The sequence below is a fragment of the Sphingomonas faeni genome (assembly GCF_040407495.1).
GTDB classification, from domain to species: domain Bacteria; phylum Pseudomonadota; class Alphaproteobacteria; order Sphingomonadales; family Sphingomonadaceae; genus Sphingomonas; species Sphingomonas faeni_D.
Genome location: NZ_JAPZPP010000006.1, coordinates 114,801 through 171,336, shown reverse-complemented (window position 1 = coordinate 171,336; position 56,536 = coordinate 114,801). Strand labels below are relative to the sequence as shown.

Here is a 56,536-nt window from a genome sequence, read left to right as displayed (position 1 = left end):
ACATCTGGCTCACCGTGCCGGGGCGGCAGGGCCATGTCGCCTACCCGCATCTCGCCGACAACCCGATCCCGCGGCTGATCGCGATCCTCGCCGAGATCGAGACCGTGGTACTCGACACGGGGACCGACTGGTTCCAGCCGTCGAACATCGAAGTCACGGACATCGCAGTCAACAATCCCGCACACAACGTCATCCCCGCCAGGGCCTCGGCGCGCCTCAGCATCCGGTTCAACGACCAGCACCGCGGGACGGACCTGATCGAGCGTATCCGCGTGATCGCCAAGCGGCATGCGCCGGGCGTGGCAGTGACGGGCAAGGTATCGGGCGAAGCGTTTCTTACCGAGCCGGGTGCGTTCTCGACGCTGTTGTCGGACGCCATCGTGGACGCGACCGGGGTCACGCCGGAACTGTCGACCACCGGAGGAACCTCCGATGCACGCTTCCTGTCGAAGCTCTGCCCGGTGGTCGAGTTCGGGTTGATCAATGCGACGATGCACAAGGTCGACGAGGCGGTCGCGATGGCTGACCTGTTGACGCTGACGAATATCTACGAAGGTGTGATCGCGCGCGCGCTCGGCTGAGCCTTCTTTCCTCCCCCGCTTGGGGGGCATCAAAGCGTAGCTATTCCCGTCCGCGCCTCAGGACGATATACAACGCACCCTGCCCGCCGTGCCTCGGATGCGCGCCACGGACCGCCGCGATCGAATCCGCATGTCGCGAACCCGCCAGCCAGTCCGCCACTGCCGATCGGATCGCGCCCCGCGCGTGCGGACGTTCGCTTTCCGGCCGCGGCGGCTTGCCCGTGACCAGCAGCAGCACGCGGTCGCCGCGCGCGATCGCCCGCCCGAGCCCGACATCGAGCAGCGCATGCGCAGACGCCAGTGTATGCCCGTGCAGATCGATCGAGCTGTCGGGACTGACAACGCCGCGCGTCAGCCTCTTGTCCCAGCCGCCGTCGAGCGTGTTGGCCGTGATCGGCTTGGCGACCGGCCGCGACACAACCGCCGGTTTCGCGCTCGGCCGGCTGGCGAAGGGCATGACGACCGTGCGGATCAACGGCTTCACCTTCCCCATCGGCGCGGGCGGAGGCGGTATGGCCTTGCCGTTGGGCCCGATCAAAGGCTTTGGCGGGGGTGGCAGCGGCGGTGCTCGGTCCGGGATGCGGATCGCGACCACCCGCATCGGCCGGACGCTCGCCATCACGCGCGCCCAGAGTTGCGCCTCCTCGGGGGTGAGGGGGTCAGGGTTGAGGGGTCGGCCCGCCATCTTGCGCCCCATCTATCTGACCGTTGAAACGTTGGCCGTTCAGACGCTGGACCGTGCCGATCGGCAGCAGCAGGAACGCGGTGCCACGCCCGGCCATGCCACCTGCGGTCGACTCCGCCGCAGGGCCCGCGCCCCAGAACGTGTCGAAGCGGTTGCTACCCTTAATCGCGCCGCCGGTATCCTGCGCGATCCACAAGCCGCTCGCGTCCTGCCGATCGAGCGACAGGAACACAGGCGCGCCGAGCGGCACGAACTTGACGTCGGCGGCTGCGCTGACCTGGCCGGTGACCGGAAGGCCGAGCGCCCCCAACGGCGCTCCCTCGAGTTCGCGAAAGAACACGAAGCTCTTGTTCTCCCGCATGATCGCCTGCCCTTCGGCCGGGTGTGCATGGAGCCATGCGACGATGCCCTGCATCGAGGTCTGGCCCGGCTGGAGCAGGCCGCGCGACTTCATCAGCGCGCCGATGCCGGTATAATCGCGCCCGTTCTGAGTGGCGTAGCCGACGCGCAGGATCTCGCCGTCGGGCAATCGCAACCGCCCGGATCCCTGGATCTGGAGAAAGAACAGCTCGACCGGATCGCGCGCCCAGGCGAGGATCGGCGCCCGTCCCGATAGCGCACCCTGCTCGATCGCGGTCCGATCGTAATAGGGCACGAGATTGCTGCGATCGACGCGACCACGAACCTTCTTGCCCTTCAGACTGGTCGAAAATACGCCGAGATCGACGTCGATCAGGTCGTTAGGACGGCCGTAGATCGGCGCATAACCATCGCGCCGTTCCAACGAACCGGCGATTTCCGGCTCGTAATAGCCCGTCGCGAACGCCTTGCCGTCGCCGACCTGCGCCGCCTCGAACCATTGCGCGAAAAAATTGCGTGCGCCGCCACGTGGCACCGAAACAGCGGCGGCACAGGCCGGCTGCCAGTCGGCGCCGCGGGTAAGACCCGACGTGTCGTTACGCCGAACAAGCGATGGGCAACTCGTCACGAAGGCCGCCAGCGCGGACTGCGCCTGAGCGTCGTCGATCGGCAAGCTGGCAACCGCAGGCCCCGCGACGACGCCTGCGGTTGCCGCATTCGTCGGCGTTACGGGGGCGATGACTGGAATCGGCAGGACCGGCACCGCACCGACGATTCGCTCCGGCATCTGAATGCCGCGGATGTTCGGGGATGCGCCGGTGTCGCGTGAGGGATGAACGCGTACGGGCTCACGCGCGGGTTCGCGATAGGATCCCCGGTTATCGTCGACCGGCACCGGCCCCGACCGCGGTGGCGCGACACCGCCGACGCACGCGCTTAGCAAAATCGACAGCGCCAGCGCGCTGGCCCCGGCCCCCTTGGATCGCACGATCACGCCTCGTCGGTGTCGGCAAGCTTCCAGTTCGGATCGCTGCTTTTCAGCGTCCGTGCGAACGTCCACACGTCATGCGTCTCGACGGCGTCGGTCAGCGACCCGGCCAGCACGACGCCGTCGCTATCACGCGTGACGGCGGCAATGTCTGCATCGAACCGAACGGTGATCCGGGCATCGCGACCCGACACGCTCGCGTCGGCAATGATCGCGCGCTCGATCGACACGAGGCGGTTGTCGAGCACTTCACCCGCCGCGACCCGCGCTGCGATGGCTTCGGCGAACGCGGCACAGACGTCGTCTTCCGCGAGATAGCCAAGCTGTTCCTCGTCACCTTTCCAGAATGATTCGAGGACCATGCGGTAGGCCGCCTGGGCACCTTCGAGAAACTGGTTGACGTCGAACCCGGATTCGGCGGCAACGATCGCGCGCAGACCGGCTTCGGCACGCGGCTCGATATTGCGGCTGGCGATCTCGCGCGGCTCCGGCGTCGCGTCGACCGTTCGCGGAACGGCGGCGATCGCCGGGCGGTCTTCGGCAGCCCGCGGCAGGGGCTGTTCATGCCCCGTTCGCTTGCCGAGCACGCTGTAGAGTCGCATCGCCAAGAAGCCTGCAACCATCGCGAGAAGAACTACGTAAAACAACCGTGCCTCCGATCTTCGGGCTAACATAGGCCAAAGCTGTGCTGATTCAAACCCGGGCCCGTTGAAACGCCCCGTCGGCACTGCTACTCGCAGCGCCCTGACCGATATGAACGCGCAAGCGTGCCGCTTCGGTCCCATTTCCGCGCTTATCTTCGAAGGACATGACGAATGGATGATCAGGACAACGGCGTGGCTGCGCCAGACCAGGCACTTGCAAACGGCGAGGACACGAACCCCGCTGCCGGGCTGATCTCGCAATACGTCAAGGACCTGTCGTTCGAGAACCCGAACGCACCAGCGGTCTACCAAAACCAGACCCCGCCGGCGATCGACGTGCAGTTCAATATCGGTGCGGCACAGGTCGGCGACGAGGTGCATGAGGTCGTGCTTAAGATCGACGTTCGCGCCGAGAGCGACGGGCAGGTCGCGTTCATCGTCGACCTTTCGTACGCGGGCCTGTTCGGGCTGCGCAACATCCCGGCCGAGCATGTCCAGCCGTTCCTGCTTGGCGAGGCTCCGCGCCTGCTGTTCCCGTTCGCGCGCCGGGTGCTGTCCGACGCCGTGCGTGACGGCGGCTTCCCGCCGCTGCTGCTCGAGCCGATCGATTTCGGCCAGCTGTATCTGACGCAGTCCGAGCAGGCTGGCATCCAGCCGAACGTTGGCGATTTCGGCCAGGCCTGATCGACCGGAGGCGGAGCGTTATTAGATGAACCTCACCAAGGCGCTGGGATCGGTCGGCGGGCTGACGCTCGCCAGCCGCGTCCTGGGGCTGCTGCGCGACTCGCTGTTCGCACGGTTCGTCGGCGCCGGGTTCGCGTCGGACGCGTTCCTGATCGCGTTCCGCCTCCCCAACATGTTCCGCGCCCTTTTCGCGGAGGGCGCCTTCTCCGCCGCGTTCATCCCGATGTTCAATCGGAAGGTAGGCGACAAGGACGGGCGCGGGCTACCGGACGGGATCGCGTTCGCCGAGGACGCGCTGTCGGTGCTGTTGCCGACGCTGATCCTGATGACGGTGCTGTTCGAGCTTGCCGCGTGGCCGATGACGTGGCTGCTGACCTTCGGGTTCAACGGCGCGAGTGCGGAGCGGTTCGACTATGTCGTTCACCTGTCGCGGATCACCCTGCCCTATCTGCTGCTGATCAGTCTGGTGTCACTGCTCGGTGGTATCCTCAATTCGCTGCACAAGTTCTGGATCAACGCGGCGGCGCCGATCCTGCTGAACGCAACGCTGATTGCGGCACTGCTGCTGTTCCACGAACACCAGCCACTGCTGACCGCGCGCAACCAGGCAATCGCAGTGACGGTCTCGGGGGCGTTGCAGCTCGCCTGGCTGATCTGGGCGTGCCGCGCGTCCGGCGTGATGCTCCGGCTGAAGCGCCCGCAACTCAATCCCGACGTTAAGAAGCTCATGTCGCTGATCTGGCCCGCCGCGGCCGGGGCGGGCGCGGTGCAGATCAACCTCGTCGTCTCTACCGCGCTCGCCGCCGCCTTGCTGCCGGCAGGATCAGTCTCATACATCTATTTCGCGGACCGGCTGAACCAGCTGCCGCTCGGGCTGATCGGGATCGGGCTCGGCACCGTCCTGCTGCCCACGATCTCGCGCCAGCTCGGGCGCGGCGAAGATGCAGAGGCGATGGCGACGCAGAACCGCGGCATGGAGCTCGCGCTGTTCCTCACCCTCCCCGCAACAGTCGCGCTGATCGTGTGCGGGGTGCCAATCGTCGGTGCACTGTTCCAGCACGGCAAGTTCGCGCTCCAGGACAGCGTGCTGACCGCGCAGGCCTTGGCCGCGTTCTCGATCGGGTTGCCGTCGTACATCCTCGTGAAGGTCCTGACGCCGGGCTATTACGCGCGTTCCGACACGCGCACGCCGGTGCGGTATGCGACGATGTCGATGGTCGTGAACCTCGTGCTCAACCTCGCCTTCATCAAGCCGCTGGGCCATATGGGGCCGCCGCTCGCTACCGCGATCGCCAGCACGGTGAACGTCGCGATGCTGTACCGCACGCTCGTCCGCCGCGGGCACTTCACGCCCGACGCGCGGCTGCTGCGGCGGACGTGGCGGCTGCTGGTCGCCGCGCTGATCATGGGCGTGGTGATGTATTTCCTCAACGACCTGTTCCAGCCGTTCGTGACGGGTGCCAGCGTCGAGCGCTGGGGGGCGATGCTCGTGCTGGTCGCGACCGGCGGCGTCGTCTATGCGATCGCGACATTGCTCACCGGCGCGTTCCGGCTGGGCGACATCTCCACGCTTCTGCGTCGTTCTAAGTAAGGTTTCTCCATGCGCGTCCTGTCCGGCATCAAGCCCACCGGTAATCTCCATCTCGGCAATTACCTGGGGGCGGTGAAGCAGTGGGTGACGTTGCAGGACGACGTGGCGGCGCAGGGCGGCGAATCGATGTTCTTCATCGCCGATCTGCACGCGCCGACCGAATGGATCGCGCCCGCCGAGCTCTCGTCGCACACGATCGAGGTCGCCGCGACGATGATCGCGGCGGGGATCGACCCGGCGAAATCGATCCTGTTCAACCAGGCGCGCGTGTCGGCGCATAGTGAGATGGCGTGGTTGCTCAACACCGTCGCCCGCGTCGGTTGGCTGAACCGCATGACGCAGTTCAAGGACAAGGCGGGCAAGAATCGCGAGGGCGCGAGCGTCGGGCTGTACGACTACCCCGTGCTGATGGCCGCCGACGTGTTGCTCTACAACGCGACGCACGTGCCGGTCGGCGAGGACCAGAAGCAGCATCTCGAACTCGCACGCGACATCGCGACCAAGTTCAACGGCGACTACGGCGTCGACCTGTTCACGCTGCCCGCGCCGCTGATCAGCAAGGCGGCGCCGCGGATCATGTCGTTGCGCGATGCGTCGGCGAAGATGTCGAAGTCGAACCCGTCCGAGCAGTCGGTCGTCAAGCTGATCGACAGCGACGACACGATCGCCGACAAGTTCCGCAAGGCGAAGACCGACCCCGACGTGCTGCCGACGACGGTCGAGGAACTCGGCGACCGCGCCGAGGCGCGCAACCTGCTGACGATCTACGCGGCGTTGGCGGATAGCGACGTCGCGACCGTGCTCGGCGAGTTCGGCGGCAAGGGCTTCGGCGCGTTCAAGCCTGCGCTGGCGGATCTCGCGGTGGCGAAATTGGGCCCGATCCGCGACGAGATGGTGCGGCTACTGGATGACCGCAGCGCGGTGACGGCAGTATTGCAGGCGGGCGCGGAGAAAGCGCGCGCGCTGGCGGCACCGGTGTTGAAGCAGACGCAAGACGCGATGGGATTGCAGGTTTAACCCCTATCCCGTCATCCTGACGGAAGTCAGGATCCAGAGCCATAAAGGGCAGCGTCCGTAACGCTGGATCCTAACTTTCGTCAGGATGACGGGGTAGTTTTTGGTGTGCCGGGTCACGCGGCTACAGGCCGCGATATCGCGCGCACAAGCTTGTTCCCCCGCGAAGGCGGGGGTTCAGACTGGACTCCCGCCTTCGCGAGAGAACAAGGAAGTACGGGCTAGCCTAGCCTTCCAGCTCGCGCATCAGCACGCGCACCGCCGCGTCGATATCCCGGTCCGAATCACGCAGCTCCTCGATCTTCCGCACCGCATGGATCACCGTCGAGTGATCGCGCCCACCGAATTTCCGGCCGATCTCGGGCAGCGACCGCGTCGTCAGCCGCTTAGCCAGGTACATCGCGATCTGCCGCGGCCGCGCCACAGCCCGCGCGCGCCGCGCCGAAATCAGGTCGAGCGGCTTCAGTTCGAAATGCGCCGACACGAGCTTCTGGATCTCGTCGATCGTCACGCGCTTCTGCGCCCCCCGCAGCACTTCACCCAACGTCGCCACCGCGAAGTCGAGGTCGATCGTGTCGCCGGTCAGCTGCGCATACGCGACGACCCGGTTCAGCGCGCCCTCGAGCTCGCGGATGTTCGCATGAATCCGCGCCGCGAGCAGGTCGAGCACGTCGGTCGGCACGCGCATGTCGGGCAGGTCGACCAGTTTCCGGTCGAGGATCGTCCGGCGCAAAGTAAGATCAGGCGCCTTTATATCCGCAACGAGACCGACCGACATCCGGCTGACGATCCGCGCCTCGACGCCTTCCAGCGCCTGCGGGCAGCGATCGGCGGAGATCACCAGCCGCTTGCCGGCCGCCATGATCTCGTTGACCGTGTGGAAGAATTCTTCCTGCGTCGCGTCCTTGCCGGCGATGAACTGGAGATCGTCGATCAGCAACAGGTCGGCACCGCGCAGCCGCTGTTTGAAGGCATGCGTATCGCGCGCGCGCATCGACGCGACGAAATCGTACATGAAGCGCTCGGCGGACATGCACAGCACGATCGCGTGCGGGTTATGCTCGAGGAACGCGTGACCGATCGCGTGCATGAGGTGGGTCTTGCCCTGCCCCGTGCCACTGTGAAGGAACAACGGGCTGAACCGGACCGGCCCCGGCTCGGCAAGCACCTTGGCCGCGTTGAACGCGACCTTGTTCGACGGGTCGACGACGAATCGTGCGAAGGTGTAACGCGGGTCGAGCGGCGGACGCTCTGCCGGTATGCCGATAGGCGCCAACGTCACAACGGGGGCCGGTGCTGGTTTCAGCGACGGATCAACGCCGAACTTCATCGACGCCTGCACCGGCTCTGCGACCGGCTTCGGGGCCGGCTGGGCCTCGACCGGCAACGGATCCGCAACGGGCTTGGCCGGAATGGCATCGGCCACCGGCTCGATCGCCAGCACGACGGGCGCGCGACCCGGCACCCGGGTCTCGATCTGGACGGTGCGGACGTGGGGCAGGATCTGCTTGAATTCGAGCACGAGTCGGTCGGCATAGTGATTGCGGACCCAGTTCGTCATGAACGCCGACGGCAGCGCCAGCCGGATCGTGTCGCGGTCCTCTCCGGGGATCAGTTCGATCGGCTTGAGCCACTGCTCGAACAGGCGTGCCCCCGCCGAATCGCGTAAGGATGCACGTACGCGAGCCCAGGCCTTTTCGGCCTCGGTCGCGTGCGTTACTGATCCTTGCCACTTCGTCACGCGCACGCTTCTCCGACCCCGCGAGATTGCTCGCGCGGGTGATATAGTCCCGACAGAAAATGGTCCCCCTGACGACCCCAAGGGTCATCCGGCATCTTCGCCCTGTGTGTTTGATGCAGCGGTGGAAACCACCGTCGCTGTGAGCCCCGTTATGAAGCGATCGACGATCCGAGCAAGACCCCGAGGCGTCACATTTTCGAAATAAAGCGGGTTGACTTGATCAAGCCGCGGAAATGCGTCGATATTTTTATAAGTGGCTGTGTTTACGTATTTTTTGCGAATTCAACCATTACGTGACTTGACTTCGGACCACTCGAATCGCGGGGAATCCGTGGGTTACGCACCGTCGCACTTGGTTCCCTTCGCAGACGCAAAAAACCCGCCGGGAATGTCCCGACGGGTGATCCGCTTTCGACAGTGATCGGTCGCTTATGCGAGCCCGGTCACGGCCTTGGTCAGACGCGCGAACTTGCGGCTCGCGGTGTTCTTGTGCAGCACGCCCTTGGCGACGCCACGCTGCAGCTCAGGCTGTGCGGCCGCGAGTGCGGTGGTCGCTGCGCCCTTGTCGCCCGAAGCCAATGCGGCCTCGACCTTCTTGATGAAGGTACGGATACGGCCGACGCGGTTGCCGTTCACTTCCGCGCGACGGTCGTTGCGACGGATACGCTTTTTCGCCTGCGGCGTGTTCGCCATGAAGCCCTCTGGATGTTCGAATGAATAAAAAGGGGCGCCGGATTGCTCCTACGCCCTCTCGAAGCCGCGGCCCTACCCACTTTGTCCTAGATCGTCAACCGCGTTGGCACTTCGGGCACCAGAACGTCGAGCGCCCGCCCTCCGTCCGCCGCTTCACCGTAGCACCGCATTCGCACGGCTCACCCTCGCGCCCATAGACGCGCCATTGCTTGGAGAAATAGCCAAGCTCGCCATCGGGCCGGACGTAATCACGCAGCGACGAACCGCCGGCCAAGATCGCCGCGGTCAGCACCGTACGAATCGCCTCGACGAGTCGCTCGAGTCGAAACAGCGATATCCGCCCCGCCGCGCGTGACGGCGCGATCTTCGCCATGTGCAGCGCCTCGCACACATAGATATTGCCGAGACCCGCGACGATTCGCTGGTCGAGCAGCATCGCCTTGATCGACGCCCCCCGGCCTTCGAGCGCCTCGAGCAGATACGCGGCGGTCAGGTCGGGCCCAAGCGGCTCCGGCCCCATGCTGAGGAACGGCGGGTAATTCGCGATGTCGTCGGTCGCCCAAAGATCGAGAAAGCCGAATCGCCGCGCATCGTTGAGCGCGACCGTCCGCCCCGCCGCGGTGCCGATCAGCAGGTGGTCGTGCGCGAGCAGTTCGCTCGGATCGACTCGCCAGCGACCCGACATGCCGAGATGGAAGACGAGCGTATCGCCACGATCGGTATCGATGAGCCCGTATTTGGCACGACGGCCCAAATGCGTAACGGTCGCCCCCGTCATCCGCTGGCGCAGGTCGACCGGGATCGCTTTGCGCAGGTCGGCACGACGCGGCTCGACGGAGGTCAGGCGCTGGCCCTTCAGCACGGGCTCCAGCCCGCGCACGGTGGTTTCGACTTCTGGTAATTCTGGCACGGTTTGCAGCTAGGTTGCGTTTGCTCGCGCCACAAGGCGCGGCTAGAGCGCAGGATATGAACGACTTGATCGCGCCCGCGCCCGCACTCACGCCCGATACCGTCTCCTTCGGCTACGAAGACATCCCCGCCACCGAGAAGACCGCCCGCGTCGGCGGCGTCTTCTCGAACGTCGCAGGCAAATACGACCTGATGAACGATGCGATGTCGGGCGGCATGCACCGGCTGTGGAAGGACCGCTTCGTCCGCCGCGTAAAGCCGCGCGAAGGCGAGCAGATCCTCGACATGGCCGGCGGCACGGGCGACATCGCGTTCCGCATGGAGCCGTCGGGCGCGTCGATCACGGTCGCCGACATCAACCCACAGATGCTCGAAGTCGGCATGCAGCGCGCGCAGAAGCGCGGCATCAACGGCCTCGTCTGGACCGAAGCCAACGCGGAAACGCTGACCTTCCCCGACAAGTTCTTCGACGCGTACACGATCGCGTTCGGAATCCGTAACGTGACCGACATCCCCAAGGCCTTGCGCGAAGCTCACCGCGTCCTTCGCCGTGGCGGACGGTTCTACTGCCTCGAATTCTCGACCACCGTCTGGCCTGGGTTCGCCGAGGTGTACGACGCCTATTCGCACAAGATGGTCCCGAAGCTCGGTCAGCTGCTCGCACAGGACGCCGACAGCTACCGCTACCTGATCGAATCGATCCGCCGCTTCCCGGACATGCCCAAGTTCAAGAGCATGATCGCGGACGCGGGCTTCGTGCAGACGAAGGTCGAACCTTTGTTGGGTGGCCTCGTCGCGATCCACAGCGGTTGGAAGATCTAGTGATCACGCGAAGGCGCGAAGGCGTGAAGAGTGGTTCACGCGGAGACGCGGAGACGCGGAGAGTAAGTGAGCGCGAAGGCGCCAGGTCTTGCGCGCGTCAGCGCTTTGCTAGCCATTCGCCAATAATGAAAAGCCGCATCCGCGGCGAAGCCAAACACCCCCGCGCCTCTGCGCCTCTGCGCGAACCAGTTCTTCCTTCTCTCCGCGTCTCCGCGTCTCCGCGTGAACCAATCTATCTTCGCGCCTTCGCGCCTTCGCGTGAACATAACTCTTTTCAAGGCGCGCTCACCCAGTGACCGCTTCGACCACCCACGTCTGGCGCCTCCTCAAATGGGGCCGCATCCTCGCTCGCCACGGCGCACTGCGGGGCATCGAGCGCGACCCGAACACCCCCGCCCCTGTCCGCCGCCTCGCGCGGATCGCGCGGTTCGGAGCGCGCGTGCCGGCAGTGCCGCGCTATGCGGATGCGTTCCAGGCGATCGGGCCGGCAGCGATCAAGCTCGGGCAGACGCTCGCGACGCGGCCGGATCTCGTCGGCGAGGACGCTGCGCACGACCTGCTGAGATTGCAGGACCAACTCTCCCCCGTCCCCTACGAGACGATCGAGGCGGCGATGCTGGCGAGCTTCGGCAAGCCGCTGGAAACGCTGTTCTCGCGGATCGAACCGATCCCGGTCGGCGCGGCGTCGATCGCGCAGGTCCACCGCGCCGTCACCACCGACGGCCGCCAGGTCGCGGTGAAAGTCCTCCGCCCCGGCGTCGAGGACGATTTCGCGCGCGCGATCGACACCTACAGCTGGGCCGCGGCGCAACTCGAGGCGCTCAGCCCCGAAGCAATGCGCCTGCGCCCCCGTCTCACGATCGAGACGTTCAAGCGCTGGACCCTGCGCGAACTCAACTTCCGCCGCGAAGCCGCGTCCGCCTCCGAACTCGCGGAGGGCATGACCGCCGAACCCGATTTCGTCATCCCCGCGATCGACTGGGCGCGATCGACCGCGAAGGTCATGACGATCGAGTGGATCGACGGCATCAAGCTGTCCGATCGCCCCGCGCTCGTCGCCGCCGGCTACGACCTGCCCGCGCTCGCGCAGACGTTGGTCCGCGCGTTCCTGCGCCAGGCGATTGCCGACGGGTTCTTCCACGCTGACATGCACCAGGGAAACCTGTTCGCGCTCCCCGGCAACCGCATCGCCGCGATCGATTTCGGCATCATGGGTCGGATCGACCGCCGCGCCCGCGTCTGGCTCGCCGAGATCCTCTACGGGCTGATCACCGGCAATTATAAGCGCGTCGCCGAGATCCATTTCGAAGCTGGTTATGTCCCCGCGCACCACGACGTCGCCGAATTCGCCACCGCGTTGCGCGCAGTCGGCGAGCCGATGCGCGGGTTGCCGGTCAAGGACATGTCGATCGGCATGATGCTCGACAGCCTGTTCTCGATCACGCGCGATTTCGACATGGTGACGCAGCCGCATCTGCTGCTGCTTCAGAAGACGATGGTGATGGTCGAGGGCGTCGCGACCAGCCTCAACCCCGACATCAACCTGTGGGAAGCCGCCGAACCGTTCGTCCGCGACTGGATCCGCGGCGAACTCGGCCCCGAGGCGATGATCGCCGACCGACTGATCGCCGACTTCCAGACGCTGACGAGGTTGCCTGAGCTGGTCCGCCGGATCGAAGCGCATTACCCCGCCCCCGGTGGCGCGCCGCCGACGATGCCGCTGCGCGAGATCGAAGTGATCCGGATAGGCGGCGGCTGGCGCTACGCCGCGGTCGCAGTAATTGCCGCCGCCGTCGGCATCGCGGGAACATGGTTCGGCCTGACATGACGCTGCGCCACGCCTGCCCGTCGCGCCGACCGAGCCGATGCGGCGCGCGCTGATCCCGGTCTGGCTGGCGGCACCGTCGCGGTTCGCCAGCATTTCTAAAGCCGGCGCATGCGGCGTCGTGGCGGCGCTGGCGTTGCTGCTCGCTGTGGCGGTGACAGCGGCAATCGCCGCGTCGTTTAATCCGGTGGACACCGCCTTCTATGCCACGATCGTCGAGGGTGTGCGTCATGGTGGCAATTACTATGCGGTGACGGCGGATGCGCTGCGGGCGGGCAACTATCCGCTGGCGCCGTTCACCGCGTTCGAATTGCCGACGCTAGCGGTGATCGAGGCAGCGTTGCCCCATGTCACGGTGATGGCGATGCTGTACCTGCTGACCGCTGCGGTAGCCGTCGCGTGGTATGGACGGCTGCAGCCGGCGCTCAAGACGCGCGCGGCGCAGGTGGCGGTTGCGCTGCTGCTGTTCGCGAGCCTTGTGCTGCGGCCATCGTTCGTCGCCGTGCCGGAACTCTGGGCAGGGCTCATGGTAGCGCTTTCGCTCGCAGTACGGCGGCGCGATCGCCATCTCGAAGCGACCGCCCTGGGGCTGGCAGCCGCGGTGATCTGCGAGACCGCTGCGCTCTACCCGATCGTCATGCTGGCCTTCGCGCTGGCCGAACACCGGCGCCGCGAAGCGCTCGGCTGGGCGGCCGTGCTGATCGTCGTGGCCGTCGTACTCGCGGTCCATGCGCATGCGGTGGCGCAGGTCCTCAGGCCGCTCGACGATCTGCTGTTCGACTGGGCTGGAGGACTGGGCATCGGCACGGTCCTGTCGGCGGCAGCATCGGTCACCGCGCTCGTCGCGCTCCCCTTGTGGCTCGCTGCGCCGATCATCGGCCTTGCCCTGTTCGGCTGGGCGACGTGGCGCGATCCGATCGCGACGCGCGTGCTTGCGACGATCGTCCTGACCGTGGTGCTCATCGTAGTGTTCGGCCGCGAGGATACGTCGCACTGGGCGCTGCTAGTGACGCCGGTGCTGCTGACCGGGCTGGTGTTCGTCCCCGACGGTTTGCGCGATCTGGTCCAGGCGGCGCTCGACAGCCGGCGCATTACCGTGACGCGGATTATCCGCTAGAGATACGATCATGAAGCGCATTCTCCTGATCGTCGGTGGCGGGATCGCCGCCTACAAGGCGGCCGAACTAATCCGCCTGCTCAAGACCCGCAGCTATGCGGTGCGCTGCGTGATGACCGAGGCGGCGCATCATTTCGTCACGCCGATGACGCTCGCCGCACTCAGCGAGGACAAGGTCTATACGACGCTCTGGGATCTCAAGGACGAGGCCGAGATGGGCCATATCCAGCTCAGCCGGCAGGCCGACCTGATCGTCATCGCACCCGCCACCGCCGACCTGATGGCACGCATGGCGGGCGGCCACGCCAACGACCTCGCGACGACGCTGCTGCTCGCCACCGACAAACCCGTGCTGGTCGTGCCCGCGATGAACGTCCGCATGTGGACCCACGCCGCGACCGTCCGCAACGTCGCGCAACTGCGTGCCGACGGCGTGACGGCGATGACGCCCGACGAAGGCATCATGGCGTGCGGCGAATATGGTCCAGGCCGCCTCCCCGAACCGCCCGCGATCGTCGCCGCGATCGAAGCGATACTCGCCCCCGCCCCGCCAAAGCGCCTTGCGGGCCGTCACGTCCTCGTCACCGCCGGGCCGACGCACGAGCCCATCGACCCGGTCCGCTACATCGCCAACCGTTCGTCGGGCAAACAGGGCTTCGCGATCGCCGCAGCACTGGCACGGCTCGGCGCACGCGTGACGCTTGTCGCCGGCCCCGTGACGCTGCCGACTCCGCACGACGTCGACCGGATCGATGTCGAGACCGCGCGGGAGATGGCGGACGCAGTCGACCACGCGCTGCCCGCCGACGCCGCGGTCATGGTCGCCGCCGTAGCGGACTGGCATGTCGAGGCCGTCCCGCAGAAGATGAAGAAGGGTGACGTAACGCCGACGCTGACGCTGGCGGAAAATCCCGATATTCTCGCGACTTTGGCGCGCAGCCCGCACCGCCCTCGCTTGCTGATCGGGTTCGCCGCCGAGACCGAGAGCGTGATCGAGCACGCCGTTGCCAAGCGTGTGCGCAAGACCGCGGACTGGATCGTCGCCAACGACGTATCGGGCGACGTCATGGGAGGCGCGGACAACAGCGTGCATCTTGTTACCGAAGCCGGAGTCGAGAGCTGGGAGCGTCTGCCCAAGGACGCGGTCGCCGCCCGACTGGCAAACCGCATCGCCGATGCGCTAGAAGCTGCATCATGATCCGTATCGAACTCAAACGCCTGCCGCACGGCGAAGGCTTGCCGCTGCCTGCCTACGCCACCGAGGGCGCCGCCGGGATGGACGTCGTCGCCGCCGAAGCGTTGACGCTCGCCCCCGGCGACCGCGCCGCCGTCGCGACCGGCTTCGCGATCGCCATTCCCGCCGGCCATGAAGTCCAGGTCCGCCCCCGCTCCGGCCTCGCGCTCAAGCACGGCGTTACCTGCCTCAACACCCCCGGCACGATCGACAGCGACTATCGCGGCGAAGTGAAGGTGATCCTTGCCAACCTCGGCCAGGAGCCCTTCGCGATCGCGCGTGGCGACCGCATCGCGCAGCTCGTCCCGGCGGTTGTCCTCCGCGCCACGGTCGACGAGGGCGCGACGCTCGACGACACCGCCCGTGGTTCAGGCGGCTTCGGATCGACCGGCCGATGATCGCCGCCTTCCTCCTGCTGCTACAAGCCGCGGCGTCTCAGGCCGATCAGACGCCGGTCGTTCCCACGGCCCCGACAGCGCCGCCCACCACGGTCCCCGCATCCAGCTTGTTGCCACCGCAGGACTGGAGCACGCTGCCCGTCCTGCGCATCCGTCGGCAGGCGACCACGCTCGCCAATACTTCTGCCTATGTCCACGGCGAAGTCATGGCCGGGCGTTGCGCGAAGGCCGTCCGGACGGTGCAGGGCTGGTCGCTCACCCTCGACCTGGCGGTGCTAATGACTCCCGATGGTCGGATCCGGCGGATCACGCCGCGTGCGATCGACTGCCCGACGGTCGAGCAATATGCGGCCGGCGTCATTCTCGGCGCGCGCGATGCGATCGACGTGGTCGATACCGCCGCCGACACCTGGTATCGCACCAGCCTGACGTTCGCCTGGGGCGCATGACTCTCTCCGACGACGAACTCGTCCGGTATGCGCGGCATATCGTCCTCAAGGAATTTGGCGGCTCGGGACAGGCGCGGCTGAAGGCGGCGACGGTCGCGATCGTCGGCGCCGGCGGGATCGGCTCGCCCGCGATCCAGTATCTCGCAGCCGCCGGCGTCGGTCGCCTGATCCTGATCGACGACGATTCGGTCGAACCCTCCAACCTTCAGCGCCAGACGATCTTCACGACTGCGGACACCGGCATCGCCAAGGTCGCAGCGGCAGCGGCAGCGGTCCAACGGATCAATCCGCATGTCGCGGTCGAAACGCACCGCCTGCGGATCGATCCGACCAACGTCGCATGCCTGCTGGCCGGTGCCGACGTCGTACTGGACGGCTGCGACAATTTTGCGACCCGCTTCTGCGTCGCTGACGCCGCGTATGCCGCCAAGATCCCGCTGGTCTCCGCAGCGGTCGGGCAGTTCGAAGGCCAGCTCGCCACCTATCGCGGCTGGGAGGCGGACAAGCCCTGCTATCGCTGTTTCGTCGGCGAAGACCCCGAGCGTGCCGAGACGAGCTGCGCGGAGGACGGCGTGCTGGGCCCCGTCACCGGCGTGATCGGCAGCCTCGCCGCATTGGAGGTGATCCGCGCGATCGCCCCGTTCGGCGACGACCCCGCGGGGAAGCTTCTGTTGATCGACCTTCTGGCCCTGCGCTTCCGGTCGATCCGCCTGCCGAAGGATCCGGGCTGCTGCGCCTGCGGTACGGCACGCGGCTAGGCCTTCTCGACTGCGACTTCGTCACCCCGGACCGGGTCCGGGGTGACGGATGGGTGATGGCCCGGTTCAGCCCGCCAGCAGACCCTTGGCGAACTCGCGCACGGCCGGACCGATGTCGGCGCGCGACAGCGCGATCGCGAGGTTTGCCTGGATATAGCCCGCCTTGTCGCCGCAATCGTAACGCTGACCGTCGAAGGTGAAGCCATGGAAAGGCTGGTTGCCGATCAGCTGCGCCATCGCGTCTGTCAGCTGGATCTCCTCACCGGCGCCCTTCTCCTGGTTCTCGAGGATACGCATCACGTCGGGCTGGAGGATATATCGGCCGGGAATCATCAGGTTCGACGGCGCCGTGCCCTGCTTGGGCTTCTCGATGAGAGCCATGACTTCGGTCAGCCGGCCATCGATCGCACCGGGCGAGATGATGCCGTATTTGTCGGTCTCCGAATCGGCGACTTCGAGCGCGCCGATCACATTGCCGCCGACCTGATTATACGCCTCGACCATCTGCTTCATAAAACCCGGCTTGCCGACCATCAACTCGTCGGGGAGCAGCACCGCGAACGGCTCGTCGCCGACGATCTCGCGCGCGCACCACACCGCATGGCCAAGACCCAATGGCTCCTGCTGGCGGACATAGACCGGCGAACCCGGCTTCATCCGGATATGGCTGATCGCGTCGAGCGACTTGCCGCGCTCGCGCATCGTATCCTCGAGCTCGTACGAGATATCGAAATGGTCCTCGAGCGCTCCCTTGCCGCGACCGGTCACGAAAATGATCTGCTCGATTCCCGCTTCCAACGCTTCCTCGACCGCATATTGGATCAAGGGCTTGTCCACGACGGTCAGCATTTCCTTGGGCATCGACTTGGTCGCCGGCAGAAAGCGCGTGCCCAGCCCTGCGACGGGAAATATGGCCTTGCGAAGCGGTTTGATCGTCATTCGGAACTCCAATTGGGTCGTCAGGGTCTTTTGGTTGCACCGCAGCATTTACCGGTCGTTACGGGTCCACGCAATTCCAGTCACCCGATCCATGAAACGCTGTACCCGGTTAGCGCGTCATTAAATATCGTCAGCTAGGGAGGTTCCATGTCCAAGATCCTCGTCATTTTCGGAACGCGCCCCGAAGCGATCAAACTCTTTCCGGTGATCCGCGCGCTGGTGGCAACCCCTGGCCTCACGGTGCGAACTTGCGTCACGGCGCAACATCGCGGGTTGCTCGACCAGGTCCTCGCTATCGCTGATCTGTCCCCCCACATCGATCTCGACCTGATGGAGCCGGGCCAGACGCTCGATCGCCTGACCGCACGCCTACTTACCGGGCTCGGCGACGTGATGGATGCCGAGCGGCCCGATCTCGTCATCGTCCAGGGCGATACCGCAACCGCGATGACAGGTGCGCTCGCCGCCTATTACCGCAAAATACCGGTCGCACATGTCGAAGCAGGGCTGCGGTCGGGCGACATCTACCAGCCTTGGCCCGAGGAGGTGAACCGCCGCATCGTCGCACCGATCGCCGCGCTGCACTTCGCCCCGACCGAGACGGCGGCGGAGGCGTTGCGGCGCGAGACGATCCCCGCCGACACGATCCACGTCACCGGCAACACAGTGATCGACGCGCTGCACTGGACCGCGGACCGCGTCGCGGCGGATCCTGCACTCGCGGCAGGTCTCGATGCCATCGCGGTACGGTTCGCGGGCAAGCGGATCGTCCTGGTCACCACGCATCGCCGCGAGAATTTCGGCGACGGCATGGCGGCGATCGCGCGCGCGATCGGCCGGATCGCCGAGCGTGACGACGTCGCGGTGCTGTTCCCCGTCCACCCCAATCCCAACGTCGTCTCGGTGATGGACGCGATCCTCGGCGACCGCGCCAACGTCGCGCGGATCGAGCCGCTCGATTACCCGCATTTTGTCCGCGCGCTCAGCATGGCGGAGATCGTCCTGACTGATTCGGGTGGCGTGCAGGAAGAGGCTCCGGCCCTCGGCAAGCCCGTGCTCGTGATGCGCGAGACGACCGAGCGCCCGGAGGGCGTCGCCGCCGGCACCGCCAAGCTGATCGGCACCGACGAAGACCGGATCGTGTCCGAAATCTTCACGCTGCTCGACGACCCCGCGGTATATGCCGCGATGGCGTTCGCCCATAACCCGTTCGGGGACGGCCATGCCGCGGCCAGGATCGCCGAGACCATCGCAGAAACACTCGCAAAGGGCGCCGGGCATGCTGTCTGATACCAACCTTAACGTCGTCGTGCTCGGGCTCGGCTATATCGGCCTTCCCACGGCGGCGATTATCGCGCGGACCGGCGCACAGGTGCTCGGCGTCGACGTGACCGAATCGGTCGTCGAGACCGTCAATTCGGGCCGCGTCCATATCGAGGAGGTAGACCTCGACGGCCTCGTCTCCGGCGTCGTCACGCGGGGCACATTGCGCGCCTCGACCGCGATCGAGCCCGCGGACGTCTTCGTCATCGCCGTGCCGACACCGTTCGATGCCGATCACGCGCCTAACATCGGTTACGTCCTCGACGCTGCGACGACGATCGCGAGCGTGCTGAAGACGGGCGATACGATCATCCTCGAATCGACCTCGCCGGTCGGCACCACCGAGAAGGTCCGCGATCTGCTGGCGACCCTGCGCCCCGATCTGCGCGTACCGGGCAAGACCGGCGACCAGGCGGACATCGCGATCGCCTATTGCCCGGAGCGCGTGCTGCCCGGACGCATCCTGGTCGAACTGATCGACAATGACCGCGTCATCGGCGGGATCACGCCGCGGTGCGCGCGCAAGGCACTGACCTTCTACCGCCGGTTCGTGCGAGGCGCCTGCGTCACTACCACCGCGCGCGCCGCGGAAATGACGAAGCTCACCGAGAACGCGTTTCGCGACGTCAACATAGCATTCGCCAACGAATTGTCGCTGATCGCCGACACGATGGGCGTCGATGTCTGGGAGGTGATCCGCCTCGCGAACCGCCATCCGCGCGTGAACATCCTTCAACCTGGTCCCGGCGTCGGCGGGCATTGCATTGCGGTCGACCCGTGGTTCCTGGTCCACGCCGCGCCCGACCAGACGCCGCTGATCCGCACCGCGCGCGAGGTCAACGACGGCAAGACCGACCACGTCATCGCGCAGGTCGCCGCGCTCGTCGAGGCGACACCAGGCGCAACGGTCGCGTGCCTCGGCCTCGCGTTCAAGGCGAACATCGACGACTTCCGCGAGAGCCCTGCGCTCAAGGTTGCCGAAGCGGTGGCGCGCCAGTTCGGCGATCGCGTGCGGATCGTCGAGCCCTATGCGCAGACGCTGCCCGCCGTGCTCGCGGATACCGGCGCCACGCTGATCGACGTCGATACCGCGATCGAGACCTGTTCGATCATGATCGTGCTAGTCGACCACGACGTGTTCAAATCGATCCCGCTCGAAGAGCGCGCGGACAAGGCGGTGATCGATACGCGCGGGATCTGGCCGGATCAGCCGCGCGCGTCGGGGCTGCCGGTCACCGCAGCGGCACGTCTCGAGTCGCAACGACTGGCGGGATGATCGGCCGCGTCGAAGTCGCAGCGATCGCGCGCGCGGCGACTTCGAGCACCTCGGCGCGGGCCTTGGACGAGGCATGCGTGCGACTGCGGAACAGTCCGCCGTCGATCGTGCCGCCCTTCTGCCGCCAGAATTTGGGCGCCGACATAGGATCGTACCCGGCATTGGCGAGCAGGTAGATCCCCAGCAGGTCCGCCTGGTCCTCGGTCTCGCGGATCAACCGGCCGTTGCGGCCGAGTTCCGCCAGTAGCCCCCGATTGATCTTCGCGGCGTCGAGCCTGTCGCGGTGGCGCAGGATGTTGTGCGCAAGCTCGTGCGCGACGACGACCGCGATCTCCTCGTCGGTATAGCTCTCGAAGAACCGCTCGCCGATCTGAACGATCGCGCCGTCCGCCGTCGCGCCAAGCCCGCTGCCGAGCAGGATCTCGAATCGCGAGCGACAGCCGGTGACCGGTTGCACCGCGATGGGCAGACGCCGTCCCGCCCGCAGGACAGTAAGCCGCAACGGCTTGCCGATCGGTGCCGCCGCGATCACCGCCTCCGCCGCATCGCGCGCGCCCGCGCCCTCGGCCGCGTCTGTGCTCGGCAGCCCGGGTTGCTCGGTATCGTTGATCGCGACGATCGAGTCGTTCGCACGTATTCCCGCCCGATCCGCCGGTGCGCCCGCCACGACCGCCTCGACCCCGATCGTCAATTCGAACCCGAACGCCTTTGCGGCGGACTGGCGTGCAGAAGGACCATATTGCGTGAGCGCATGGATCGGCATGCCGACCTGTGGTTGCTGCCGATCGCACAACGCGGCGTTGGCGGTCGTCAGTCGGTAGGCGATCGTTGCAAGGCGGAGATCGGCGGCACGCAGCGTCTCGAAGAATGCGGCATCGGGCGCCTCTTCCTTGGCGGGGGACGCGGCAGTGAGCAGCAGGAGCGGCAGCAGGCGGGTGATCATCGACATGGACCTCCCTTAGCCATCGCGCACCGCCGCGTCATGCCGCATAGGCACCGATCGTATACGGTCCTTCGTCCCCGTCCCCACCGGCGTCCCCGTCGGCGCGGGAACCCCAGGGACACGTTGCGACCTACCGCCGAACATCCTATGCGACCGCGCGTTCGATCACGTCTCGTACATCTTCCCCTCGCCATCGATAGCAGCATGATTTCAAAGCTTTTCAAGTCCCGTAGCAGCGCCAAAACGAACCAGCCCAGCATCCCCGACGGCCGCCGTGTCTATGCGGTGGGCGATATTCACGGCTGTGCGGACCTGCTGGACGAACTGATCGGCCTGATCGAGGCGGACGAGCGCGCGCGCGGCCCTGCAGAGACTACTCTCGTGTTCCTCGGTGACATCGTCGACCGCGGCCCAGCCTCTGCCGCCGTGATCGACCGCCTGCGCCATCTTGCCGCCACGCGCGCCGACGTCCGCTTCCTGCTCGGCAACCATGAGGAAATCTTCCTCGGTGCGCTCGACGGCGAACCCAAGGCGCTTCGCCTGTTCTGCCGGATCGGCGGCCGCGAAACCATCCTGAGCTATGGCATGGACGCAAAGGAATACGAGCGGCTCGACTATGAAGAGCTCGTCCACCGCATCGACGTACTCGTGCCCGACGAGCACCGCGAATTCCTGCGCCGCTTCGAAGATATGATCGTGATCGGCGATTATGCATTCGTGCATGCCGGGGTCCGCCCCGATACGCCGCTCAACCTGCAGCGGACGTCCGACCTGCGCTGGATCCGCGATCCGTTCCTCGATCATCGCTCGACGCTCGAAAAGACTATCGTCCACGGCCATACGGTAAGCGACGCAATCGAGCGACGCAGCCACCGGATCGGCATCGATACGGGCGCCTATGCGTCGGGTCGACTGACGGCATTGGGCATCGAGGGCGCCGAGACATGGTCGTTGCAAACTGCAGCCGATCCCGCGACCGACGGTCCGCTGGTCGGCGAGAAATAACCTAGGCCAAGCAAACTGTCGCTTTTACCGTGGTTTGGGATCGGTATAAGGTTTCTGCGGTAGTGTGTTGCACTGCCGCAACGGTGCGAAACCCTTCGCGGCGTTATCCAGACCTCGGTTGCCTCGGCGGCGGTTTCGTGCCAATGCCGGGCTGACGAGCACAAAGGGAGTTCATCATGCGTCTTGGGAAATATATCCTGACCGCAGCAGCAGCCACGATGGCAGTTGCTCCGGCCATGGCAGCACCGGCCACTTCGTCGGCTACGGTTCGTGCAGGTTCGGTTTCGGCCGACAAGAACGAACTCGCTGGCGGCGGCATCATCGTTGCGGTTCTCGCAGCGGCTGCAGTTGTTGCCGGTATCGTTATCGTTGCAGACAACGACGACGATTCGGACAGCAACTAAGTCTTACGACTTTAGTCCGAGAAATAGCGGTCTTCGGGCCGCTATTTTTTTGCCTGCCGTAGATGCGGAACGGGCCGACCGCCGCCCGCGGCAACGCAGTATTTCTCTCGCCGATCCCACATCGTTCGCGTTGCAGAGATGCGGGCGCCGACGACTCGTGCGTAGAAGCCGGCCCTATGACACCGGTCCATTCCGCTGATCGTTTCCGGCCGAACCGATATGACGATCGACCACACGCAAAGCGCGCAACGCCCGCTACCCGGTCGAAGACGTAAGCCGAGATCGGTTTTGATACCGCACCGAGGGCTCTCAGGCAGCCGGTCGCCGACCTGCCGATCACCACATCCGATCCAACGAAAAACGCGCCCGACGGATGACCGCGGGCGCGCTTTCGAAACGATCAGGCAGGCCGGCGAGTCCGCCGGCCGTAGATCACGGCTGAGGCTGGCCCGGCGCACTGCCCGGCATCCCGCCCGGAGCGCCACGACCCATCTGCGCCTGCGCCTGCATCTGCTGCACCACGCTCTGCGGCAGGAAATCGAGCAGTTCGACGTCGAACACCAGCGTCGAGTTCGCAGGAATAGGCCCGGTCGCCTTGTCGCCATAGCCAAGCGCCGGCTTCAGCCAGAAGCGATACTTCGAGCCCTTCGGCATCAGCTTCAATGCCTCCGAGAAGCCCGGAACGACGCCGGTCACGGGCATCGGCGTCGGCTGCTGCGACTTGTCGAAGGTCGTGCCATTCAGCAGCTTACCCTCGTAGTTCACCAGCGCGACATCGGCATCGGTCGGCTTGGCCGCCCCGGGCTTGCCGGGTGTGATCACTTTGTACTGCAGCCCCGACGCTGTCACGACCACGCCCCTGGCGCGAGCATTGCGCGCCAGGGGATCGTCACCCTGCCGCGCGAGCGCGACCGCGGCGATCAACGCAAGCGCGATACCGACCCAAAGATAGACGAGGTAGCTGCGTTTGGTAGGCTGCAACGGTACTGCGGTGACGGTCGACATCGGATCAGGCCCCGGTCATCTGGTCACGCCGGAGCGCCGTGCGTGCCGTTGGAAAGCAAACGGGGGCGCCGATCACGACACCCCCCGAAACTATCGGCCTACCCGCGTGCCGGGCGTGGCCGACCAAATTCTTACCGTGCGCCGTCGCGCTCTGCGCGCTTGCGGTCGAGCTTGCGCGAACGACGGATCGCTGCTGCACGCTCGCGTGCGCGCTTCTCCGACGGCTTCTCATAGTGCCGGCGCAGCTTCATCTCGCGATACACGCCTTCGCGCTGCAGCTTCTTCTTAAGCGCGCGAAGGGCCTGGTCGACGTTGTTGTCGCGTACGATGATCTGCATAAACCCGTTTAGCTCCGGTCGAATAGATTTTTGCCGTCGCGAATAGGTCCGCGCCGCATGAACTTGGGCCCCTATCAGGGGAGGGGCGGGGTTTCAAGCCAAACCGCGCGCCCCCTGGGTCGGCACACGACTTTGCCGCCTTTGCGGCGAGGCAAATGCGCCGCTAAGAGCAGCCGCATGACCCGCATCCCCCTGACACTATATAATAGCCTCACGCGCCAGCTCGAGACCTTCCAGCCGACCGATCCGACCGATGTCGGGGTCTACACCTGCGGGCCGACCGTCTATAACTATCAGCATATCGGCAACATGCGCGCCTTCCTGTTCGCCGACACGCTGGGTCGCGTGCTCCGGTGGAAGGGGTGGCCGACGACTCACATCATCAACATCACCGATGTCGGGCACCTGACGTCCGACGCCGATGTCGGTGACGACAAGATGGAAAAGGCCGCCGCCGCGCAAGAGCGGTCGATCTGGGAGATCGCAGCCTATTATACCGACGTGTTCAAACGTGACGTCGCGCGCCTCAACATAGTACCGCCGGCGCGCTGGGCAGTCGCGACGGATCATATCGCCGAGATGATCGCGTTCGCCGAACAGATTGCACCGAAGCATTGCTACGCGCTCGACAGTGGGCTGTATTTCGACGTGGCGACGGTGCCGGACTATGGCCGCCTCGCGCGTGCCGGCACCGACGATATCGAAAGCCGGATCGAGCCCGTCGCGGGCAAGCGCAATCCGCAGGACTTCGCGATCTGGCGCACCTCTGCGCCCGGCGAGAACCGCCAGATGGAATGGGACTCGCCCTGGGGGCGTGGGGCGCCGGGCTGGCATCTCGAATGCTCGGTGATGAGCAAGCATTATCTCGGCGCGCATTTCGACATCCACACCGGCGGGATCGACCACCGCGAGATCCACCATCCCAACGAGATCGCGCAGAACCAGGCGCATTGCGAGTGCGCGGATACCGGTGCGAGCGTCTGGATGCACAACAACTTCCTGGTCGAACGCGCGGGCAAGATGTCGAAATCGTCTGGGCAGTTCACGACGATGCAGACGATCGTCGACCGCGGCTTCCACCCCCTCGCCTACCGTCTGATGTGCCTCCAGGCGCACTATCGCAGCGAGCTTGAATTCTCCTGGGAGAACCTCGCGGCGGCGGCGATCCGGCTGAAGCGGATGGTGCAGGCGGTCGAGACGTTGCGTGCTCGCGAGCCCGGCGGTCCGTCGGGCAGCGCGCATGCCTATGCCGATCGACTGGAAGAGGCGGTGTCGGACGATCTCGCCACACCGCGCGCGCTGCCGATCCTCGACGAGTTGCTCGCGGACAAGCGAGTGGCGCCTGCCGACCGGATCGCCGCGCTGGACGATTTCGATGCGGTGCTGGGGCTGAACTTGGCCACGATCAGCCGCGAAGACCTGCGCATGCGGCCGACAACCGCAACTGTCAACGAAGCGACTATCGCCGCGTACCTTTCGGATCGCCGCAACGCCCGCGCCGCGAAGGACTTCGAACGCTCGGACGCGATTCGCGACGAACTCGCCGCCGCGGGTGTCGAGGTGATGGACGGCGACTCGCTAGGCTGGGATTGGAAGATCGCGCTCTAAGAAGCCCGACCAGCTTCGCCGCTATTCGATCCTCCCTCGCAAGGGGGAGGTGGCTGGCCCTTGCCAGACGGAGGGGGAGGATAGGGCAACCTCTGTCCCGTATCCTTCCCCTCCGTCTCCTTCGGCGCCCCCCACCCCTGCCGGGGGGGGATGGAGAAGTCGCACGCGAACCGACCCGTGCCCATCCCTCGCAACTTGACATGCTCCGCCACCGGGCGATGGTCCCCGAATGAAAGTCGTCCTCCCAGCCGCCGCGCGTCCGCTCCTCGAACCGCATCTCCCCGCGGACCTCGACGTCGCCTGGTTCGCCAAGCCCGCCGACGCCAACGCGATGATCGTCGACGCGGACATCGCCTGGGTCGACATGCAGCCGACAGAACTCGTCGCCGACGCAATCCGCCACGCCGGACCAACTCTGAAATGGGTCTCGACGATCTACGCCGGGCTCGACGCATTTCCGCTCGATACGCTGCGCGACAACGGCGTCACCCTGACCAACGGTGCCGGCATCAACGCCGTCGCGGTCGCCGAATACGCCGTGATGGCCGTGCTCGTCGCCGCCAAGCGCTTCGACGCGGTCGTGCGCGCCCAGGACCGCCACGAATGGCTGAAGGACGCGCCCGGCAAGACCGAACTCGCCGGCACTAAGGCGCTCGTCATCGGCTATGGTACGATCGGCAAGATGATCGGCGACCGCCTGACCGCGTTCGGCGTGGACGTGACCGGCGTAACCCGCACGGGCCGCGATGGGACGATCGGTCCGGATGCATGGCGCCATCGGCTCGGCGAGTTCGACTGGGTCGTCCTTGCCGCCCCCTCGACCGGCGCCACGCAGGCGATGATCGGCAGCGACGAACTTGCGGCGATGAAGTCGTCCGCCTGGCTGATCAACATCGCGCGCGGCGACATGATCGACGACGACGCACTGATCGCGGCGCTGACTGACGGCGGCATCGCCGGCGCGGTGCTCGACCCGACCAACCCCGAACCCCTGCCGCCCGAGCACCCGCTCTGGTCGGCGCCGAACGCCATCGTGACGATGCATCTGTCGGGTCGCAGCCAGACCACGATGTTCGCGCGCGGCGCCGCGCTGTTCCTCGAAAACCTCGCTGCGTTCCTCGCCGGCAAGCCGATGAAGAACGTCGCCGACCTCAACGCGGGCTATTGAAACCGGCTGCGATACCCGCCCCAAAGCTTTACTTCATTGCGCGAAAAGGCGTTTTCCCGCATGGCCAGCCCTACAATTCATCAATCGGACGACATGATATGGCCGCGAACTGGGCCCCCGACAGCTGGACGCGTCACGAAGCACGACAGCTCCCCACCTATCCCGACGCCGCCGCGCTGACCGCCGCGACCGACCAGCTGGCCACATTTCCGCCGCTCGTCTTCGCCGGCGAAGCGCGCAATCTGACCGCGTCGCTCGCCGAGGTCGCCGCCGGCAAGGCGTTCCTGCTCCAGGGTGGCGACTGCGCCGAGAGCTTCGCCGAGCATAGCGCGAACAACATCCGCGACACGTTCCGCGTCATCCTGCAAATGGCCGTCGTGCTCACCTTCGCGTCGAAGCTCCCGGTCGTGAAGCTCGGTCGCATGGCGGGTCAGTTCGCCAAGCCACGCTCGACCGATACCGAGACGATCGGCGGCGTCGAGCTGCCGTCGTACCGCGGCGACAACGTCAACGATATCGCCTTCACCGCGGAATCGCGTGCGCCCGACCCGCAGCGGATGATCCGCGCCTATTCGCAGTCGGCGGCGACGCTCAACCTGCTGCGTGCGTTTGCGCAGGGCGGCTATGCGAACCTGCATCAGGTCCATCGCTGGACGCACGACTTCATGGGCCGCAGCCCATGGTCGAAGAAGTACGCCGAGACCGCGGACCGGATCGGCGAGGCGCTCGAGTTCATGGCCGCCTGCGGGATCGATCCCGAGACCGTGCCGCAGCTCGCGCAGACGCATTTCTACACCAGTCACGAGGCGCTGCTGCTCCAGTACGAGCAGGCGTTGACCCGGCAGGATTCACTGACCGGCGACTGGTACGACACCAGCGCGCATTTCTTGTGGATCGGCGATCGCACGCGCTTCGAGGGGTCTTCGCATGTCGAATACCTCCGCGGCATCGGCAACCCTATCGGCATCAAATGTGGACCAAGCCTCGAACCAGACGCGCTACTCCGCATGCTCGACACGCTCAACCCCGGCCGCATCCCCGGCCGGATGACGCTGATCACGCGCTATGGCTATGACAAGATCGAGGCGAACCTGCCCCGCCTGGTCCGTGCCGTCACGCGCGAGGGCCATCCGGTGGTCTGGAGCTGCGACCCGATGCACGGTAACGTCGTCAAGGCCGCCAACGGCTACAAGACGCGGCCGTTCGACCGCATCCTTGCCGAAGTCCGCGGCTTCTTCGCAGTCCACCGCGCGGAAGGCACGCATGCCGGCGGCATCCATACCGAGATGACCGGCCAGAACGTGACCGAGTGCACCGGCGGCGCGGTCGACGTGACCGAACAGTCGCTAGCCGATCGCTACCACACGCACTGCGACCCTCGCCTCAACGCCAGCCAGAGCCTCGAGCTCGCCTTCCTCCTGGCGGAGATGCTCAACGAGGAAATGGCAGAGCGCAAGAAGGTCGCCGCCTGAAGAAAATACCGCGGGCGTCCAGGAATGTGCGGCAAGCGTCTTGACGCCCGCCACCCCATTCCGTAGACGCCCGCATCTGCTAACGGCCCCTTCGTCTAGCGGTTAGGACGACGCCCTCTCACGGCGTAAGCACGAGTTCGATTCTCGTAGGGGTCACCATTCTCGAAGCAATTAAGCCGGCTGGTTTCGGCAACAATCCTAACTTCGGTAACGGATCGGGTTTAACCGCTGTCCGGGGATATGTTCGATGGCGCCGTTACCATGTTTGTCGCCGTACGGCGGCAGCATTCGGGCGCTGGTTGCAGCGAATTCCAGCTGATCCGTACTGTCCTTACCGGACGCCGAACCCTGCCCTGCTGTTTTCGCCATCGTCGGTCCGCTCGCGACCGGCCAACACATTCTCCAACTCGGACAGCGAATGCGGCACGTCGATGTGCTGCGCCCCGAGGAACAGGCGCGATCCCGTACCCTCGGGCACCGCGTGGGTCAGCTTGTCGATGTCTACTAGCGCCCTGCCTGCGGGCAGGATCTCGATCTGAACGAATCGCATGGTCGTCTCCAATGTCGCGTCCTGCATCACGAACGCACGAAGGGTAACGAACGGCTGCACCCGAAAGCTGCGCTGCGCGTTGGAGCGCCGAGGAGATGATCATGATCGACGATCCGAAAACCGACGACGCGTCCCCGGCCGACGAGGCGGAGGAGATGGAGAAGGTACAGGAGGACGCTGCCAAAGAGCGCGAGGAAAACGGCGGCTATCAGTAGGCTGGCGTGCCTCGCGGTTACTCCACATGTGCAGGACTGAGGCGAGATCAGAGTGGCGAACGAGCCGAAGTGGCTGAGAGCGGCGCGGGCTACGCTAGGTACCAGAGAAGCGGCGGGATCGGCGAACAGCGCGACCATCCTTGGTTGGGCGAAGCGTATCGGTACGAAGGTACTGGGCATGATCTACAACGCCGACAGCGTGCCGTGGTGCGGCGTTTTCGTCGCGTACTGCCTGCAGGAGGACGGAATCGAACCGGTTGCGATTGCCGTACGTGCAACGTCGTGGTCGACATGGGGTCAAGCGCTCCGACCTGAGCGCCTCGCCCCCGGCGCCGTGCTGGTGTTCGAGCGACCGGGTGGCGGCCATGTCGGCTTCTACGTTGGCGAAGACGCGAAGGCATATCATGTCCTAGGCGGCAATCAGGGGGATGAGGTCACGATCGCGCGGGTCGCCAAGGAGCGGTGCATTGCACGACGATGGCCGGCAGACCGCGCAGTGATCGGCAAGCCGGTGCAGATGGCGGCGAGCAGGCCGATATCCATCGACGAAGCATAGCCGAATCAACCGTACCTTAACCCTCGGCGGTTACCGCACAGAGATCCGTCGAAGGGATCTGCGATGAAGCGCTTCTTGTCTTGCCTCGTACTGTTGGCGATCGCCCAGCCTGCCTGGGCGAGTGGCGATGATGCACCCTATTACGGTCCGATGAAGCGCTGGCACGGTATCGGCGTCCAAACCGGCTACAGAGATCGAACCGAGAAGGACGGATCATGGCGCATCGATGCTGCGATACACGGTCGGACGGATGCGATCGATATGGCCCTGTACCGGGCCGCAGAGCGTGCCCATGAGCTCGGCTACCGTTACCTATTTCTGTTGGGTGGCAACGGCTCGAAGTCGCCGGGCCAGGATATGGCAACGGTCTACGCCCGTCCGAGCCATGAAGCTGTGCCGCCTACCGGTTGCCGTTCCAAGAAGCGGACGACCTGTTACACGGCGGACGTGCTCGAAATACTGCGCATCCTCGGCGGCCCCGACGGATCCCAGCCCGGAGTGCCTATCCTGGCCGGTCGAGATGAGTTCGGCCGGGAAGTGTTCTCGTCAGGCTATGGGACCGGCGGTGTATCATCGCTGCTCCCGGGCGGCATCGTGCGCAGCCAGGTGACCACGATCGTCGATGGCAGGCTACGCATTCGCGGCGGGCGCCCTCCGGAAGTTCGGCCTGGGTTCGTTCCGGTCGCCGTTCCCACGGTTCCTGCGCGCGTGACAACCGGGGCGGTGGCCCCTCCAGCGTTCAGGTATGCGCGACCCGGTGTTCAACAGTCCCCCTCCCCCGAAGTGCAGATCAACGAGCGTTTCGAGCGAGCATTGAAGGCAGTCCAACCCGTGCACGGCAGGGATCCCAACCTCGGCTGGACGATCAGCGACTGATGACGCCGGCCCGCAAACGACAGCCTATTCAGGGTTACCGGGTCGCTAACCTTCAATATTTGGAACGATAGGCCTTCGGTGCGGCTTCTAGGTTCATCTGCAACCCCTGTCCTCGACTGGATTTGACGATGAGCACGAACCTTGTATCCGCCGTTTTCGATAGCCATTCCGAAGCAGAGCGCGCCGTGTCTGAGCTGCGCGCCGCCGGCGTCAATGACAGCGCGATTTCCATCGTCGCCCAGCATGATGGCAAGAACACGACGACGGACGGCAGTGGCGACACGCAGGAGTTCGTCGGCAAGGTCGCGGCTGGCGCGGGCATCGGCACGCTGCTCGGCATCGCTGCGCTTGCCATTCCGGGCGTCGGTCCACTGGTTGCTGCTGGCGCGATCGCCTCCGCTGCCATCCCGGCCGCGGCAGTCACCGGCGCGGCGCTTGGCGGTGCCGTCGGAGGTCTGGAGAAAGTTATGACCGACCACGGTGTCAGCCGCGTCGATGCCAGCTATTATGAGGGCCGCATCAATGAGGGCGGCGTGTTCGTCTCGGTCGACACTAGCGCCGCTGGCGTCAGCCCTGAAGCGGCGGCGGATATGCTCTACCGGTCAGGCGGACACACCTCGACGCGGACCAAGGTCACAATGGCCTGAACTTCGACTTTTTCTAAGTCGATCACAGACGGGCGTCCCGATTGCGGGGCGCTTTAGTCTGTTGGAAGCCAGCTTTCGCATGTCAGCAGGAACAATGCGCCGAACAGTTCGGCCACACTGCGCATCATGAAACCGGGGATCCGATCAGCAGGACGCCGACCAACACGAACCCCGGACGCCTGAGTTCCCTTGTGCAGTTCAGTGCAATCTGCGGTTTACGATCGAGCCGGGGAATTGATCTAAGCTCGAAAAACCCGTTCTCGACGGTCGGGCCGCTTCCCCTGCATTCCATCTCCGGACGGTCGTTCATTCGGACTGAACAGGATCGTCATCGAGCGTGGCAACTCCCATCAACGGATGCATGACGAAGGTCCAGCCGTCACCGCCGACAATCATCAGGCGAAGCGATTGACGATCCGCAGTGCCAAGCAGCGATGCTGCTCCCGACGAAGCCGGCAGAATGACCGTCCTGCCATCCTGAAGAATGCCGGTTGCCCAGCCACGCCGCCCATTGCGAATCTCGTTGGCAAGCCGCTCGAGCGCCGTCTCGAGCGCCGTGCGCGCACGTTTTCCCGTGACCCATGCATAGCCGACTGCCCCCGATTCCGGCGGTGCTACCAAGGGTTGGCTGGGAACTTGAGACGGCTGTTTGACAACGCGGCGGGATTTTTCCTTCGGGGTATCAAGAGGACGCACACCCTCCATACTCATCATGCGCGCAAACTCATCCATCGCTATTCCTTCAGTGGTAACGCCAGGAGCGCATGGGCTTGACCACTGGTTCCTACCGAATGAGAGGATGGCTCAGGCGCCCAAACTACGCAGGAGATGCTGGCCGTCGAACTAAACAAGGCGAGCGTCTGTTTTTCGGTATTCAAGCCAACCTCCCGGCGGCATCATGTAGCTATGCCTGCGTGCCCAGGCGTCTGACATCTGTGATCCTAGACCTTAAGCCTTGCCCCCACCGACGGCCATCTCGATACGGGAATGCCGGGTGCTCGTGTCATCCTTGAACAAGCGTATCGATAAGGTGGTCTTCGGCGGGCAGTTGCCCATCGAGCATGAGCATGGCGAGACCATGAACCAGCGACCAGGATCGTAGCGCGCCAGTCTCCACTTGATCCGAACCGGCGTCAGTCGACGATGCCGCTGCGGCATTGGCGCGCAGCATCCGTAATGCCTCGATTTCTTCTGTCGCTTGCAACTGCGCTGACGACGTGAATATCAGTCGGAAGATTGCGGGGTTGGCGAGCGCAAACCGCACATACGCCCGGCCAGTCGCCGCAAACGCAGCAGCGCCGTCCTTGCCGGTCGCCGCATCTCGCTGAGCGATCGCGAGCCTGTCCAGCCCCTCGCGGGCCAGCGCACGCATCAGTGCCGCCTTGTCGGGAAAATGCCGGTAAACCGAGGTCGCGCTGACCCCCACCTCGCGCGCCATCTCGCGCAGCGACACGCCTTCGACGTCCCGTTCCGCCAGCAACCGCAGCCCAACCTCGATTAGCGCCGCGTGCAAATCGCCATGATGGTATCGTTTTTCCATGTTGACACCGTTACCTTGTCGCCTATGATCACGGTGTAAACATTGGAGGTGGGCATGGCTAGCGTTCTGACGCGAATTGATGAGGGGACCGCGAAAGCGCAGCAAACGGCTAGCCCCTTTCTGTCGGGCATTCACCGGCCGATGGAGGAAGAACTGACGCTGACCGAACTAGAGGTACGCGGCACCATCCCTCATGCGCTGCGTGGTCGCTATCTGCGGACCGGGCCGAACCCGATAGCCGCCGATCCCGCATCGTATCACTGGTTCACCGATGACGGTATGGTGCATGGCTTGGCGATCCGGGACGGCAAAGCGATCTGGTATCGTAACCGCTGGATCGGATCGCGCAGCAACGCTGTTGCTCGCGGAACGGCGCCGGCACCGGGGCCGCGACACGGTCCCAGCGACACCGTGAACACCAATATCGTCGATCTGGGCGGGCGCGTCTTTGCGGTCGTGGAGGGTGGTAGCTACCCGGTCGAACTGTCCGAGACGCTGGACGGGCAGCGCTACACCGATTTCGGTGGATCGCTCGCCGGATCGTTCACCCCGCATCCCCACCGCGACCCGCTGACCGGCGATTAGTGTTCTTACCCGCGCGCGCGAAAGCGGATGAAGACGAGGGGTGGCTGATCGGCTTCGTTATCGACGAACCCAGCGATACCACCGACCTAGTCATCCTCGATGCGCACGCATTCCAGGGCGCTCCGGTCGCCACGATACGCCTGCCGCACCACATTCCGCCGGGCTTTCACGGCAACTGGATCGACGGGGGAGACGCACAATGAACACGATCGTCACGACCATGAAGGACCGCGCTGCAATGAAGCGTCAGACCGGCAGCCGTATCGGCCTTCTTGCCATCGAAGCCGGCATCAATTTCGGGCTGCCGCTGCTGATCTACGAGCGGGTAGCGCCGCAGTCGGGCGATGTGGTCGCGCTGATGGCGTCTTCGCTGCCACCCTTGCTCTGGTCGCTCGTCGAATTCGCCCGCCAGCGTCGCGTCGATGCGCTGTCGATCCTCGTACTGGCAGGCATCGCGCTGTCGCTGCTCGCCATGCTGGGAGGCGGATCCGTCCGCTTCCTGCAATTGCGTGAGAATCTCGTGTCGGTACTGATCGGCCTCGTATTCCTTGGCTCGGCCGCGATTGGCCGTCCTCTGATCTATCAGCTTGCCCGAGCGGGTCTGGCTCGCAAGTCGCCGGACGAGGTCGCTGCGTTCGAGGCCAAGCGCGACACGCCCCGCTTTCGCCGCGTGATGACGATCATGACGCTGGTTTGGGGGATCGGCCTGCTTGCCTCGTCCGCACTTGCCTGCGTGCTCGTCTTCATGCTCAGCATTCACGATTACATGCTCGTCAGCCCGTTCGTCGGCTACGGTTCGATGGGTGCGCTCGCGCTTTGGACGGTCTGGTACAGACGTCTTGCCCAACGTCGCGCAGCACGTTGAGACACCGGGATCTTCTCTCAGACGGCCCATAACTGGGCGCTCAGCCGGCCCATCAGCTCCCCGTCCAGTCGCGTCACATCCATCAGACCGTTGGCGTCACGGTGGTTGGCTACTTTGGCATGCCATTGCATTCCCGACATCAAACCCGCCCGCTTCATTTTGCTAGAACTGGCGCAGTGCGCGCGCGGGTTCGGCCCGTGCGACGCGCCACGCCTGGCTGGCAACCGTGGCTGCGGCGATAGCAAGCGCGAGCGCACTGGCGGCGACGAAATAGACCGGCGACAGGGGGATCCGGTCGTCGAACCCACTCAGCCAGTGCGACATCGCGAACCATGCGATCGGCCACGCGATCACGTTCGCAAGGAGGACCGGCTTGAGGAACTGGACCAGCAGCAGCCGCATTACGACGCTGGTCGAGGCCCCCAGCACCTTGCGGATACCGATCTCCTTGACCCGCCGCATCGTATCGAACGCGGCCAGACCATAGAGCCCAAGGCACCCGATCGCGACCGCCAGCACTGCGCCCGTCGAAAACAGCCGCGACCGCTGGACGTCCTGGCGATAAAAGGATTCGTACAGTTTCTGATCGACCGTCGTGGCGGCCGGCGGAACCGCCGGCGCGACGCGGCGCCACGCCGTTTCCAGACGTTCCAGAACGACGGTGGGATCGACCGAGGTACGGATCACCACGATGGCGCCGTAACCACCGCCGGGCCGATAGCTGTAGGCGAAGGCCTCGACCGGGTCGCGCGGCGAACCGAAGCGCATGTCGGCAATCACACCAACGATCCTTACCGTGCCGCTGTCGAGCGAAACGATCTGACCAATCGCTTCGTCGGCTCGTGTGAACCCCAAGCGTCGAGCAGCAGTACGATTGAGCATGATGTTCGCCACCCTGCCCGCCAGGGCCTTGCGCCCGGTGTCGCCGTTGCCGATGTCCAGCGCGAAACGATCCGGATCGAAGACCCGACCTGCCAGCAGCCGGGCTCGGTAGGTGTCGAAGAAATGCTCCCCGACCGTAGCCTGGACGATCATCGGCGGCTCGCCTGTCGCGCCCGCGCGTTTCATCTTGGCGATCGCGAATGTACCGCCGCCGGGCACGACACCGCTCGTCGTGATGCCTGCAACCCCGCGGGTCTGGCGCATCGCATCGACCAGCCGGGCACGTTGCCCCGGATCGAGCGCGGGATCGCCGTAACCGCTCATCATGATCAGGCCGTCGCGCCCGAAGCCGATATCCGCCTGCTGAACGTGCCGGGTCTGAGCGAACAGCACCGCCGTTCCGATCATCAGCGCGACGGCGATGCCGAACTGGGTGACTACCAGCGCCTTGCGCAGTCGTGCGCCCGCGCGATCCCCTCCGGGGGTCCGGGCCGCGGCAAGTACGCCCGCAGCCTGAAACCGCGATATCACGAAGGCCGGGTAGAATCCTGCGAGCAACGTCACCAGCACAGTCATCGCCACGAGCGGCGGCAGGATCGACCCGGCCCCCCAATAGGCGATCGAAAGGTCGGTGCCGCCGATCGCGTTGACGAACGGCAGCGCGATCTCGGCAAGCGCCAGCCCGATCAACGCCGCCAGCGTCACGGCGGCAAGTGCCTCGCCGAGCAATTGCCCGATCAGCATCCGCCGGGTCGCACCCACGACCTTACGCATCGCGATCTCTCGTGCCCGGAGTCCGGCGCGCGCGGTCGCGAGATTGACGTAATTGACCACCGCCAGCAACAGCGCGACGATCCCCACTCCGCCCAGCACGGCAACAACTGTGCCGACCCCTTGGCCGGCAAGGTGGCGCCCGGAGAGCGGCACGATGCCTTCCTTCAGGAATTGACGCGCTTCGGGATTGAAACCGGGATCGGGATGGCGCCGCATGAATGCACCGATCCGATCCGCCGCAGCGTCGGGGAGAGCCAGAAACGTCACGACACCATTGCTGGTAGATCGGGAGTCGTCGGTGAGTTCGGCCGGGATCGCCGCGAACAGGACACTGGCGTACGTCTGGTTCTTCGGCAGGTCGGCGATCACTGCCCCAACCCGGTAGACGCGCGCCTTCCCATCGATCGCGACGGCCAGCGTTCGTCCGAGCGCACTTGTCCTGCCGAAATACGCCTCCGCGACGCTTTGGGTGACGACAATCCCATCCGGGCGAGCGAGCGTGCTCGCGGTATTGCCCTCGATGACGGGAAACGGAAAGATTCGAAAGTAATCGTGGTCGACCAAGGCCAGTTTGCGCGTCGTGCTCGTGTTCCCGGTCAGCACCGTCGCTGTGTCGTAAGACGTCATCCGCGCCGCGACGAGATCGGGGAACGCCGCCGCCAGTTGACCGGAGAGTGTCGGCGAGGACGGAATCTGCACCTCGGGGTTGCCGGGAAACTGGATCGTGCGCTCGATCGTCCAGACCCGCTCCCATCCCGGCAGCACGCGGTCGTAGTTGGTCTCGAACCGGACGAACAGCATCAGCACCAGGAACACCGCGATGCCGAGCGCGAGCCCGCCGATGTTGAGGATGGCGTACAGCCGATGCCGGGTGAGCGAACGGTACAGCGTCAGGAAGGCCGAGGACATCGATCCGCCCCTATTCGTGACGCAGCGCGCGCGCGGGTTCGGCCCGTGCGACGCGCCACGCCTGCCCGAAGACGGTGGTGCTCGCGATCAGCACCGCGGCAAGAGATGCACCGACGAAGAACTGCGGCGACAGCGCGATCCGGTCGTCGAACCCGCCGAGCCAGCGCTGCATCGCGACATAGGCAAGCGGCCACGCGATCAGGTTGGCGAGGATAACCGGTCGCAGGAACTGCCCGATCAACAGCCGCAGCACCTCGGCGGTCGAAGCACCGAGCGTCTTGCGGATACCGATCTCTTTCACGCGGCGCGCGGTGTCGAACGCCGCCAGGCCGTACAGACCGCTACAGCCGATCAGGATCGCCAGCACCGCACCGATCGTGAACAGCCGCGAGCGTTGCGCATCCGCCTTGTAATAGCGTTGGTACAGATTGTCCTCGACCGAGCGCGCCTCGAACGGAACGCCCGGCACGACGCGCTTCCACGCCGTTTCCAGTGCGGTCATCATCGTCTTCGCATCGGCGCCGGCATAGCGGACCGCGGCGAACGGCGAGAGGATGTCGACCGTGTTGTAGGTATAGGCGACCGGCGTGACCGGATCGCGTGGGCTCCGGAAGCGAAGATCGTCGACCACGCCGATGATCGTCGAGTCCCGCTCGCCATCGTTGATCGCCTGCCCCAGCGCCGCGGTCGGCGACGCAAAGCCCAATGCGGTCACCGCCGTCCGGTTGATCACGACGTTGGGCCCAGCCCGCTTGCGTTCGGCGAGCGTCAATAGGCCGCGGTCGTCGGCATGCGCGGCATCGAACAAGCGCCCCGCGACGAGACGCGCACCGTACACGCGGAAATAGTCGCGGCCCGTGCCGACATCCATCAACGATATCTTGCCGCCGGGCACCCCGGCGCGGCTGTACCCCGAGAAATTGGTCGTGCTCTGGTCACCCGGGGCGTTGTTCGCGACCGTAACGCCGGTGACGCCGGGGGCCGCCGCGAGGCTGCGCAGGATCGACGCGCGCTGTGGTGAATCGATCCCGCCGGTCATCAGCGAGCGGACGATCATCAAGCCGTCACGGCGAAACCCGAGATCGGCGTCACGAATATGCTCGGTCTGTTTGAGCATGACCCCGGTCGCGATGGCGAATGCGATCGCGATCGCGAACTGCACGACCACCAGCGCGCTCCGCAGCCGGGTCCCGCTGCGGCCACCACCGGGTGCTCGCGTCGAGGCGAGCACGGCGGCCGGGCGAAATCCCGACAGTACGAACGCGGGATACAGCCCCGCGACCAGCGCGATGCTCAGGATCAGCAGGACCAACGGCAGGATGACGCCGTCCCATCCGACATAGCGGATCGCCAGCGTCGTTCCGCCAAGCGCGTTGATGAACGGCAGCGCGATCTCGGCAAGCGCGAGGCCGATCAGTGCCGCCACCGCTACGGTCGCCAGCGCCTCGCCCAGGAACTGGCGCACGAGCGACCGCCGCGTGCCCCCCAGCACCTTGCGCATCGCGACCTCGCGCGCGCGCAAGCCGGCACGGGCAGTGGCCAGGTTGACGTAGTTCACGATCGCGATCAGCAAAGTCAGCAAGCCGACCGCACCTAGCGTCGTGACGATCGCGCGATCGCCCGGACTATACAGATGCATCGCGGTCAGCGGCCGTAGCGACTGGAAATACTCGCCTTTCTTGAGATTGCCGCCGGCATAGGCACGACGATCGAGGAACGCAGGCAACTGCGCCTCGAACGCGCGCGCCGCGACGGCATCGGGGAAGCGCAGCAGCGTGGTCAGCGATGCACTGCCCCAGTGATCCCACCATTCGTTACCGAAACGCGCCGGCACGAGTTGTGCGAACATCTCGCTCTTGAAGGTGACGTTGTCAGGCATGTCGCGCAGCACCGCGCCGACCCGGTAGGGATAGGTCGTCCCATCGATCGACAGCTGCAGCGTCCGGCCGATCGCCGACTGGCTCCCGAAATATTTCCGCGCAGCCTGCTGCGTGACGACCAGGCCGTTCGGATCGGCGAGCGTCGCTGTCGGATCGCCCTCGACCGCAGGAAAGCGCATCAGTGTGAAGAAGTTCGGGTCGACCGTTCCGAGATCCTCTGCCGTCGCCTGCCCGCCCTGCTGCACGGTTGCCGCGGTGTTCATGTAGCGCGTGCCGATCAGTTGCGGATAGTCTGCGCGCAACTGTTTGAGCTCGTTGCCCATCGTGCTCGGGCTGGTGTCCGCCGGATAGCCCGGCATCACATAGCGCTCCTCGATCACCCATAATTGATCTTGCTGCGGCAGCACCCGATCGTACCCGGTCTCGAACCGCACGAAGAGGAACAGCACGAGGAACGTCGCGATCCCCAGCGCGAGCCCGCCGATGTTGAGGAGCGCGAACAACCGGTGGTGCGCGAGCGAGCGATAAAGACTGGTAAGCGCGGACATGGCGGTTCCTTCAGGCGTCGCTAACGGGCTTGGGGCCGGACTTGGTCGCGGCGAGATGGCGGACGAGGACTACTAAGAGCAGCATCAGCACGAGCATCTTGAGCGAGCGTCGCATCAGGCGGCGCGCCGTGCCGACGACAGGATGCGGCCATCGAGCATATGCACCGTCCGCTTGGCGATATCGGCGTGCGACGGGCTGTGCGTGACCATCACGATCGTCGCGCCCTCGGCGTTCAGCTGGCCGAGGATGTCCATCACCTGCGCGCCGTTCTCGGTATCGAGGTTGCCGGTCGGCTCGTCGGCAAGGATCAGCCGTGGTTCGCCGACGATCGCGCGGGCGATCGCCGCGCGCTGTTGCTGGCCGCCCGACAATTGATGCGGGTGATGCCGCTGGCGGTGCGCGATGCCGACGCGGTCCATCGCCGCCGCCACACGGTCCTTTTTCTCGCGCGCGGGCATCGTCCGATAGGCGAGCCCGAGCGCGACGTTCTCGGCAATCGTCAGTTCGTCGATCAGGTTGAAGCTCTGGAACACGAACCCTAGCCGATCGCGACGCAGCTTGGCGAGTTCGGCTTCCGGCGCGCGCGCGATGTCCGCGCCTTCGAACAGATATCGTCCGTCCGTGGGCCGGTCGATCGTGCCGATGATGTTGAGCAGCGTCGATTTGCCGCAGCCCGACGGTCCCATGATCGCGACGAACTCACCCGCCTCGACAGCGAGATCGATACCACCGAGCGCGGTCGTCTCGATCTCGTCCGAGGCATAGGTGCGGCTGAGGTCCTGTAACTGGATCATATCGAATCCTATCGGATGAGGAGGGTCTGGAAGGGGGTGTAGGTGCCGAGGGCGGTGGTCACGATCCGCTCGCCGGGGGCGAGGCCCGAGACGATCTCGACCTGATCGGGATTGCGTCGGCCAGTGACGATCGCGCGCCTGACGGCCTTCTTGTCGCCGTCGAGCACGAACGCCGTGGTACCGCCGGCATCGAGCCAGCCACCCGAAGGCGCGACCACCGCAGGCCGGTCCGCGCCGAGCACGAGCCGTACGTCGAGCGTCTGGCCGCGGTTCAGGCCTACCGGCGGCGCACCGCGAAAACCAAGTTCGATGCGAAACCGGCCCTCGGTCACCTGCGGCAGGATCTTGATAACCGCCATCGGATAGCTGCGCCCGTCGATATCCGCCGTCGCGCCGAGCCCGGCCCGCACGCGGCCGAGGTAGAATTGATCGACATCCGCGGTCAGCTTCCACTGCCCTTCGGAGTCGATCTGGCCGACCGGATCGCCGGCCTTGAGCGTCTGCCCGGGCTGGAGCGTGAACGCGGTGAGCCGTCCCGCGACCGGCGCGCGCAGCACCAGCGCGGACAGGCTCGCACGAACCATCGTCAGGCTTTCGCGCAGTTGCCGCGCGGTCGCGGCGATGCCCGACGACTGGTCCGCCAGCGTCGCCCCCGCCTCCGCTGTGCCGCGGTCGAGCGCAGAAACCCGCGCCTGTTGATACCCGACATCCTCGCGCACCGGATCGATCGCGGCGCGCGTGATGATCCCCCGGTCGAACAACACCTGCTTCTGCGCGAGCAACGTCCGCGCCTTCGATAGCGAATTGCGCGCTTCGGCCAGGTCGCGCGCGCCGTCCTGCCGCGTGTTCTGCACCGACCGCCGCTGGGCGCTGATCGCGCTCAACTGCCCCACGATATCCGCGGATCGGCTGGCCACGTCGAGTTCGAGCGATGGATTGGACAAGCGTGCGAGTGGGGTTCCGGCCGCGACCATCGCGCCGTCGCTGGCGGCAAGTTCGGCGACCTGCCCGCCCGAGATCGCGGTCACGAACACGGTCCGCAACGGTGCCACCTCGGCACGCAGCGGCACGAAATCGCGGAACGGCGCGCGCACGATGTCACCGGTACGGATCGCGGCGGCATCGACGGTCAGCGCATTGGCGCCGGGCATTAGCAGCCACAGCACCGCCACCGCAGCCACCACCGCGAGCGCAAGCACCCCGCGCAAAATCCGCTTGCGCCGCTTGGCGTGCGGACGTTCGATACGCCGGTCCATTGCGGCGCCAGTTCCAGGCAGGGTCGTCTCGATCATGCGGACAGTGTACCGGACCAAACGCGCCGAACCTAAGCAACTGTTAATACACGGCTTTCTTAAAGCATTCCGGCGAGCGGTCACCGCTACTGTACCAAGTGTTCGTTTCCGGACACTATGACGGCCATGTCAACCGAATCGCATATCCTAGTCATCGACGACGATCCCGATATCGCCAAGGCAGCGCGGTTGTTGCTCGAGCGGCATGGCATGCGCGTATCGACCGCAGCGAACCCGGAGGCGGCCTGGGTGCTGCTCGCGGGCGAACCAATCGACGTCATCCTGCTTGATCTGAATTTCGCACGCGGACGGACCACCGGCGAGGAGGGGTTCACAATGCTCGACCGACTGATCGCGGCAGACGCGCGGGCCGTGGTCATCGTCGTCACCGGGCATAGCGGGATCGCGGTCGCCGTTCGGGCGATGCGCAGCGGCGCGACCGATTTCGTGATCAAGCCCTGGAACAACGAACGCCTGCTGACCACGGTTGAGCGCGGACTGGCACTGCGCCGCGCGAAGCTGGAGACCGCGGCGACACCGCCCGTTCACGACGGCATCCTGCTCGGCGAAAGCCCCGGAATCACGCGCGCCCGCGACCTGATCGCTCGCGTCGCACCGACCGCGGCGCCGATCCTCATCCACGGCGCTGCGGGCACCGGCAAGACGCTGATCGCACGGCTGATCCATCAGGCGTCGCCACACGCCAGCCTACCGTTGGTCACGTTGGATGCCGAGGCGGCGGACGCCGCCGTCATCGCCGAGCGAACCGCGGCGTCCGCTGGCGGGATGCTGGTTATCGACCATATCGACCGGTTGCCTCGTGCGCTCAACGGCGTCCTGCTGTCAGCGCTCGATGGCATCCGCGTCATCGCGACCACGCGCATCGACCGAACCGGCGTTCGCGCCGCGATCGGCGAAGACCTGCTCGACCGGGTCGGCACGATCGAAATCACGCTCCCGCCACTCGTCGATCGCGCGGGCGACGCGGCGCTGCTCGCACGCCATTTCCTCACACTGTTCGCCTACCGCCACGGCAAGCCCCTCAAACCGCTCGACGCAGACGCGGTGCGGACGATCGCGGCGGATCGCTGGCCCGACAACGTCCGCGGCCTGCGTCAGACTATGGAACGTGCGGTCCTGCTCGGCAATGGCGAGACCCAGGCCATCGGTAACCTCCTAATTTCACCCGACACCGCAGAGCCGCAATCGCGCGCACCCGATCTATCGCTCGCACGCAACGAGGAGACGCTGATTACCGCAGCGCTCGAACGCCACGCCTTCAACGTCAGTCGCGCCGCCGCTCAGCTCGGGCTGACCCGCGCAGCGCTCTACCGCCGGATGGCGCGCTATGGCCTCTGACCGGACGCGCGCGGCGGTACGCGCACTGGTGATAGCCGCGGCCGGTGCCGGTAGTGCGGTTGCGGCCACGCGCGGCCTGTACGCCACCGCATTGCTCGCCGCGATGATCGCGATCTGGATCGCCGCGCTCAACCTGGTCGACACTGGTCCGCGCTTACCGATGCCGACGCCGCCAATCCCGGCCGCGTCTGCCGGAGAAGAAGAGCGGCGGCGGCTGAACGCCTATCTCGATTTGTCGCCTGCGCCCCTGGTCGCGCTCGACGACGGCCGGTTACGTGCCGTCAACCGCGCCGCGCGGCGATTGCTCGGCGCAGGCGATCTGGTCGCGGATCCGCCCGAGGCACTCGTTACCGCGCTCGCCGACACTCGCCCCGGACGCACCACCACGATCGAGATCGGTCACGGCACCGACCTCCGAAGCTTCGCGCTGGCCATCGGCCACCTCGCGCTTGCAGGGCGGATGACGCGGATCGGTGCGCTGATCGACATCGACGCCGAGCTGAAAGCCGCGGAGGCCACCGCGTTGCGGGAACTCGTCCAGGTCCTGAGCCACGAGATCGTCAACGCCCTCACCCCGATCGCCTCGCTCGCCGAGACCGCGGTGGCTATGCTCGACGATCCGGACCCGATGCTGCCCAAGATACGCGACGCGGTCGAGACCGTCGCGCGCCGCGCCGCCAGCCTGCACCGTTTCGGGGAAAGCTACCGTGCCTTGGCGAAGCTACCCTGTCCCTCGGCGGAGCGGATCCTTCTGGCTGGGTTCGTCAGCGATCTGACGGCGCTGTTTACGACGCGATGGCCGAGGATCGCGTTCACGACCGACCTTCTGGACGCACCGGCCTATCTGCTGGCCGACCCGGATCAACTGACCGCAGCACTCTGGGCCGTGTTGCAGAACGCAGCCGAGGCGTTGCACGACACGTCCGATGCGCGGGTCACGCTCACCATCTCCGCCTTGGTCGGCCAAACCCAGTTCACGATGGCGGACACCGGCCCGGGTATTCCGGCGGCAAACCAGGCGGACATCTTCCGCCCCTTCTTCACCACCAAGACCGAGGGCACGGGTGTGGGTCTGGCGCTCGCCCGACAAATCTTCCGCGGCCACCACGGCGATCTCAGCCTCGTACATTCACTACCGAGTAAAACGCGGTTCGAAGGCAATGTTCCTTCCGGTCCTACCAGTTGAACAGCCTCTGGCAAAGCGCCAGACCGCATTGGCTGATTTCTTCTTAGACAGACCGTTATTACACTGACCAACTTATTACATATTCTAAATATTTATTAGATACCAACATTCAGATTTATTAATCGTTACCGATAATGTATCTCCCTATTTGTTGGGACTCCAAGATCTGTTGAATTCACTATGATTGACCTTACTGAAACGGCGTGACCTCATGCGATTTGCAGTTCGACATCAAATGTATGGAGACAAGCTATGATACGATCGATCGTCGCCATGTTGACTGTCTTCATGCTGAGTTCCCAAGCGCTGGCGCAGGTTCCGCCGTTCCCACCGGCCTTCCGAACGCAGGAGATCGCGACCAACGGTGTCACAATTCATGTTCGCGTCGGCGGAAAGGGACCCGCCGTCGTCTTGCTCCATGGCTACGGCGAAACTGGTGACATGTGGGCGCCGATGGCGGCAAATCTCGCACGCGATCACACTGTCATTGTTCCGGATCTTCGCGGTCTGGGCCATTCGTCAAAACCTGCCGGCGGCTTCGACAAGAAGACGCAGGCAGGCGACGTCGCAGGAGTGATGGACGCGCTCAAAGTCGTAAAGGCCGATCTCGTCACGCACGATATCGGCAATATGGTCGGCTACGCGTTCGCCGTTCAGCACCCCGAGCGCGTAAAACGGTTCGTACTGATAGACGCGCCGCTTCCCGGCGTCGGCCCTTGGGATGAGGTCCTCAAAAACCCATTGCTCTGGCATTTCCGCTTTGGTGGACCGGATATGGAGCGGTTGGTCGCAGGACGCGAGCGCATCTATCTCGATCGATTCTGGAACGAGTTCTCGGCGACCCCAGCGGCGTTCACGGAAGGGTCGCGTGATCATTATGCCAAGCTGTACGCCCTGCCGGGTGCGATGCATTCGGGCTTCATGCAGTTTGCCGCGTTCGATCAGGACGCAATCGACAACAAGGCGTTCCTTGCCGCCAAAGGCAAGCTGGACATGCCCGTGCTGGCCATTGGCGGCGAAAAATCGTTCGGGCCGATGATGGCAACCGTCATGCGCTTCGCCGCAAACAACGTGCAGGAGGGTATCATTCCGGGCTCCGGGCACTGGATCATGGAAGAAAATCCCAAGGCGACCAGCTCGATTGTCCGCGCCTTCCTCGAGCAAGGCACGTGAGCGGCGGTAAGCATATGCTCAGCCTGTGCTTGGCACTGACCGCCACCTCTTCCGCGTTCGCTGCACCACAAGGCAGCGAAACCCGCCTGACTCCACCCGAAATTGCAGCGATGGCAAAGGGCGGTGCCGGCGCAGGCACGTCGGGCGTCACCGGTATGCAGACCACTACCCTGAACGGCGACGCGGCAGTTGCCGGTCCTTATACGATCGCGCTGCGTGTTCCGGCGAACATGCGGATCGCTGCACACACCCACCGCGATGAGCGCTCTGCCGTCGTGGTCTCGGGAACCTGGTATTTCGGCTATGGCGCTTAGGCCGAAGAAGCTGCCGTCAAGCCTCTCGTCTCCGGCAGCTTTTATACCGAACCGGCAGGCGCGCCGCATTTTGCGCTGACCCGTAACGAGCCGGCGGTCGTGTATATCAGCGGGTTTGGTCCGACCGACACGCAGTATGTCGAAGCAGCATCCGATCCAAAAACTTCGCCCCCGGACGGCCCTACCGAAAACCGAAAATAATACGACGCTGTCTGTGAAGCGACGGTAGCGAGTCGCTGAAGCGGTGTTGCGGACTGATCAGCAAGAGCGTCAGGCGTTTTACGGGCATACATATCGCGCGGAGCGGCAGGACTGCCCTTATGCCCGCTCGGCATGGCGCATAGCCTGGGGCGAGCGACCGAACGCACGTCGGAACGCGCGACGCATCCGTTCCTCGTCGCCAAAGCCGGTCTCGGTCGCAATGACTTCGATGCTGTGGCGGCTTTGTTCGACCATCTGGCGAGCGGCTTCCACCCTTAGGCTCTCCACGGCCTTGGCAGGCGACGTTCCCGTCTCGATGCCGAACGCCCGGCTGAACTGACGGGGGCTGAGGCCGGCGACCCGCGCGAGGTCGTCGACCGACAACGACTTGCCCAGATTGCTCCTCACGAACAGCAACACGTCGTGGATCCGATCGGAGCGCGGCGCCAGGGCTTGGTGGACGGACGACTGCGGCCGTCCTCCGGTGCGCTGATAGTCGATGACCAGGGTCTTCCCGACTGCACGCGCCGCGTCCAAGCCGAGATCGTTTTCAAGCATGCACAAGGTAAGATCGATCCCGGCGCTGTTGCCCGCGGCGGTCCAGAACGCGCCATCGACGACGAACAGCCGGTCCTCCAACAGGTCGAGGTCCGGAAAACGCGTTCGGAAGGCCTCCGTGAATGCCCAGTGCGTCGTCACCTGGCGGTCCTGCAGCAGACCGGCATCGGCCAGCGCGAACGCGCCGGTGCAAATCGAAGCAAGCCGTCGCGACTTTGCCCCCATTTCGATCAGGAATGCCGCCAGCCGCGGCGACGTCGGCACGACTTCGGTATTGCCGCCGATGATCAGCGTATCGAACGACGTGTCCGGGAACGGCGCAGTCATCAGCATTACGCCCGACGATGTCGCGATCGGCCCGCCATATTCGGACAGTATCATAATGTCGTAGATGGGTTCGGCGGCGGCGATGTTGGCGAATTCGAATACCGAAAGCGCCGCCAAACTCATGACCGGGAATCCCGATGTCACGATGAATCCAACGGTTATCATGGTTTTTCCCGCGACCTGAAAGGAGGGATATACGACATTTGGGCAAATACTGGACGGTGCTAAGACTTGATATACCGCAAATGCTTGGGGATCTGTATGATGATCTTGTCGAGACGCGCTGCCATCGCCGCTGCGAGAACTTTACCGTGCAACATTCGCCAATGCTCGTGGCGCATCGAAGCCTCATGACGCCTTTCCAGCCCTTCGCAGAGCATCGCGTCCCGAGCGGACAAGGCGATGCGCGGATCTGTGCGCCGGTCGACGCCGGCCACTGGCTGCAATCCGACGAACCGGCGCTGGTCGCCAAGGAGATCCTGTCATGAACACGAATCCCCCCACCCCCGCCGAAGTCAAGATCCTCGCGAACGTACCCGTCACGCGCGTGCTCGCGCTGGGCCGCTGGACCGATGCCGCGCTCCCGGAGAAACGGGGTGCGGTGATGCCGTTCGAGGCGCGGGAGACCATGGCGCTGATGCTGGCGGGGAAGATCGACCAGTGGTTCGCGCGGTCGGACGGCGAAGGCGCGGTATTCCTGATGAACGTCACCGATCCGGCCGAAGCGCATGCACTGCTCGAGGCACTGCCGCTCGGACAGGCGGGCATGATGACTTTCGAGCTGATCCCGATCGGGCCGTTATGGCCGCTCGGCCTGCTCGGACGCGACGGATAATGCAGCCTTCTGCGACCCGCCGTGCCGTCCTTGCCGGCACCGGGGCAACGGCCGCCGCCCTCGCCCTGCCTGCAACAGCGCTCGCAACCACGCTCACATCGCCTTCTAGGATCGGACCCAAGACCATGAGCCATGTCACCATGAAGGACGGCGCGAAGATCTATTACAAGGACTGGGGCACCGGCCCGGTCGTCACGTTCTCGCACGGCTGGCCGCTCAGCGCCGATGCGTGGGATGCGCAGATGCTGTTCTTCGGCAAGCTCGGCTACCGCGTGATCGCGCATGACCGCCGCAGTCATGGCCGCTCCGACCAGACGTGGCACGGCAACGACATGGATACGTATGCCGACGATCTGGCGACGTTGCTCGACACGCTGGACGTGAAGGATGCCGTGATGGTCGGTCACTCGACCGGCGGCGGCGAAGTCGCGCGGTACCTCGGCCGACACGGCCTGTCGCGCGTGTCGAAGGCCGTGCTTATCTCGGCGGTGCCGCCGCACATGCTGCAGACGCCGTCCAATCCGGTCGCGGCCCCCAAGAGCGTGGTCGATGGACTGCGTGCTGCGCTGATTGCCGACCGGGCGCAGTTCTACCGTGATTTCCCGATGGTGTTCTATGGTTACAACAAGGGGATCGAGCCGTCGCAGGGGCAGATCGACTCGTTCTTCATGCAGGGAATGATGGGCAGCCTTGAAGGACAGTATGACTGTATCGCCGCGTTATCAGAGACTGATTTTACCCAGGACCTGAAGTCGATGGCGATCCCCACACTGCTTCTCCACGGCGTGGAGGATCAGGTCGTGCCGATCGATATTGCCTCGCGTAAATCGATCGGGATTTTGCCGAAGGGCGTGCTGGTCGAGATCGAAGGCGCCCCCCATGGTATATGCGTCACGCACGCCGACCGGATCAACGCCGAACTGCTGAAATTCATTAAGGCCTGATCCGGGCCGTCGATGGCGAACACGATTCGACACCCCGGCACGAAGCGAGCATCGTCCCGGCATGCCGACCAACGACAAGACCGAGCGATCACGCTGTCGATGGGCGCAGGGCGATCCGTTGCTCGCGACCTATCACGACGCAGAATGGGGCGTGCCCGAACGCGACCCGCGCGCGCTGTGGGAAAAGCTGATGCTCGACGGATTTCAGGCCGGGCTGGCCTGGATCACGATCCTGCGCAAGCGCGACGCGTTCCGGAATACCTTTGCGGGCTTTGATCCGGACATCGTCGCGCGGTTCAGCGAGCCGGATATCGCGACGATGCTCGGCAACGCCGGTATCGTCCGCTCGCGCGCGAAGATCGAGGCGACGATCGGTAACGCTCGCGCCTATCTCGCGATGCGCAATGCGGGCGAGGATTTCGCCGATTTCGTCTGGGGGTTCGTCGATGGTACGCCCGTGATCGGCGATGGCGAAAAGGCGTTGACCCGCTCGCCCGCATCCGAAGCGCTGTCCGCGGCGCTCAAGCAACGCGGTTTCAAGTTCGTCGGCCCGGTCATCGTCTATGCCTGGATGCAGGCCTGTGGTCTGGTCGACGATCACGAAACGTGCTGTTTCCGCCGAGCGAAGTCATGAGCCTGCCACCATCGAGGTCCGTCGACCACGCGTTTACAGACGGCGCAACGATCAGGGCGGTCCGCTACCCCGGCTGGACGATCGCTGCGACGATGCTGGCCTCGAGCCTCGCCTTCATCGACGGCTCGGTGACCAACGTCGCGCTCCCCGCGATCGGCAAGGATCTCGGTGGCGGTGCAGCCGATCTCCCCTGGATCATCAACGCGTATCTGCTGCCGCTTTCGGCGCTGCTGCTGCTCGGTGGTGCGGCAGGCGACCATTATGGCCGACGGCGAATGCTGGTGATCGGTACAATTCTGTTCGCGCTTGCATCGATCGGCTGCGCACTGGCGCCGACGCTGTCGATCCTGCTGGCCGCGCGCGGACTGCAGGGCATCGGCGCCGCGATCCTGATGCCCAACAGCCTGGGCATCCTCGGGAGTTCGTTCGGGGGGGAAGCGAGGGGTCGCGCGGTGGGGACATGGGCCGCAGCCGGCGCGATCGCCAGTGCAGTCGGCCCGCCGCTTGGCGGCTGGCTGGTCGACACCCTGGGCTGGCGCACGATCTTCTACCTCAATCTGCCTGTCGCGGCCGCCGCGATCGTCGTCGCGCTGCGCTATGTCGAGGAAAGCGATCCCGGCGAGCAGCGGCTCGACTGGCTCGGCGCGATCCTCGCGACCGCCGCGCTCGGGACGCTGACATGGGCGCTGACTCTGTGGTCGAGCGGTCATGTCCTGTCGCCGAAGATCGGGGCGGGGCTAGGCGTAGGCATCGTCCTGCTGCTCGCGTTCGTCGGCCAGGAACATCGTCTGGGCGACCGCGCGATGATGCCGCTGACCCTGTTCGCGTCACGCCCGTTCGTTGGGCTGACCTTGCTGACGTTGCTTTTGTACGGCGCGCTGGGCGGATTGCTGGTCTTGTTGCCGTATCTGTTGATCGTCGGTGGCGGCTACAGCCCGACCCAGGCGGGCTTCGCGCTGCTCCCGTTCTCGATCGTGATCGGCACCGCGTCGCGCTTTGCCGGACGACTAAGCGAACGGATCGGTCCGCGCTGGCCGCTGACGATCGGACCGATCGTTACAGGGGTCGGTTTCGCGCTGATGGCGACCGTCGACCCTGCGGCCCGCTATTGGAGCAACGTGCTGCCAGGCCTGGTAGTGATCGCACTCGGAATGGCCGGCGCGGTCGCGCCGCTTACGACCGCGGTACTTTCATCCGTCGACGATCGACATACCGGCACAGCATCGGGGTTCAACAGCGCAATCGCGCGAACCGGGGGCTTGATCGCGACAGCGTTGGCCGGTGCCGTTGTCGCTGCATCGGTCGTACAGTTGACCACGGCGTTCCACACCGCGGCCCTGTTGGCAGCATTTTCCGCGGTGATGGCAGGCATCATTGCATTTGCAACACTCAATCACGAGCGGAGCAGGCGATAGCTTCACGTTAGCGACCCCGGACTAACGCCAGGCGCGAGCGTCGTTTCGGCCAAGCAGTTGAACTCCCGGCCGAAAACGGCACGGGTGGTGCGTTCGGACGTTTTTAGCCTGACATTCCGAGACCACGTCTCGCTCGCAGCGGCAACTCCTAGTACGCGGCTATTGCTATTGCGAACCTTTCTCATATTTCGTAAGCGCTGCGAGCTTCTCGGGGGAATGTCGTGCGTTTCAATTCAGGCTGCCTGCTCGCCATAACGGCGCTCGCCACACCGTCCGTCGCGAGGGCGGGGACGATGTCGTCGCCTGAGCCCGACCAGGAGATCGTCGTTACCGCGCGGGCATCACCGACCCCGACGGTCGCGGACGATCACTACAAGCCGACGCCAGACGCATCGACGCTGCGGTCTGCGGCCTCGCCGCTCGATACACCGCAGGCGGTCAACGTGGTGCCCGCACAGGTCATTCGTGATCAACGGCCGCGCTATCTCGACGATGTCCTGATCAACGTCAGCGGGATCACGCAGGGCAACACGCTGGCCGGCACGCAGGACACCGTGCTCAAGCGCGGCTTCGGCGGCAACCGCGACGGGTCGGTTATGCATAACGGTACGCCGGTAGTGCAGGGCCGCGCGTTCAACGCCGCCACGCAAAGCGTCGAGGTGCTCAAGGGCCCCTCCTCGCTGCTCTATGGCATCATGGATCCGGGCGGCGTGATCAACATCGTCAGCAAGAAGCCTCTGCTCGAAACGCATCTGAATATCGCGCTGACCGGATCGAGCTATGCCGCCGGCCGATCGGGGCTGGAGGGCATGGCCGACCTGACCGGATCGCTCGGTGGCGATTTCGCCGCGCGGCTCGTCGTCGATCATCAGGACGAGGATTACTGGCGCAATTTCGGCGAGCGCCGCGACACGCTGATCGCGCCGTCGCTCGCCTGGTACGGGACGCGCACGCAGGCCGTCGTCTGGTATGAATACCGGAAATTCGACTATCCGTTCGACCGCGGCACCGCGCTCGATCCGCGGACGCTGACACCGCTCGCGGTCCCGCGACGCCAACGTCTGGACGACGTGAACAACAGGATGGCAGGGTCCAGCCATCTCGTACAGCTTGCCGTCGACCACCAGCTTGGCGGCGGCTGGGCGGCGCGTCTCGCGTCCAGCTTCAACAGCGAAACCTACGACGCCGGCCAGCTCCGCGTATCGGGCGTTAATGTCGCGCGGGGTACGCTCACGCGCAGCAACGATGCGACGCTCGGATCGCTCAGCACCGACGCCTACGCGCAGGCCTATGTCGATGGCGGGTTCGAACTGCTCGGCCTCGATCATCAGGTGATCGTCGGGATCGAAGGCGAATATCGCCGCTATTACCGCCGCGACCTGATCCGGCAGGCGGTCCGCTCGACGTTCAGTTATGTAAACCCGGTCTACGGACTGGAAGCTTTCCCAACGACGATCTCGGCCAGCGACAGCGACCAGACCGATCGGCTCTACAATTACTCGCTGTTCGCGCAGGATTCGATCCATCTCGGCGACCGCTGGATCGTCAGCGCCGGCGGGCGCCTGGTCGGTTTCGACCAGCGTGCCGGACGAGGTCGGCCATTCGTTGCGAACACCGACCTTAACGATTGGGAGTTCGTGCCGCAGGCCGGGCTTGTCTGGAAGGCGGCGGATGTCTTCTCGCTGTATGCAAGCTATACCCGATCGCTGAAGCCCACGTCGACGATCGCACCGCTTGCCAGCGGCGTTACGATCGGATCGGGGTTCGCGCCCGAGCGCGGGCGATCGTTCGAAGTGGGCGCGAAACTCGACGTGCCTGACCGAATTACAGCGACGCTGGCGCTGTACGACATCGACAAGCGCAACGTGCTCGTATCGCAGTTCAACACCGCCACGGGCCTGACCGAATACCGGACCGCGGGCCGGGCGATCTCGCGCGGGGTCGAGTTCGATGTGTCGGGGCGGATCACCGAGGCGCTGAGCCTGATCGGCAGCTATGCCTACACGCACGCCCGCACCACCGAGGACCCGGTGTTCGCTGGCAAGGAGCTGGCCAATGTCGCGCCGCACACCGCGTCGCTGTCGGCCGCGTACGAAGTCGGGCGGATCGCCGGCGACGACAGCCTGCGGCTCGGCGGCGGTGCGCGCTATGTCGCGCGGCGACCGGGCGATAACGCGAACAGCTTCAGGCTGCCCGATTACACCGTCGCCGATGTGTTCGTGACCTACGACACGATGCTCGCTGGGAAGGCCGTCACCTTCCAGTTCAATCTGAAGAATATCTTCGACAGGACCTATTACACGTCCGCGGTGAACGTCTACGGCGTGGCGATCGGCGATCCGCGGCGCGCGATCGGCACGATGAGCTTCCGCCTGTGATGCGGTGGCTCGTGCTTCTTGCGCTCGCCGTCGCCTCGCCGGTCGTCGCGAAAACATCGACGGCTGTGCTGGTGATGCAGCAGGGCGGACCCTCCGCCGCCACCGACCTCAAGGTTCGCGACCACCTGACCGCGCGGGGCTTTGCGGTGCGGCTCGCCGGTCAGGATGCGGATCCGGTATCGGCGCGCGGTGCCGCCCTGGTCGTGATCTCGTCGAGCGTCTCGGGCAAGGACGTGAAGCCCGGCTGGCGTGCTCTCGCGGTGCCGCTGGTCACCTGGGAGAACGACCTGCTCGACGACCTCGCGATGACCGGAAAGCGCCACGATTTCGACTTCGGCGAGGCGGACAAGGAGCGTTTCGTGTGGATCGTCAACGCGCCGCAGGCGATGGCGGCGGGGCTGCCCGCGGGGATCGTCAACGTCTATGTGAAACAGGCGCCGATGGGTTGGGGAAAACCGGGCCTCGGCGCGACGACGATCGCGACGATCTACGGCCAGCCCGAAAAGGCCGCGGTGTTCGGGTACGAGGCCGGCGCGACGATGGATTACGAGACGCTGGCACCGGCGCGGCGCGTGATGCTGTTCCTCGGCAATGACGGCTTCAACAATTTGTCGCCCGCCGGCCTTCGTCTGTTCGACGCGGCGATCGACTGGGCGGTTACCGCGAAATGACCCGGCGCATCTTGTTCCAGATCCACTGGTTCCTCGGCATCACCGCAGGCCTCGTGCTCGCACTAATGGGCGTCACCGGCGCGACGATGAGCTTTGAGGACGAAATCATGGCGGCGCTGAGCCCCGGCGTGGTCACGCTGGCACCATCGCTCCTGCCTCGCCTCTCGCCAGACCAGATTATAGCCGCCGCGTCGTATCAGCGTGACGGCGCACGCGTGACGCAAGTCGTGATCGAGCGCGATCCGACGCTGGCGGCCGAGGTGACTTTCGCGCCACCCAAGGGGATCCGTCGCGGCACGCACATGTTCGTCGATCCCCGCACCGGCGTGCTGCTCGGTCCGGCAACGGGTGAGGCGTTCTTCCGCACGGTCATGGACCTGCATCGCTGGCTCGCGCTGCCCGGCGGACCGAACAGCATCGGCCGGCAGATAACCGGATTTGCCGCGCTGTCACTGATCTTCTTCGCGCTGTCGGGGCTGTATCTGCGCTGGCCGCGGCGCGCGCTCGACTGGCGATCCTGGCTCGTGCTCGATCTGCGCAAGACCGGGCGCAATTTGTACCGCACGCTGCACGCGGTGATCGGCGGTTGGCTGTTCGTGTTCTACCTGCTGAGCGCGCTGACCGGGCTGACCTGGTCCTATGACTGGTACAAGCGGGGTGCGACGTATGTGCTGACCGGCAAGATCGGCAAAGACGACGGGCGCCGCGGCGAGCCGGCTGGCACTGCGCGTCCTCTCGCACCGGCATGGGCGCGGTTCGTGGCGAGCGAAGGCTCGCGCTTCGACCGCGTCGCGATCACCGTTCCGACGGGTGACAAGCCCGTCGTCATGCGCATGCTGCCCCGGAATGTACGGTTCGATCGGATGACCGACGAACTGCGGTTCGACGCGGTCACCGGCGCGCTCATGCAAGCCGAGCGCTACGCCAAGCGCGGACCGGGTGCGACGCTAGCGGCGAATTTCTACGCGCTGCATACGGGTGCCTTTTTCGGCATCGCCGGTCGTATCCTGTTGTTCGTGAGCAGTCTCACGATGCCGCTGTTCACGATTACCGGGCTGCTGCTGTATCTCGCGCGACGGCGATCGAAGCGGGCCCTCGCGGCGGTAGCGGCGGCGATGGCCCCGTCCTCCGGCATGATCGGCAGCGACATGCTCGTCGTTTATGCCTCGCAGACCGGCAATGCCGAGCGGATCGCCCGGTTGAGCGCCGCGGCCTTCCCCGGTGCGAGCATCCGCGAACTGGCGACGCTCGATGCCGAGACATTGCGTACCGCCGGCCGTGCGCTGTTCGTGGTCGCGACCTACGGCGAAGGCGACGCCCCCGATCGTGCCCGCAAATTCGCGGCAACGACGATGTCCGCCCCGATCGATCTTGGGTTGCTCGACTATGCGGTGCTGGCGCTCGGCGACCGCGAATATCCCGATTTCTGTGCATTCGGGCACCGTGTCGATGCGTGGCTGCATGCCAGCGGTGGAAGGCGATTGTTCGACCGGGTCGATCTCGACGATGCGGACATCGATGCCGAGCGGCATTGGCAACAACAGCTGTCCGCGATCGCAGGCGCGGCGATCCAGCCCGACTGGCAACGCGCGGACTATGCGTCGTGGACGCTCTCGGCGCGTGAGCACGTCAATCCCGGTAGCCCAGGCTGTGCAGTCTACAGGGTGGTGTTGACCCCGGATGCGCAGAACGACTGGGCGCCGGGCGCAATCGCCGAGGTGTTGCCGCGTCACGATCCAGACCGCGTCGGTCGCTGGTTGGAGCGTGTCGATCGTTCAGACGAGCCTGGGTTGCGTGAAACCCTGCTGGATAAGATGCTACCCGACGACGGCAATGCTCCGCTCCAGCTACTCGCACACCGCGACTATTCGATCGCGTCGATCGCAGAGTCCGGCACGGTCGAACTTCTGGTCCGCGCCTGTGAAGCGCCGGATGGCGGGCTCGGGATTGGCTCCGGCTGGCTGACGCAAGTCGCACCAATCGGGGGGGCCGTACTGATGCGGATCCGCGACAATCCGGGGTTCGCACCCGCCGACCCCGCAGTGCCGATCGTCCTGATCGGCAACGGCACCGGCCTTGCCGGCCTGATGGCGCATCTGCGCGATCGCGCGGCCCGCGGTGGCGCTCCCGCATGGCTGCTGTACGGCGAGCGATCGGGCGCGCACGACCGGCCCTATGCGGCCGAACTGGCGACGCTTGCTGGCGACGGACCATTGACGCGGATCGATCGCGCCTTCTCGCGCGACGCGGACTGCGGTCGCTATGTCCAGCACCTCGTCGCCGATGCCGCCGACGAGATCATCGATTGGGCGGATCGCGGCGCCGCGTTCTATGTATGCGGCAGCCTCGCCGGCATGGCGAGCGCGGTCGATGCGGCTCTGCGGGCAATCTTGGGCGATGCTCGGCTGGAGGCGATGGCCGAACAGGGGCGGTATTGCCGTGATATCTATTAGGCAGCCGAGGTCGAACGCCCGCTGCGCCTCGCGATCAGGATCAGCAGCACTATGGCCGCGGCCAGGACGACGGACGCCAGCGGACGGCTGAACGCCAGGCCGCCATGGTCGACCGGCTTGTCGAGGAAATCGCCGACTGCGGCACCGAGCGGGCGGGTCAGGATGAACGCCGCCCAGAATAGCGAGACCCGGCTGACGCTTGTGGTGAAATACAGCAGCACCAGCAGCGCGAGGCCAGCTGCGAAGATGGCGGCCGCGCCGGTATAGCCGAGCCCGCCGGTATCGGCGAACCAGTCGCCGAGCGCGGTGCCGAGCGTCTGCGAAACGGTGATCGTGATCCAGTAGAACAGCTCCGCGCGCGGTTCGTGCACCGTCTCCACCGCGATCGAGCCGAGCGTGCGATACCAGGCGAACAGCGCCGCCAGCACGAGCGTGAGCAGCAGCGCTGACCCGCCCCCATAGCCGATCCCGAGCGACCGGGTGGCGAAGTCCGCCATTGTCGTGCCGGCAGTGGTCGAGGCGATGATCGTCGCCCAGTACAGGAACGGACGATAGCGCGCCGCGGCGATCTGCGCTGCGACCAAGATTACCAATGCGCCGAGGAAGATCGCGCTACCGACCAGATAGCCGAGGTTCATCGACATGCTGACGGTGTCGCCCGCGGTCTCGCCCAGCGTGGTCGCGAGGATCTTGATGATCCAGAAACCGAGCGTGACCGCCGGTACTTTGCTGAGCGCGGCACGGGCCGGGGTTGCGAGGGGCATGCGCTATCTCCAACGAACCGCGCGACGTCTAAACCTGTTGCGGCACTGGGCGAAGTGGCGACTGCGAACATTGGGAAATAGTATGGTAGCTGCAAGCTCCTCCCAATGCGCCGCACTAGGCCGAGCGCGCGCAGATCGATGGTGCGGGTATGGTCGCGTGCGGCACTCAAGTGTAGCTCGCCGCGCTCGTACTTATCAGCACTGAACACGCTGCCTGCCGCCCAGACTGTTCCCGCGCTACGAGTGCTTGGCAGCGCCGTCACGTATCGACACCTCCGGAGAATTGCGCGGGATGCCGGAAGTACGACGGTTGAGGAAGCTAGGGACGAAGCCGAGTAACGCATGTACCTTGGGGTTGCGTAGGCCATCGGCGGGATTGCGGCGCACCCACGGTCCGATTAACTCCGACGCGTACCGCGATAGGCAGAGGACGGCA

General features: G+C 65.3%; 55 protein-coding genes and 1 tRNA gene (1 of these 56 running past the window's edge). 37 read left to right on the top strand and 19 right to left on the bottom strand.

What is annotated here, in order from left to right; genetic code table 11:
• Positions 1-581, top strand: the 3' portion of a protein-coding gene (gene dapE, locus O6W96_RS17405; protein WP_353470722.1) for a succinyl-diaminopimelate desuccinylase. It extends 544 nt beyond the left edge of the window; 581 of the gene's 1,125 nt are visible here — the last part of the coding sequence; its start codon lies beyond the left edge, outside the window; its stop codon occupies positions 579-581.
• 40 nt (positions 582-621) lie between these two features.
• Here dapE and O6W96_RS17400 read toward each other — a convergent pair whose 3' ends face one another.
• Genes O6W96_RS17400 through O6W96_RS17390 form a run of 3 tightly spaced genes read right to left on the bottom strand, consistent with a single transcriptional unit; the run spans position 622 to position 3,261 of the window.
• On the bottom strand, positions 622-1,266 hold the full coding sequence (locus O6W96_RS17400; protein ID WP_353470721.1) for a Smr/MutS family protein: 645 nt from the start codon (positions 1,264-1,266) through the stop codon (positions 622-624).
• Positions 1,241-2,614 carry a murein transglycosylase A gene (gene mltA / locus O6W96_RS17395; RefSeq protein WP_435372243.1) on the bottom strand — a complete coding sequence of 458 codons (1,374 nt, stop codon included), beginning with the start codon at positions 2,612-2,614 and terminating at the stop codon, positions 1,241-1,243. Before mltA ends, O6W96_RS17400 begins: the two co-directional genes overlap by 26 nt.
• A 2-nt stretch (positions 2,615-2,616) precedes the next feature.
• Positions 2,617-3,261 carry a Tim44/TimA family putative adaptor protein gene (locus O6W96_RS17390; RefSeq protein ID WP_353470720.1) on the bottom strand — a complete coding sequence of 215 codons (645 nt, stop codon included), beginning with the start codon at positions 3,259-3,261 and terminating at the stop codon, positions 2,617-2,619.
• Between the two features lie 168 nt (positions 3,262-3,429).
• Between O6W96_RS17390 and secB the strand changes: the two genes are divergently transcribed.
• Genes secB through trpS form a run of 3 tightly spaced genes read left to right on the top strand, consistent with a single transcriptional unit; the run spans position 3,430 to position 6,550 of the window.
• Complete coding sequence (gene secB, locus O6W96_RS17385; RefSeq protein ID WP_353470719.1) at positions 3,430-3,942, top strand: protein-export chaperone SecB; 513 nt, start codon at positions 3,430-3,432, stop codon at positions 3,940-3,942.
• A gap of 25 nt (positions 3,943-3,967) precedes the next feature.
• Positions 3,968-5,533, top strand: a complete 1,566-nt coding sequence (murJ, locus tag O6W96_RS17380) for a murein biosynthesis integral membrane protein MurJ (RefSeq protein WP_353470718.1) — start codon at positions 3,968-3,970, stop codon at positions 5,531-5,533.
• A gap of 9 nt (positions 5,534-5,542) precedes the next feature.
• The gene (gene trpS / locus O6W96_RS17375) at positions 5,543-6,550 is read left to right on the top strand and encodes a tryptophan--tRNA ligase (RefSeq protein ID WP_353470717.1); all 1,008 of its coding nucleotides are present in this window, start codon (positions 5,543-5,545) and stop codon (positions 6,548-6,550) included.
• 223 nt (positions 6,551-6,773) lie between these two features.
• Here trpS and dnaA read toward each other — a convergent pair whose 3' ends face one another.
• The 3 genes from dnaA to mutM all read right to left on the bottom strand — a co-directional run bounded on the left by dnaA (position 6,774) and on the right by mutM (position 9,891).
• On the bottom strand, positions 6,774-8,288 hold the full coding sequence (dnaA, locus tag O6W96_RS17370; protein WP_353470716.1) for a chromosomal replication initiator protein DnaA: 1,515 nt from the start codon (positions 8,286-8,288) through the stop codon (positions 6,774-6,776).
• Between the two features lie 429 nt (positions 8,289-8,717).
• On the bottom strand, positions 8,718-8,981 hold the full coding sequence (rpsT, locus tag O6W96_RS17365) for a 30S ribosomal protein S20 (RefSeq protein WP_031394736.1): 264 nt from the start codon (positions 8,979-8,981) through the stop codon (positions 8,718-8,720).
• 94 nt (positions 8,982-9,075) lie between these two features.
• Complete coding sequence (mutM, locus tag O6W96_RS17360) at positions 9,076-9,891, bottom strand: bifunctional DNA-formamidopyrimidine glycosylase/DNA-(apurinic or apyrimidinic site) lyase (protein WP_353470715.1); 816 nt, start codon at positions 9,889-9,891, stop codon at positions 9,076-9,078.
• Between the two features lie 56 nt (positions 9,892-9,947).
• On the opposite strand from mutM, the gene O6W96_RS17355 reads away from it, so the two are divergent.
• From O6W96_RS17355 to O6W96_RS17325, 7 genes are all read left to right on the top strand, one after another.
• Positions 9,948-10,712: a class I SAM-dependent methyltransferase gene (locus O6W96_RS17355; protein WP_353470714.1), complete on the top strand. Its 765-nt coding sequence runs from the start codon at positions 9,948-9,950 to the stop codon at positions 10,710-10,712.
• A gap of 292 nt (positions 10,713-11,004) precedes the next feature.
• A complete protein-coding gene (ubiB, locus tag O6W96_RS17350) occupies positions 11,005-12,540 on the top strand; it encodes a 2-polyprenylphenol 6-hydroxylase (protein WP_353470713.1) in 1,536 nt (511 codons plus the stop codon).
• Positions 12,541-12,577: 37 nt separating this feature from the next.
• Positions 12,578-13,654, top strand: a complete 1,077-nt coding sequence (locus O6W96_RS17345; protein WP_353470712.1) for a hypothetical protein — start codon at positions 12,578-12,580, stop codon at positions 13,652-13,654.
• A 10-nt stretch (positions 13,655-13,664) separates the two neighbouring features.
• On the top strand, positions 13,665-14,852 hold the full coding sequence (gene coaBC / locus O6W96_RS17340; protein ID WP_353470711.1) for a bifunctional phosphopantothenoylcysteine decarboxylase/phosphopantothenate--cysteine ligase CoaBC: 1,188 nt from the start codon (positions 13,665-13,667) through the stop codon (positions 14,850-14,852).
• Positions 14,849-15,286 carry a dUTP diphosphatase gene (gene dut, locus O6W96_RS17335; RefSeq protein ID WP_353470710.1) on the top strand — a complete coding sequence of 146 codons (438 nt, stop codon included), beginning with the start codon at positions 14,849-14,851 and terminating at the stop codon, positions 15,284-15,286. Before coaBC ends, dut begins: the two co-directional genes overlap by 4 nt.
• Entirely contained in the window at positions 15,283-15,735 is a 453-nt protein-coding gene (locus tag O6W96_RS17330) for a hypothetical protein (RefSeq protein WP_353470709.1), read from the top strand. Before dut ends, O6W96_RS17330 begins: the two co-directional genes overlap by 4 nt.
• Positions 15,732-16,493, top strand: coding sequence for a HesA/MoeB/ThiF family protein (locus tag O6W96_RS17325; RefSeq protein ID WP_353470708.1), 762 nt, complete (start codon positions 15,732-15,734; stop codon positions 16,491-16,493). The genes O6W96_RS17330 and O6W96_RS17325 overlap by 4 nt, the downstream gene beginning before the upstream one ends.
• Positions 16,494-16,559: 66 nt before the next feature.
• On the opposite strand, the gene galU is transcribed toward O6W96_RS17325, so the two are convergent.
• A complete protein-coding gene (gene galU, locus O6W96_RS17320; RefSeq protein WP_353470707.1) occupies positions 16,560-17,432 on the bottom strand; it encodes a UTP--glucose-1-phosphate uridylyltransferase GalU in 873 nt (290 codons plus the stop codon).
• Between the two features lie 147 nt (positions 17,433-17,579).
• On the opposite strand from galU, the gene wecB reads away from it, so the two are divergent.
• Both wecB and wecC read left to right on the top strand, forming a co-directional pair.
• Positions 17,580-18,722 carry a non-hydrolyzing UDP-N-acetylglucosamine 2-epimerase gene (gene wecB / locus O6W96_RS17315; RefSeq protein ID WP_353470706.1) on the top strand — a complete coding sequence of 381 codons (1,143 nt, stop codon included), beginning with the start codon at positions 17,580-17,582 and terminating at the stop codon, positions 18,720-18,722.
• Entirely contained in the window at positions 18,712-20,031 is a 1,320-nt protein-coding gene (gene wecC / locus O6W96_RS17310) for a UDP-N-acetyl-D-mannosamine dehydrogenase (protein WP_353470705.1), read from the top strand. The genes wecB and wecC overlap by 11 nt, the downstream gene beginning before the upstream one ends.
• Here wecC and O6W96_RS17305 read toward each other — a convergent pair.
• On the bottom strand, positions 19,988-20,980 hold the full coding sequence (locus O6W96_RS17305; RefSeq protein ID WP_353470704.1) for a M48 family metallopeptidase: 993 nt from the start codon (positions 20,978-20,980) through the stop codon (positions 19,988-19,990). The genes wecC and O6W96_RS17305 overlap by 44 nt on opposite strands.
• Before the next feature lie 198 nt (positions 20,981-21,178).
• Between O6W96_RS17305 and O6W96_RS17300 the strand changes: the two genes are divergently transcribed.
• Both O6W96_RS17300 and O6W96_RS17295 read left to right on the top strand, forming a co-directional pair.
• Complete coding sequence (locus O6W96_RS17300; RefSeq protein WP_353470703.1) at positions 21,179-21,979, top strand: metallophosphoesterase family protein; 801 nt, start codon at positions 21,179-21,181, stop codon at positions 21,977-21,979.
• A gap of 176 nt (positions 21,980-22,155) precedes the next feature.
• Positions 22,156-22,383 (top strand): hypothetical protein, encoded by a 228-nt coding sequence (locus tag O6W96_RS17295; RefSeq protein ID WP_353470702.1) that lies wholly within the window; start codon positions 22,156-22,158, stop codon positions 22,381-22,383.
• Between the two features lie 432 nt (positions 22,384-22,815).
• Here O6W96_RS17295 and O6W96_RS17290 read toward each other — a convergent pair whose 3' ends face one another.
• Both O6W96_RS17290 and rpsU read right to left on the bottom strand, forming a co-directional pair.
• Positions 22,816-23,388, bottom strand: a complete 573-nt coding sequence (locus tag O6W96_RS17290) for an FKBP-type peptidyl-prolyl cis-trans isomerase (RefSeq protein ID WP_353470701.1) — start codon at positions 23,386-23,388, stop codon at positions 22,816-22,818.
• A gap of 131 nt (positions 23,389-23,519) precedes the next feature.
• Positions 23,520-23,726 (bottom strand): 30S ribosomal protein S21, encoded by a 207-nt coding sequence (gene rpsU / locus O6W96_RS17285; RefSeq protein ID WP_055878578.1) that lies wholly within the window; start codon positions 23,724-23,726, stop codon positions 23,520-23,522.
• Positions 23,727-23,903: 177 nt separating this feature from the next.
• Here rpsU and cysS point away from each other — a divergent pair, with 177 nt between their 5' ends.
• The 4 genes from cysS (at position 23,904) to O6W96_RS17265 (ending at position 28,133) form a co-directional block, all read left to right on the top strand.
• On the top strand, positions 23,904-25,334 hold the full coding sequence (gene cysS, locus O6W96_RS17280) for a cysteine--tRNA ligase (RefSeq protein ID WP_353470700.1): 1,431 nt from the start codon (positions 23,904-23,906) through the stop codon (positions 25,332-25,334).
• A 229-nt stretch (positions 25,335-25,563) separates the two neighbouring features.
• Positions 25,564-26,502 (top strand): D-2-hydroxyacid dehydrogenase, encoded by a 939-nt coding sequence (locus O6W96_RS17275; RefSeq protein ID WP_353470699.1) that lies wholly within the window; start codon positions 25,564-25,566, stop codon positions 26,500-26,502.
• Between the two features lie 98 nt (positions 26,503-26,600).
• Positions 26,601-27,974 carry a class II 3-deoxy-7-phosphoheptulonate synthase gene (locus tag O6W96_RS17270; RefSeq protein WP_353470698.1) on the top strand — a complete coding sequence of 458 codons (1,374 nt, stop codon included), beginning with the start codon at positions 26,601-26,603 and terminating at the stop codon, positions 27,972-27,974.
• 84 nt (positions 27,975-28,058) lie between these two features.
• A tRNA-Glu gene (locus O6W96_RS17265) sits at positions 28,059-28,133 on the top strand.
• Positions 28,134-28,305: 172 nt separating this feature from the next.
• On the opposite strand, the gene O6W96_RS17260 is transcribed toward O6W96_RS17265, so the two are convergent.
• Complete coding sequence (locus O6W96_RS17260; RefSeq protein WP_353470697.1) at positions 28,306-28,524, bottom strand: hypothetical protein; 219 nt, start codon at positions 28,522-28,524, stop codon at positions 28,306-28,308.
• Positions 28,525-28,791: 267 nt separating this feature from the next.
• On the opposite strand from O6W96_RS17260, the gene O6W96_RS17255 reads away from it, so the two are divergent.
• The 3 genes from O6W96_RS17255 to O6W96_RS17245 all read left to right on the top strand — a co-directional run bounded on the left by O6W96_RS17255 (position 28,792) and on the right by O6W96_RS17245 (position 30,818).
• Complete coding sequence (locus O6W96_RS17255) at positions 28,792-29,295, top strand: TIGR02594 family protein (RefSeq protein ID WP_353470696.1); 504 nt, start codon at positions 28,792-28,794, stop codon at positions 29,293-29,295.
• Between the two features lie 63 nt (positions 29,296-29,358).
• Positions 29,359-30,171 (top strand): hypothetical protein, encoded by an 813-nt coding sequence (locus O6W96_RS17250; protein ID WP_353470695.1) that lies wholly within the window; start codon positions 29,359-29,361, stop codon positions 30,169-30,171.
• A 128-nt stretch (positions 30,172-30,299) separates the two neighbouring features.
• Entirely contained in the window at positions 30,300-30,818 is a 519-nt protein-coding gene (locus O6W96_RS17245; protein WP_353470694.1) for a hypothetical protein, read from the top strand.
• Positions 30,819-31,124: 306 nt separating this feature from the next.
• Here O6W96_RS17245 and O6W96_RS17240 read toward each other — a convergent pair whose 3' ends face one another.
• Positions 31,125-31,550: a hypothetical protein gene (locus O6W96_RS17240; protein ID WP_353470693.1), complete on the bottom strand. Its 426-nt coding sequence runs from the start codon at positions 31,548-31,550 to the stop codon at positions 31,125-31,127.
• A 271-nt stretch (positions 31,551-31,821) separates the two neighbouring features.
• Complete coding sequence (locus O6W96_RS17235; protein ID WP_353470692.1) at positions 31,822-32,358, bottom strand: TetR/AcrR family transcriptional regulator; 537 nt, start codon at positions 32,356-32,358, stop codon at positions 31,822-31,824.
• Positions 32,359-32,412: 54 nt separating this feature from the next.
• Here O6W96_RS17235 and O6W96_RS17230 point away from each other — a divergent pair, with 54 nt between their 5' ends.
• Genes O6W96_RS17230 through O6W96_RS17220 form a run of 3 tightly spaced genes read left to right on the top strand, consistent with a single transcriptional unit; the run spans position 32,413 to position 33,808 of the window.
• Positions 32,413-32,943, top strand: a complete 531-nt coding sequence (locus O6W96_RS17230; protein WP_353470691.1) for a carotenoid oxygenase family protein — start codon at positions 32,413-32,415, stop codon at positions 32,941-32,943.
• A complete protein-coding gene (locus O6W96_RS17225) occupies positions 32,943-33,146 on the top strand; it encodes a carotenoid oxygenase family protein (protein ID WP_353470690.1) in 204 nt (67 codons plus the stop codon). Before O6W96_RS17230 ends, O6W96_RS17225 begins: the two co-directional genes overlap by 1 nt.
• On the top strand, positions 33,143-33,808 hold the full coding sequence (locus O6W96_RS17220) for a VC0807 family protein (RefSeq protein WP_353470689.1): 666 nt from the start codon (positions 33,143-33,145) through the stop codon (positions 33,806-33,808). The genes O6W96_RS17225 and O6W96_RS17220 overlap by 4 nt, the downstream gene beginning before the upstream one ends.
• Before the next feature lie 162 nt (positions 33,809-33,970).
• Here O6W96_RS17220 and O6W96_RS17215 read toward each other — a convergent pair whose 3' ends face one another.
• The 4 genes from O6W96_RS17215 to O6W96_RS17200 all read right to left on the bottom strand — a co-directional run bounded on the left by O6W96_RS17215 (position 33,971) and on the right by O6W96_RS17200 (position 40,888).
• Entirely contained in the window at positions 33,971-36,373 is a 2,403-nt protein-coding gene (locus O6W96_RS17215; protein ID WP_353470688.1) for an ABC transporter permease, read from the bottom strand.
• Positions 36,374-36,383: 10 nt separating this feature from the next.
• A complete protein-coding gene (locus O6W96_RS17210) occupies positions 36,384-38,801 on the bottom strand; it encodes an ABC transporter permease (protein ID WP_353470687.1) in 2,418 nt (805 codons plus the stop codon).
• A 114-nt stretch (positions 38,802-38,915) separates the two neighbouring features.
• Entirely contained in the window at positions 38,916-39,596 is a 681-nt protein-coding gene (locus tag O6W96_RS17205; protein ID WP_031395714.1) for an ABC transporter ATP-binding protein, read from the bottom strand.
• Positions 39,597-39,604: 8 nt separating this feature from the next.
• Positions 39,605-40,888, bottom strand: coding sequence for an efflux RND transporter periplasmic adaptor subunit (locus O6W96_RS17200; protein WP_353470686.1), 1,284 nt, complete (start codon positions 40,886-40,888; stop codon positions 39,605-39,607).
• Between the two features lie 126 nt (positions 40,889-41,014).
• Here O6W96_RS17200 and O6W96_RS17195 point away from each other — a divergent pair, with 126 nt between their 5' ends.
• The 4 genes from O6W96_RS17195 (at position 41,015) to O6W96_RS17180 (ending at position 44,920) form a co-directional block, all read left to right on the top strand.
• On the top strand, positions 41,015-42,247 hold the full coding sequence (locus O6W96_RS17195) for a sigma-54-dependent transcriptional regulator (protein WP_353470685.1): 1,233 nt from the start codon (positions 41,015-41,017) through the stop codon (positions 42,245-42,247).
• Positions 42,237-43,433 carry a sensor histidine kinase gene (locus O6W96_RS17190; RefSeq protein ID WP_353470684.1) on the top strand — a complete coding sequence of 399 codons (1,197 nt, stop codon included), beginning with the start codon at positions 42,237-42,239 and terminating at the stop codon, positions 43,431-43,433. The genes O6W96_RS17195 and O6W96_RS17190 overlap by 11 nt, the downstream gene beginning before the upstream one ends.
• 252 nt (positions 43,434-43,685) lie before the next feature.
• On the top strand, positions 43,686-44,606 hold the full coding sequence (locus tag O6W96_RS17185; protein ID WP_353470683.1) for an alpha/beta fold hydrolase: 921 nt from the start codon (positions 43,686-43,688) through the stop codon (positions 44,604-44,606).
• On the top strand, positions 44,603-44,920 hold the full coding sequence (locus tag O6W96_RS17180) for a hypothetical protein (protein WP_353470682.1): 318 nt from the start codon (positions 44,603-44,605) through the stop codon (positions 44,918-44,920). Before O6W96_RS17185 ends, O6W96_RS17180 begins: the two co-directional genes overlap by 4 nt.
• A gap of 318 nt (positions 44,921-45,238) precedes the next feature.
• On the opposite strand, the gene O6W96_RS17175 is transcribed toward O6W96_RS17180, so the two are convergent.
• Positions 45,239-46,150 carry a GlxA family transcriptional regulator gene (locus tag O6W96_RS17175; protein WP_353470681.1) on the bottom strand — a complete coding sequence of 304 codons (912 nt, stop codon included), beginning with the start codon at positions 46,148-46,150 and terminating at the stop codon, positions 45,239-45,241.
• A 101-nt stretch (positions 46,151-46,251) separates the two neighbouring features.
• On the opposite strand from O6W96_RS17175, the gene O6W96_RS17170 reads away from it, so the two are divergent.
• From O6W96_RS17170 to O6W96_RS17135, 8 genes are all read left to right on the top strand, one after another.
• Positions 46,252-46,494, top strand: coding sequence for a hypothetical protein (locus O6W96_RS17170; protein ID WP_353470680.1), 243 nt, complete (start codon positions 46,252-46,254; stop codon positions 46,492-46,494).
• Entirely contained in the window at positions 46,491-46,841 is a 351-nt protein-coding gene (locus O6W96_RS17165) for a hypothetical protein (protein ID WP_353470679.1), read from the top strand. Before O6W96_RS17170 ends, O6W96_RS17165 begins: the two co-directional genes overlap by 4 nt.
• A gap of 125 nt (positions 46,842-46,966) precedes the next feature.
• Positions 46,967-47,785, top strand: coding sequence for an alpha/beta fold hydrolase (locus tag O6W96_RS17160; protein WP_353470678.1), 819 nt, complete (start codon positions 46,967-46,969; stop codon positions 47,783-47,785).
• Between the two features lie 61 nt (positions 47,786-47,846).
• On the top strand, positions 47,847-48,419 hold the full coding sequence (locus tag O6W96_RS17155; RefSeq protein ID WP_353470677.1) for a DNA-3-methyladenine glycosylase I: 573 nt from the start codon (positions 47,847-47,849) through the stop codon (positions 48,417-48,419).
• Complete coding sequence (locus tag O6W96_RS17150; protein WP_353470676.1) at positions 48,416-49,834, top strand: MFS transporter; 1,419 nt, start codon at positions 48,416-48,418, stop codon at positions 49,832-49,834. The genes O6W96_RS17155 and O6W96_RS17150 overlap by 4 nt, the downstream gene beginning before the upstream one ends.
• A gap of 221 nt (positions 49,835-50,055) precedes the next feature.
• Entirely contained in the window at positions 50,056-52,212 is a 2,157-nt protein-coding gene (locus O6W96_RS17145) for a TonB-dependent siderophore receptor (RefSeq protein WP_353470675.1), read from the top strand.
• The gene (locus O6W96_RS17140) at positions 52,212-52,883 is read left to right on the top strand and encodes a hypothetical protein (RefSeq protein WP_353470823.1); all 672 of its coding nucleotides are present in this window, start codon (positions 52,212-52,214) and stop codon (positions 52,881-52,883) included. The genes O6W96_RS17145 and O6W96_RS17140 overlap by 1 nt, the downstream gene beginning before the upstream one ends.
• The gene (locus O6W96_RS17135) at positions 52,880-55,336 is read left to right on the top strand and encodes a sulfite reductase flavoprotein subunit alpha (protein WP_353470674.1); all 2,457 of its coding nucleotides are present in this window, start codon (positions 52,880-52,882) and stop codon (positions 55,334-55,336) included. The genes O6W96_RS17140 and O6W96_RS17135 overlap by 4 nt, the downstream gene beginning before the upstream one ends.
• Here O6W96_RS17135 and O6W96_RS17130 read toward each other — a convergent pair.
• A complete protein-coding gene (locus O6W96_RS17130; RefSeq protein WP_353470673.1) occupies positions 55,333-56,100 on the bottom strand; it encodes a COG4705 family protein in 768 nt (255 codons plus the stop codon). The genes O6W96_RS17135 and O6W96_RS17130 overlap by 4 nt on opposite strands.
• Between the last annotated feature and the right edge of the window lie 436 nt (positions 56,101-56,536).

Bases quoted from the DNA above. Each gene is read 5' to 3' on its own strand.
- O6W96_RS17400 (WP_353470721.1), bottom strand. From the start codon at position 1,266: ATGGCGGGCCGACCCCTCAACCCTGACCCCCTCACCCCCGAGGAGGCG.
- O6W96_RS17240 (WP_353470693.1), bottom strand. From the start codon at position 31,550: ATGGATGAGTTTGCGCGCATGATGAGTATGGAGGGTGTGCGTCCTCTT.
- O6W96_RS17220 (WP_353470689.1), top strand. From the start codon at position 33,143: ATGAACACGATCGTCACGACCATGAAGGACCGCGCTGCAATGAAGCGT.
- galU (WP_353470707.1), bottom strand. From the start codon at position 17,432: ATGACGATCAAACCGCTTCGCAAGGCCATATTTCCCGTCGCAGGGCTG.
- O6W96_RS17215 (WP_353470688.1), bottom strand. From the start codon at position 36,373: ATGTCCTCGGCCTTCCTGACGCTGTACCGTTCGCTCACCCGGCATCGG.
- O6W96_RS17305 (WP_353470704.1), bottom strand. From the start codon at position 20,980: ATGTCGATGATCACCCGCCTGCTGCCGCTCCTGCTGCTCACTGCCGCG.
- O6W96_RS17195 (WP_353470685.1), top strand. From the start codon at position 41,015: ATGTCAACCGAATCGCATATCCTAGTCATCGACGACGATCCCGATATC.
- dut (WP_353470710.1), top strand. From the start codon at position 14,849: ATGATCCGTATCGAACTCAAACGCCTGCCGCACGGCGAAGGCTTGCCG.
- O6W96_RS17230 (WP_353470691.1), top strand. From the start codon at position 32,413: ATGGCTAGCGTTCTGACGCGAATTGATGAGGGGACCGCGAAAGCGCAG.
- O6W96_RS17275 (WP_353470699.1), top strand. From the start codon at position 25,564: ATGAAAGTCGTCCTCCCAGCCGCCGCGCGTCCGCTCCTCGAACCGCAT.
- cysS (WP_353470700.1), top strand. From the start codon at position 23,904: ATGACCCGCATCCCCCTGACACTATATAATAGCCTCACGCGCCAGCTC.
- wecB (WP_353470706.1), top strand. From the start codon at position 17,580: ATGTCCAAGATCCTCGTCATTTTCGGAACGCGCCCCGAAGCGATCAAA.
- O6W96_RS17135 (WP_353470674.1), top strand. From the start codon at position 52,880: ATGACCCGGCGCATCTTGTTCCAGATCCACTGGTTCCTCGGCATCACC.
- trpS (WP_353470717.1), top strand. From the start codon at position 5,543: ATGCGCGTCCTGTCCGGCATCAAGCCCACCGGTAATCTCCATCTCGGC.
- O6W96_RS17330 (WP_353470709.1), top strand. From the start codon at position 15,283: ATGATCGCCGCCTTCCTCCTGCTGCTACAAGCCGCGGCGTCTCAGGCC.
- secB (WP_353470719.1), top strand. From the start codon at position 3,430: ATGGATGATCAGGACAACGGCGTGGCTGCGCCAGACCAGGCACTTGCA.
- murJ (WP_353470718.1), top strand. From the start codon at position 3,968: ATGAACCTCACCAAGGCGCTGGGATCGGTCGGCGGGCTGACGCTCGCC.
- O6W96_RS17160 (WP_353470678.1), top strand. From the start codon at position 46,967: ATGAGCCATGTCACCATGAAGGACGGCGCGAAGATCTATTACAAGGAC.
- O6W96_RS17260 (WP_353470697.1), bottom strand. From the start codon at position 28,524: ATGCGATTCGTTCAGATCGAGATCCTGCCCGCAGGCAGGGCGCTAGTA.
- O6W96_RS17185 (WP_353470683.1), top strand. From the start codon at position 43,686: ATGATACGATCGATCGTCGCCATGTTGACTGTCTTCATGCTGAGTTCC.
- O6W96_RS17355 (WP_353470714.1), top strand. From the start codon at position 9,948: ATGAACGACTTGATCGCGCCCGCGCCCGCACTCACGCCCGATACCGTC.
- O6W96_RS17205 (WP_031395714.1), bottom strand. From the start codon at position 39,596: ATGATCCAGTTACAGGACCTCAGCCGCACCTATGCCTCGGACGAGATC.
- O6W96_RS17130 (WP_353470673.1), bottom strand. From the start codon at position 56,100: ATGCCCCTCGCAACCCCGGCCCGTGCCGCGCTCAGCAAAGTACCGGCG.
- O6W96_RS17270 (WP_353470698.1), top strand. From the start codon at position 26,601: ATGGCCGCGAACTGGGCCCCCGACAGCTGGACGCGTCACGAAGCACGA.
- O6W96_RS17170 (WP_353470680.1), top strand. From the start codon at position 46,252: ATGCTTGGGGATCTGTATGATGATCTTGTCGAGACGCGCTGCCATCGC.
- rpsU (WP_055878578.1), bottom strand. From the start codon at position 23,726: ATGCAGATCATCGTACGCGACAACAACGTCGACCAGGCCCTTCGCGCG.
- O6W96_RS17245 (WP_353470694.1), top strand. From the start codon at position 30,300: ATGAGCACGAACCTTGTATCCGCCGTTTTCGATAGCCATTCCGAAGCA.
- O6W96_RS17325 (WP_353470708.1), top strand. From the start codon at position 15,732: ATGACTCTCTCCGACGACGAACTCGTCCGGTATGCGCGGCATATCGTC.
- O6W96_RS17290 (WP_353470701.1), bottom strand. From the start codon at position 23,388: ATGTCGACCGTCACCGCAGTACCGTTGCAGCCTACCAAACGCAGCTAC.
- O6W96_RS17295 (WP_353470702.1), top strand. From the start codon at position 22,156: ATGCGTCTTGGGAAATATATCCTGACCGCAGCAGCAGCCACGATGGCA.
- O6W96_RS17165 (WP_353470679.1), top strand. From the start codon at position 46,491: ATGAACACGAATCCCCCCACCCCCGCCGAAGTCAAGATCCTCGCGAAC.
- O6W96_RS17140 (WP_353470823.1), top strand. From the start codon at position 52,212: ATGCGGTGGCTCGTGCTTCTTGCGCTCGCCGTCGCCTCGCCGGTCGTC.
- O6W96_RS17250 (WP_353470695.1), top strand. From the start codon at position 29,359: ATGAAGCGCTTCTTGTCTTGCCTCGTACTGTTGGCGATCGCCCAGCCT.
- rpsT (WP_031394736.1), bottom strand. From the start codon at position 8,981: ATGGCGAACACGCCGCAGGCGAAAAAGCGTATCCGTCGCAACGACCGT.
- wecC (WP_353470705.1), top strand. From the start codon at position 18,712: ATGCTGTCTGATACCAACCTTAACGTCGTCGTGCTCGGGCTCGGCTAT.
- O6W96_RS17200 (WP_353470686.1), bottom strand. From the start codon at position 40,888: ATGATCGAGACGACCCTGCCTGGAACTGGCGCCGCAATGGACCGGCGT.
- O6W96_RS17235 (WP_353470692.1), bottom strand. From the start codon at position 32,358: ATGGAAAAACGATACCATCATGGCGATTTGCACGCGGCGCTAATCGAG.
- O6W96_RS17150 (WP_353470676.1), top strand. From the start codon at position 48,416: ATGAGCCTGCCACCATCGAGGTCCGTCGACCACGCGTTTACAGACGGC.
- O6W96_RS17345 (WP_353470712.1), top strand. From the start codon at position 12,578: ATGCGGCGCGCGCTGATCCCGGTCTGGCTGGCGGCACCGTCGCGGTTC.
- O6W96_RS17300 (WP_353470703.1), top strand. From the start codon at position 21,179: ATGATTTCAAAGCTTTTCAAGTCCCGTAGCAGCGCCAAAACGAACCAG.
- O6W96_RS17155 (WP_353470677.1), top strand. From the start codon at position 47,847: ATGCCGACCAACGACAAGACCGAGCGATCACGCTGTCGATGGGCGCAG.
- O6W96_RS17210 (WP_353470687.1), bottom strand. From the start codon at position 38,801: ATGTCCGCGCTTACCAGTCTTTATCGCTCGCTCGCGCACCACCGGTTG.
- O6W96_RS17190 (WP_353470684.1), top strand. From the start codon at position 42,237: ATGGCCTCTGACCGGACGCGCGCGGCGGTACGCGCACTGGTGATAGCC.
- coaBC (WP_353470711.1), top strand. From the start codon at position 13,665: ATGAAGCGCATTCTCCTGATCGTCGGTGGCGGGATCGCCGCCTACAAG.